Here is a 57,671-nt window from a genome sequence, read left to right as displayed (position 1 = left end):
GGCGGGCGATTTGGAGACGCTGCTGTTTAACCTGAAGAAAGACAATCCGTTCTTCGGCAGCTTGCTGATTCAGACCGGCAGCACGCAATACAGCTCGGACCGCTTGTATTCCGCCAACTTGCCGCTGCGGGCGTACAAGCCGGGAGAGCCGGCCGTCCTGTTCGTCAACGCCGGAGAAACGTACCGCTTCTTCGATCCCGCACCGGACGAAATCGCGGATCCCAGGCTGCACGAGGCGCTGGACCGTGCGAACGCAACGCCGTATCTGTGGAGCAGGCTTGCGGACGAAACGAGGCCGGAAGCCGGCAGCTTGCTGCTTAAGCTGGACGGCGCTTTTTTCCGCGAGCACATTCCGTACGGCGACAACATGGTGCTGCTCGATCGGACGAACGCGCCTATTTTCGTCGGCCGCCATATCGACGGCAGCAAGTTGGCGCATTATGCCGAATTGCCGGAAGGCGACTACCGGGAAGGACAGATCGGCGCGACAACAAGCTCGGTTACCGTGAGAAGGCTTGCTCCTTACGGCTTCACCCTCGTGTACGAGGAGAACGTCTCCGTTCAGCGCAAGCAGGCGTCGCTCATGGTGAAGCTCCTCCTGCTGACGCTCGCGGCAAGCGCGCTGCTCTCCGTTCTCGTCGCTCCGCTCGTGTCCGGCGCGCTGCTGCGTCCGATTCTCCGCTTCCTGCGGCAAATGCGCCATTACGACACGCTCGGCGACCGCCTGGTCAAGCCGGCGGAGAAGCCCGCACTGTCGCTGCACGCGCGGCTGTTCCTGTATTTCGCCGTCACTATTCTGCTGCCTGTCGTCTTCTTCATCGCCGGCTTCTACGTGCAATCCCGGCACATGGTCGGCGAAGAATTGCGCGCTTCTTACGCGACCCTCTTCGACAATACGGCGCACCGGATCGAGCAGTTTATCGATCAGAAGTCCGTCGGCCTGGCCCGCATCAGCTATGACCCGTTCATCCGCCGTCTGCTGACAGACGGAGCGGACGATCAAGACGCCGACATCTCGCGCTGGATTCGCCAGAACGAATATTTGGGCATCTCGCGCGACACGATCAGCATTTACGACAGCGGCAGCCGGCTCGTCTATTCCAACTTCTACCCCTTGCAGAACACCAGCGAGCGTACGCTCGCTTCCATGCAGCGTTCCTCCTCCGGGCTCGAATACGATCTTGTCGCCGATCGCAGCGGCGCGTCGTACATCCGGCTCGGCATGGACGTCTACAACTCCAGCCCGAGCCTGCCCCCGTCCGGCATGATCCGGCTCGACGTGAACAGCTTGTTTCTGTCCGCGCTGTACGCCGATTTCAAGGAAAACAACAGCAGCGCCTATATTGTCGACGAGGCCGGCACCATCGTCTCCCATTCGGACGCCGGCCGCATCGGCGACAAGGACGATGTCCGGACGGACGACGAGAAGTACCGCTTTCAGGCGAAGCTGCAGCACGTGCCGTGGTACTTCGTCTCCGAATTCGACGGCGCGGCCGTGCGCGAGCAGACGCTGGCGCTTATCTACGACGACATTTCGATCGTACTCGCCTTGCTGCTGCTGGCGCTGCTGTTCGCCTACCTGATGACGCGCTATCTTGTCCATCCGTTCCGCCGGCTGGGTCTGGCCGGACTGGAAGAGGCGCAACCGGAGCAGCGCAGCGTCCGCACCTACGGCATCGAGGAAGTGGACCAGCTCAGTCAAACGTACAACCGCATGCTCGATCGCATCGAGACGCTGGTCGACGAGTCGTTGATCGCGGGCCGCCGGCAGCTGCGGCTCGAATTCGAGAAGCGGGAATCGTTGCTGTTTGCCTTGCAGGCGCAGATCAACCCGCACTTCCTGTACAACACGTTGGAAAGCTTGCTCTATACGGTGGAGAAGCGGGACAACGACAAGGCGGCGGAAATGATTCATCTGCTGAGCGGGCTGTTCCGCTACATGATGGGCCACGACCGGCCGATCGTTCCGCTGCGCGAGGAGATGGCCTGCGTGCAGGCGTACGTGCGGCTGATGGAGCAGCGGCATGGCGACCATTTGGCGTGCCGGTGGACGATGGACGAGGAGCTGCGGGAATGCGGCATCGTCCGACTCGTGCTGCAGCCGGTGCTGGAAAATGTGTTTCAGCACGGCATGCCGCATACGTCTGTCGGAGTCACGATCGAGGTGGACGTGCGGCGCAGCGGCGATCGGATCGTCATCGAGGTGAGCGATAACGGGAGCGGCATGAGCGAGGACCGGCTGCATGAGGTGAGGAGCAAGCTGGGGGAGACGGGCGGCGACGGCATCGGTATTTACAATGTGAACAAGCGGCTTAAGCTATATTACGGCGACGATTACGGGCTGGCGATCGACAGCCGGCTCGGCTCGGGCACGCGCGTGACGATGACGATTCCGTACTCGCCCGGGGCAAACATGTGACGATCGTGAAACTTGTGCCAACGATCGTGACTTCGCGGCAACGGTTCGCAAGGTAAGATGGTCATGCAGGAGATAATAAAGCGCTTGCATAACGATTAGGGAGGGTTCCGCATGATCGGTACAAAGAACAGCCGGCACCGGGTGTTGACCGCCGGCCTCGCGCTGGCTCTCGTCGGCACTTCGGCCGCCTGTTCGTCCGGCGGCAAGGAGAGCGGCGCGTCGGCGACGCCGCCGGCGGCTGCCGGTTCGTCGGCGTCTGCCGTGCCGACCGCAACGGCGGCCAAGACGCTGGAGATCAGCTGGGTAGGGGCGAACGCCAGAGGCAAGGTCGAGGACAACAACTATGTGCAGCAGAAGCTGGAGGCGAAATTCAACGTCAAGCTGAAGAACAAGAAGGTCGACGTGAATAACCGCGATCAGGTCAATCTGATGCTGGCTTCGGGCGAGCTGCCCGAGGCGACGTTCTTCTCCGCGAACGATGCGAAGAAGCTGTACGCCGACGGCGTGTCGCGCGCCATTCCGAAGGACATGATCCTGAGGTACGCGCCGAATTATGCCAGGATGCTGGACGAGAACCCGCCCGGCTGGCAGATGAGTCTCGTGCCCGGCAAGACGGATCAGTACTTGTCGCTGATCGGCATCGCGCAGAGCGTCGAAGGCTTGAACTGGGGCACCGTGTACCGGCTCGACTGGCTGGAGAAGCTTGGCATCAAGCCGAAGGGCAACCTGCAGCCGGTCGGCACGACGGGCGTGCGCCCGCGCATTTTTTTCACCGACCAGGCGTTTACGCTGGAAGAGGAAGCGAAAATTTTCGACGCCATGGTCAATCAGGACCCGGACGGCAACGGCAAAAAAGACACGTACGCCTTCACGCCGTACAACGACACGTTCTCGTGGTGGGCGGCCAACTATATGGGCGCCTTCGGTCTCGGCGTCGACGGTGCCGGCACCGGCTTCGACATGAACCTCGAGGAGAACGGCAAGCTGATGACGTTCAACACGTCGACGAAGTACAAGGACTTCCTGACGCTCATGGCCGATTGGTACAAAAAAGGGTACATCGACCCCGAATTCGTGACGCTCAACCGGGCCAAGGCGTGGGAGAAGTTCAGCACCGGCAAAATCGGCAGCGCGCAAGCCGCCTACAACGCCGCGTCGCAGCCGATCGCGGGAAGACCGCCCGGCAACCTGCTCGACAAGGACCCGAATGCGAAAATTTTGCTCACGCCGCCGGAGATCGGCTATAACGGCCAGCAAGGCGCCGCCGCGTACCGTCCGGTATCGCTGCTCGGCGGGTATGATTTTATCATCCGCAAGGATGTGTCCGACGAGAAGCTGATCCGCATCTTGCAAATGTTCGATTACCTCAACTACGACAAGGAAGGCGTCGTCATGTCGCGCTTCGGCGAGCTCGGCACGCATTTCAACTGGGAAGGCGAGCCGTACAATTCCGCCGCGCTGCCGATCAACGGCTCCAATGCGGACGACAAGTTCGGGCTCGGCTACTACAACTTCGGCATCATTTCGCGGCAACTGCTCACGTACCAGACGCCGAAGGACGTCATGAAGCTGGTCAACGACTACTTCTTCAACAAGGACAAAGGCATGAAGCTGATGATTCAGCCGGCTCGGTTCGACTTGTTCAAGGAAACGATGACGGCCGATCTGATTGGCAAATACGGCGAGAAGCTGAAGACGATGACGGACGAATATTTGCTCAAGTCGATTACCGGCGAAGTGGGCGTCGCCTCCACATGGGACGATTACGTGACGCGCTGGAACAGCTCCGGCGGCAACGAAATTATGGCCGAGCTCGGGAAAGCGCCGAAGACGGCCGATCTGCTCAAGAAATAACGATTCCACCTACAAGGGCGCGCCGTTCTGCATGAAGGCGGAGCGCCCGACGATTGCGAGGCGACAAGCATGAATACGAACGGAGCTGCGGTTTCCAGCCGGCGCGAAACCTGGAAACGAGTCAAACGAATGAAGCTGCTGTACGCGCTGCTGCTGCTGCCGGTCGTCCATCTGTTTCTGTTCAGCTACGTGCCGATGTACGGGGTGCTGATCGCCTTTCAGGATTTTAAGCCGGCGCTCGGCATCGGAGGCAGCGACTGGAACCGCTTCGAGCACTTCCGCACCTTGTTCACGGACTTCGTCTTTTTGCGCGCGCTGCGCAATACGTTGATCATTTCGGGTCTCAAATTATGCTTTGGCTTCGGCGCGCCGATCGTGTTCGCGCTGCTGCTGAACGAAATCGTCCATCCGCGGTTCAAGAAATGGACGCAGAGCATTTCCTACTTGCCGCACTTCATGTCCTGGGTCATTGCCGCCAGCATTCTCGTCGAGATCGTCTCCCCGCAGCGGGGCGTCGTCAATTACGTCGTTACGCTGTTTGGCGGCGAACCGATTCATTTTCTGGCGAGCAAGACGTACTTCATTCCCGTGATGATCGCAAGCGACATCTGGAAGGAAGTCGGCTGGGCCGCGATTATTTATATCGCCGCGATTACGGCGATATCCCCCGATCTGTACGAAGCCGCCAATGTCGACGGCGCCAGCCGGCTGCGCAAAATGATTCACATCACGATTCCGTCGATCATGCCGGTAATCGTCGTGCTGTTCCTGCTGCGGCTCGGGCACATCCTGGAAGGCGGCTTCGACCAGATTCTCAACTTGTACAACCCGCTCGTTTACGAGGTGGGCGACATCATCGACACGTATGTGTACCGGACCGGTCTGGCGCAGTTCAAGCTGGACTACGCGGCCGCCGTCGGCCTGTTCAAAAACGTCGTCGGCGTCGTCCTGCTCGTCTCGGCGAACCTGGTTGTGCGCAAATACAGCGAACACGGGGTGTGGTGACATGAACGATCCGATTGCCGTCATCGGCGGGCAACGCAAGGGGCGCACCGCACGCCGCCGCACGCCGCTTGGCGCGCGCTTGTTCGCAATGTGCAACGGCCTGCTGCTGATTTTGTTTTCCTTGTCCATCCTGTACCCGTTCTGGCAGACGGCGGTGCTCAGCCTGTCCGGTCCGAACGCGGCGACGACGCTCGGGGTGCACCTGTGGAGCGGCGAGTGGAGCCTCGACGCGTACCGCTTCCTCGTATCGTACGAAGATATTGCCCGCGCCTACTGGAACAGCATCGTGCGCACGGTGCTCGGCTCCACGCTCAGCGTCACGTTTACGGTGATCGCCGCCTACCCGCTGGCCAAGCGCAACCTGCCGTTCCGCAGCGGGTTGACCGTGTACTTCCTGATCCCGATGTTTTTCAGCGGGGGATTGATTCCGAGCTACTTGCTGATCAAGAGTCTCGGGCTGCTGGACAACTTCCTCGTACTGATCATTCCGCCTGCCGTCAGCATATTCAGCGTGCTGATCATGCGCAACTTTTTTCAGACGCTGGACCCGGCGTACGAGGAATCCGCCCTGATCGACGGCGCTCATTACGGGACGATGCTCGCCCGCGTCATCCTGCCGATTTCGCTTCCGGTGCTGGCGACGGTCGTGCTGTGGTCCGCCGTTTCGCATTGGAACGCCTGGTTCGACGCGATGATTTACATTCGCGACCGCGACAGGACGGTCATCCAAATGATACTGCGCGACATGTTGACGGCAGTCAACCAGCAGGCGCAGGACATCGTGCTGGAAAGCGCGCATCGCCCCGAGCTGACGCTGAACAATGTGCGGGCCGCGGTCGTGCTCATTTCGATCGGCCCGATCGTGCTTGTGTACCCGTTCCTGCAAAAGTATTTCGTCAAAGGGATCACCGTCGGCTCGTTGAAAGGGTGACAAGTGCGGTCGCGCCGGAAACAACATTGAAGGAGAAGATGACCATGTCGGCAAAATCGAACCAACCGGCGGCTTTCCGTGTCGTTCGCACGGAACAGTCGTTTGTTCGCGAGGGGTTGTTCCCGCTCAGCGCAACGACTGTCGCTTGCCCGCATCCGACGCAGCCGGAGCGCGTCCGCTGGGTGCAGCTGATGAACCTGTTCGAAGGCTCGGATCGGGGGATCGGCGTATTATGCCGCATCTCCGACGATAAAGGAACCACGTGGCGGGAAACCGGATTGTTCGATCGGGCGTACCGCCCGAACACCGACACGGACGAGAAAATGATGAAAAGTCAAAACGGCTGCTTGTACGACGCGCGTTCCGGCGCGCTTGTGCGGTTCGTCACCGAATATTTGTGGCGGGAAGGCGATCTGCAAACGATTCTCGGCTCCATTCTGCGCAAGCGGCGCATGTATTATTGCCTGTCGTTCGACGGCGGCGAGACGTGGACCGACGGTACGTATATTCACCAGTCGGGCGCGGGCTGGGACCGCGACCGGATGTTCCCCGGCGTCAGCTACGGGACCAATATGATCATGTCGTCGCAGCCGATTATTGCTTGCGGAGAAGGCAGGCACAGCGGCGACATCGTTCTCGGCGTGCAGATCCAGATGGTGGACGGCGAGGGCGAGCTGATCAACCCGACGGTGATGGGCTTCTTCCAGTCCGGCTGCCTGTTCGGCCGCTGGAGGGAGGACGAGGGGCGCTACGACTGGACGATCGGCGGCGGCTTCGCCGGCGCTCCGGTGACGGAAACGACGCGCGGCTTGTACGAGCCCGGCATCGTCGAATGCGACGACGGTCGGCTGATTATGGTGCTGCGCGGCAGCAATATGCACGCGCGGGAGCGAATGCCCGGCACGAAGTGGATCTGCGTCTCGCCCGATCAAGGCGAGACGTGGAGCGACCCTAAGCGGCTGCGCTATGATGACGGCCGGCTTATGTATTCCTCCTCTTCGTCCTTATGTTTGGTGCGCGACGCCGCAGGCGCCGTGTATTACATCGGCATGGTGAACGAGGACAATCCGGACGGCAATCTGCCGCGTTACCCGCTATGCGTAGCAACGGTGGATGCGGATGCGCTTGCTGTCAACAGCGGAAGCGTTACGCCGATCATCGGCAAGCAGCCGGAGCAGGACGAGGCGTCGGCCGTGCATCCGGTCGACTATTCCAATCACGCCGTGCTGTGGGACGAAGCGGCGCGCAAGCTGATCGCGTTCGTTCCGTACCGGCCGGACTTGCGCAAGTTCGAAGGGGTGCTGGTGCAGATCGAAGTGGAGGTTGGGGAGTAGCGTTTATCCAACTGTAAAAGGAGACGATGTGAGGATGATTCAGCGATCTTCAATCCGCATTCTGCTCGTTTGGCTGTTGGCCGCTGCCGTGTGCGCTTGCGCCGGCTGGCTGTGGGCGGGACGCGCGGCCGCGTCGGCCATGCCCGATACGTTTGAAAGCGATACCGCCGGCGAAGCGCCGAACGGTTATGCGCCGCTTGGCGTCGACGGGCTCGTGTCGACCGCGCAAGCTTATTCCGGCACCAGGTCGATCCGGCTCCGGGACACGACATCGACCGCCCTCGCCAATCTGGCGCGGACGACAACGCCTTCCGCCGCCAAACGGCTGGAGTTCCGCATTTATCCCGTAGCGGCGGCGTTCTCGCAAATATTCGACCTGTCAAGCGGCGGCAGCACGAACGCGAACGTCGTGTTCCGTCTCGCCGTGCACGCCGACGGGCGAATCAAGTATTACAACGGAACGGTGTGGAATTACCTCGGCAGCGTCGGCACGGTGACGTTTAACGCCTGGAATGCGATTCGCGTCGAGGCGTCCAATACGACGAGCGCCGACGTGTATGTCAACGGGTCTTACGTCGGCACGGCCGCCAAGTGGAATACGTTCGCCACGATGGATCGCGTCGCCTTCGTCACCGGTTCGACGGCGGGCACGGGCGACGATTTCTTCATCGACGATGTCACGTTGACCGACCCCGCGACGGAGGATACGTTCGAGAACGCAGCGAGCGGCACGCTGGCGCCGGGATATACCTTGCTCGCTTCCGACGTAGCGGTCAGCTCCACGGTAGCCGCAAGCGGCAGCCTGTCGCTGCGCATCAACGACAACAATGCGACGCTTTCGTCAAACGCGTATAAGGTGACGACGCCTGCGGCAACGAAGGTGCTCGAGTTCAGCCTGTATCCGGCGACCGCTCCGGGGCGGAACATTTTCTATATCGGCAACGGGGGCAACACGACGGCCGACCAGGTGTTTTTCGTCGGCGTTCTTGCGAACGGCAGTGTGCAGTACTACAACGGCTCGAGCTGGGTAACGGCTGCCGGCGCCGGCACGGTGACGTTCAACGCGTGGAACCGGATTCGGCTGGTCGCGGATGACACCTCGTCGGCCAAGCTGTATGTCGGCGGGACGTATGTTGCCGACATCGGCAAGCGCAATACACATGCGACGATGGACCGGTTCGGCTTCTCCAGCGGATCGACGACGGGCACCGGCGATTTGTTCTACGTCGACAACGTGAGCTTCGTCGATTATACGACCGCTCCTCCGCAGCCGCACGGTATTGTGTATGAGGCGGAAGCGGCGACGCTCGGCAATTACACGGCGGAAAGCATGGTCGGCGCGCGCGGGGGCCAGGTGGTGAAGGTGGCCGCATCCGGTACGGGGACGGCGACGTTCACGTTCGGCGGCGCTTCCGGCTACTATGCGATCAATGTCGGCTACGCCGAAGTGTCGGGCGCTTCCGACAGCTCGTTCCGCGTCCGCCAGAACGGGACGCAGATCGACTACTGGAAAGGCCAGTACGACGACGGAGCGCCTCACGTTCGTGCGGTCAAGGAGTACGCATACGTCGCTAACGGCGACACGTTCGTCATTGAAGGGACGTCCGGCACCGATCCGTCCAAGCTCGACTATATCCAGTTTACGACGGCGCTTCCGCGCACGGCCCGTCGGGGCCATCTGATCGACGATCAGCTCGGCCGCGCCGGCACGCTGCCGTCAACCTGGATCGTTAACGCCGCCGGCGGCTCGGTAACCCGCGAGCTGGCGCCGGACGGCGCTTCTTCGGTTCGGCTGCTCGACTCGAGCGCGAGCGCTGCGGTATCGGCGACGCGCCCCTTCCTGCGAATGAGCGGCGGCTCGGCCACGCTGCAGTTCCGCTTCCGGGTCACGGCCAAGGTCGACGGATTGACGTGGGAGCTGCGCGACGGGACGACGTCGGCCGTCAGGCTGCTTACATCGGGCGGCAATCTCGTTTACGAGGATGCTTCCGGCAATCCGGTAACGCTCGTCGCGGGCTATGCCGTCAACACCTGGTACGGCATACGGATTGCCGCCAATATCGACTCGGACACGGCCGACATCGCCGTCAACGGGGCCGGGGCGTCCGTCAGCGGCGTGCCGTTCCGCAACGCGGTCGCCGGCCTGGACAACGTGTTCGTGCAGACGACCGGCAGCGGCACGACGACGATGTACGTCGGTCCGGTCGAGCTGGTAACCGGCTTTGCGCTCTACGACAATTTCGTCGCGAATGCGGCCGGCAGCACGCCATATGGGTGGACGGCCGACAATACCGGCGGGACAGGCAGCATTCAGCAGATGAAAAGCAATGCGCCGACGGACACGTGGTCGTATAAGCTGAGCGATACGAGCGGCAGCGGCGGCGTGTCGCTGAGCGGCGGCTTCGCCGCCCAAACCGGCCGGATGACAGCGGAATTTTCGTTCCTGCTGCCGGTCAAGACGGACGGCATGAGCGTGCAGCTGCTGAGCGGCGGCACGGTCGGGGTCAAGCTCGTGACGGCGGGCGGCGACATCGCCTACGAGAATGCGAGCGGCACCCCGGTGACGATCTGGGGCGGGTACAAGGCGAACGTCTGGTACGATATCCGGATCGTTGCCGACGCGTCGACCGATCTGGCCGACATCTACGTCAACAAGACCAAGGTCGCTTCGCAGGTGCCGTTTCGCAACAACACGTCGAACCTGGATACGATCAAGACAGTGACATCTTCCGCCAATACGGGCGACATGTGGGTCGACGATTTCAAAGTGTTCGCCGGCGTATACGAAAGCCAGGTGCCGGCCCCGACGAAAGTCACGCCCGACAATTCGGTCACCGTTGGCATGCAGGCGTGCGACTTGTGGCGCGAAGGGCATCATATCGGCTACGACTCGCTGCGCCCTTACGACAACCGGCTTCCGCTGCTCGGTTATTTCGAAGACGGCAATCCGGAAGTTGCGGACTGGATGATCAAGTCGCTCGTCGAGCATGGCATCGGCCTGTATATGCCGTGCTGGTTCCGCAACACCGGCGGGGAAGGGTTTCCGATCAAGGAGCCGGTCGAGTCGGCAATGCTGAACGATGGGATGCTGAACGCAAACGGCATCGATCTGATCGATTTTGCCATATCGTGGGTGTCCGGAACCGCGACGGAGGCCGATTTCAAGACGAATATCGTGCCGTTCTGGATCGAGCATTACTTCAAGCACCCGTCGTACTTCAAAATCGACAACAAGCCGGTCATCTTCATCTATAACACGTCGCTGCTGAACGTGCCGGTTGCCGCCAATTTCGCGGCTGCGCTCGACGACGTTCGCAACATGCTTATTGCCGAAGGCTTCGCTGGCGCGATCTTCGTCGGGGAGAACCGGCAGACGGCGCTGGCCAATACGCAGGCGCTGGATGACCGCGGCTTCGACTACCAGTATTCGTATACGTGGACGACCGCGGGGATGAGCGCGCAGCAGTCGCGGCTGTCGACGATTCGCGGGTACAACGTGCTCGATCCGATCCCGGTGCTGACGCAAGGGTGGGGCGACGAACCATGGGGCGGAAGCCGCAAGACGAACGTGTCGGTCGCCGATTTCAAGACCGGTCTGACCTGGCTGCGCGATACGTTCATGCCCGGTTATGCCTCGGGGTCGCTTGGCGGCAAGCTGATTCTGCTGGACAACTGGAACGAAATCAACGAAGGCCATGCGCTGATGCCGTCTAATTTGGCCGGCTTTGGTTACCTGGATGCGGTTCGCAGCGTCTTTTATTCCGGCACGGCATCGCATGCGGACATTTTGCCGGGCGACGCGGGGCTCGGGCCGTACGATCAGCTGACGCCGTTCCTTTATTGATCCAAACATTCCTGAGGGAGAGAGGCCACGCAGGTCGCATTGATTATTCCGTATTGACATGGACCAGTGAAAATTTTTTCTTGTAGTGCGAGGGGGCGACGCCCTTGTAGCGTTTGAACATGCGGCGAAAATAGGCGGCGTCCGCGTAACCCGATCGGCGCGCGATTTCGTCGATGTTGCCCGTGCCCTCAAGCAGCAGCTGGCAGGCATGCTTCAACCGGTACTCATGCAGGGCGTCCGTCAGCGTCCTGACATAGCGGCGATGGTAAACGCGGCCCAAATAGTCCGGGTTGCAGCCGAGCCGTTCGGCGAGCCACGCGGTTGATACGGGCTCGTGAAAATGCGTGCGCAGCAGGCTGTCGGCCCGTGCAGCCAGCGCGTTCGTGCGGCTCGACTCCAGCTCGCGCTCGTCGCTCGTGCCGGCGATTTCGCTCAGCATCTCGAGCATCAGCAAATCAAGCGGCAGCTTGTTGCGCCGCCCTTGCTCCTGCCGGTCGAGAAACCGCCGGAACAGCTCGATGACCGGCTCCGGCTCGGACAGCGTCGTCAGCTGCGCCAGCTCGAAGAGCGGGGGCGCGCCGGCAGGCATGTCGCCATGCAGACGGAAGTGTACCCAGTAAAACGACAGATCGGCGGGGTAAGTTTTGGTGCCGCCGTGCTTGCGGTGCGGGCGCAGCAGCAGCGCCTGGCCGGCTTCCACGTCGAAACGCCGGTCCTCCTCGAAAATGCCAAGCGTGCCCGACTGCACGACGATCATTTCGTACGAATCGATCGTACGCACGGGATGCCGGCCGATCCCGCGCGACAGGAACAGGCCCCCGTTCAGCGCCTGCACCGGCAGCGCCGCCGTCAGCGGCAATCGTTCCTCGTCCATGGCGCAACCTCCAGGTCGGAATTGTCTCTATTTTATACGTTCGGCTCCTCTTGCCGCAACGGGGGCAATACGGCAAGATGAAGGAGGAAGCAGACATGAAACGGGAGGGGAAGCGCAAGATGGCGGCAACAACCGTATATCGCCCGGTTCGTTTCGATCGCGTGACGATCGATGACCGGTTCTGGGCGCCGAAAATCGAATTGAACCGGGCAGTCACAATTCCGACCGCTTACGACAAATGCAAGGAGACCGGTCGCATCGACGCCTTCAGGCAGGATTGGAAACCCGGGCAGGAGCCGGTGCCCCATGTTTTTTGGGATTCGGACGTGGCCAAATGGATCGAAGCCGCAAGCTTCAGTTTGGCGACTACGCCGGATCCGGCTTTGGACGCGCAGCTCGACGAACTGATCGTGCTGATCGCTTCGGCCCAGCAGGAAGACGGTTACCTGAACACGCATTATACGGCGGTCGAGCCGGAGAACCGTTGGACGAACCTGCGCGACAACCATGAGCTTTACTGCGCGGGGCATCTGATCGAGGCGGCCGTCGCGCACTACGAGGCGACCGGCAAGCGCGGCCTGCTGCAAGTCGCCTGCCGCTACGCCGACTATATCGGCACCGTGTTCGGCACGGGTCCGGGACAGAAGCGCGGCTATTGCGGCCACGAGGAAATCGAGCTGGCGCTGGTCAAGCTGTACCGGACGACGGGCGAGCCGCGGTATTTGCAGCTTGGCAGCTATTTTGTCGAAGAGCGCGGCCGGGAGCCGCATTACTTCGATCTGGAAGCGGCACAGCGCGGGGAAGAGCCGGGCCGTCTGACGCATCACGTTCGCGAATATTCGCAGTCGCACAAGCCCGTGCGCGAGCAGGATCGGGTTGTTGGACATTCGGTGCGGGCGATGTATTTGTACGCGGCGATGGCCGACTTGGCCGCGGAGCAGGACGACGACAGCTTGTACGCGGCGTGCGAGCGGCTGTGGACCCATTTGTGCACGAAGCATATGTACCTTACCGGGGGAATCGGCGCATCGGCCGCCAACGAAGGGTTCACGAACGACTACGAGCTGCCGAACGAAACGGCGTACTGCGAAACGTGCGCTTCCATCGGACTGATCATGTGGAACCACCGCATGCTGCAGCGCCGGACGGACGGCAAATACGCAGATGTGATGGAGCGGGTGTTGTACAACGGCGCCATCAGCGGCATTTCCATGGATGGAAAGCAATATTTCTACGGCAATCCGCTGGCGTCCTATCGTACTTCCGTCCCGAAACGCGGCGACAAAACGATGCCGGATTATTACCGCCGCAGCGACTGGTTCGGGTGTTCCTGCTGCCCTCCCAACCTGTCGCGCCTGCTCGCATCGCTCGGCCAATACGCCTATTCGACGCGGGCCGACGAGCTGGTCGTGCACCTGTACATGCAAGGGGAAGCCGAGTTCGACCTGGACGGGCGGCGCGTGCGCGTTATCGTGGAAACGGACTATCCGTGGGACGGCGACATTCGGCTGCGCCTCGCGATGGATGAACCAACGCGTTTCGCGCTCAAGCTGCGCATTCCCGGCTGGTGCGAGGCGTATGAGTTGGCCGTTAACGGCAGTCCGGCGGCGGATGGAGCGGGACCGGAGCGCGGCTACGAATCGATTGACCGCGAGTGGAGCGCGGGCGACGAGATTCGGCTGCGGCTGCACATGCCGGTCGAACGCGTATACGCCCATCCCGACGTGCGGCACAATATCGGCCATGCCGCCTTGCAGCGCGGACCGCTCGTCTATTGCGTCGAACAGGCCGATCACGACGTGCCGGTGCGCAGCTTGCTGCTTCCGCGCGAGACCGAGCTTGCGCCGGTGTTCGAGCCGGAGCTGCTCGGAGGCGTCGTGACGCTTCGCGGCAGCGCGGTCTGCGCCGATCGCGGCGGCTGGGAGCATACGCTGTACCGGACGTCGCGTCCGCTCCTGACGGCTTGCGCCATAACCGCCGTGCCGTATTATTCCTGGGCGAACCGGGAGCCGGGCGAAATGAAGGTATGGCTGCCGGAAAGCTGACTGCGCCGCGCCGGCGGTTGAACCTTTCCGGCGACCTGTCGGGTAACGAAAATAGCCCATAAAACATGGCTTATTTGCCCAGCGAGATCCGGTTCAGGCCCTTATAGCCGAAATAGCCAGTGATTTCACTGGTTATTTCGGAGGGGCTGTTCGCTTTTGGCGAAAAAGCCAATAAAACAGGGCCTATTCTGCAAAACGCTTGAACGGAGCGGAGTGGAAGTGAAGCAAATGGAGGAGCTGAAGGAGGGAGAACGCCGCGTTTAGCCGAGCCGGTGGCGGATAACGGGAAAACCTGGCGCTATTTCGCATCAAACCGGTTGTTTCGTTAAAATAACAGGAAAACCTGGCGTTAATTTTCGCCTTTTTGCCGATTTCGCGGATTTGACGCTGAAATAGAGGGAGCTTTTCCAGCTATTTCTCTTTTTCCGGCAAAATGCGGCGAAATAACGGTAGGTTTTCCCGTTAAGCTTGTCAGGGAAGGGCCTGGGCCGCATGGCGTGGCTGCGATCGTTTCAAGTCGCGGAGCAATTCTTCTGCCCGGTTGAGGAGGGAGGCAATTTTGTGCTTGCCAAAGCGCGGCGGGACGATTTATGATTAAAGTGTGCCCGGGCACGAAAGTTGTCCGGAAGCGCGTGCAACGGGAGAGATTATTTTTTTGGCGATTTTCGTGCCCGGGCACGGTAAGCGCTATCATGAATTGGGAATTGCATTCGGCAAAGGAGGGCAACGGCATGGCGATTGTCGTGCAAAACGTTCCGAAAAGGGATTACAGTCTCACCGGACCGGAAAACAAACGGGCGGAGGAACGCGGTTTGGCCGCGGCGGATTGGTATTCGAGTCCGATTCCCCGCGCCAAAATGAAGGAGTTGATGAAACGACGCAACGGCCCGGCGATCCGCGATACGATTATCTGGTTCGCCGCACTGGCGGGATTCGGCTATTTGGCCTACTTGTCCTGGGGCACCTGGTGGGCGGTGCCGGCATTTCTCGTGTACGGCATCCTGTACGCTTCGCCGGGCGATTCCCGCTGGCACGAATGCGGCCACGGCACCGCGTTCAAAACGCCGTGGATGAACGAAGTCGTATACCAGATCGCCTCGTTCTTCGTGCTGCGGTCGGCGACGCCGTGGCGTTGGAGCCACACCCGCCATCATACGGATACGATCATCGTCGGGCGCGATCCGGAAATTTTGACCGAACGGCCGCCGATCTGGCGCATCATCTGGATGCAAATTTTTCATCTGTACGGCGGGCCGATCGAAGTGAAGCGGTTTTTCCTGCACACGTTCGGCAAGCTGGACACGGCGGAGAAGGAGTACATCCCGGCGTCCGAGCACCGCAAAGTGTTTCGCGAGGCGCGCGTGTACCTGCTGATTATTTTGGCCGTCATCGCGGCTTGCATTTATTTCGGCAGCATTCTGCCGGCGATGTTCATCTTCCTGCCGTCCTTCTACGGCAATATTCTGGTGCTTCTGTTCGGGATGGTACAGCATTTGGGCCTTTACGAGGATGTGCTCGACCATCGGCTGAACACCCGCACCGTCTACATGAATCCGATTTTCCGCTTCCTGTACTGGAACATGAACTACCACGTCGAACACCATATGTTCCCGATGGTGCCGTACCATGCGCTGCCGAAGCTGCATCAGGAGATGAAAGGCGATACGCCGGCGGCGCGCCCGAGCCTGTGGGCCGCGCTTCGCGAGGTTGTTTCCGCGCTGCGCAAGCAGAAGGCGAATCCCGCCTATGTCGTCGTCAAACCGTTGCCGTCCACGGCCCGGCCCTATATGGACGGGATCGAACACAATCTCAAACTGGATTTTGACAGCCATATAAAAGGAGCGATCTGACATCATGAGCGAGCAACAATGGGTACACGCCTGCGACGTCGACGATATTGAAGAAGAGGACGTGATCCGGTTCGATCACGAGGACCGGACGTTTGCCGTTTATCGCACGGAAAAAGGGGACTTCTTCGCTTCAGACGGGTACTGCACGCATGAGCGGTTTCATTTGTCGAACGGGCTTGTGATGGGCAACGTCATCGAATGCCCGAAGCACAACGGCCGTTTCGACATTCCGAGCGGCGCGGCGAAACGCGCGCCTGTTTGCGTCGATTTGAAGACGTACCCGGTCAAAGTCGAGAGCGGCAAAGTGTGGATTCACATTTAACCACAATAGAATGGATAAGTTACCGGGCGTAGCGGAAATGTCAAATTTATTTGGCGATAAAACCAACCTCTAAATGCGGTCGCTCATCTTCGAGTTGCATCGATAGAGGTTTTCTCACAGCGGGAGGCGGCAAGATGAAAGAAGCGGGTATGGTCGTGATCGGAGCCGGCGAAGCCGGGGCGCGCGCAGTCGCCGAATTGCGCGAGCGCGGCTGGACCGGCGCGATTACGCTGATCGGAAACGAAGGGCATTGCCCGTACGAGCGGCCGCCGCTGTCGAAGCGGCAATTGACCGGCGAGGATGCGCCGGCGCCGGTGACCGTCCTCGGACAAAGCGATCTGGAGCGGCTCGACGTACGGTTCGCGCGCGGCGACGCGGCGGTGCGGATCGACCGGGACAGCCGTGAAGTCGAACTCGCGAGCGGCCGGCGCGTGCCGTACGAGCGGCTGCTGCTGGCGACCGGCGCGGCGCCGCGGCAGCTGGCGGCGCAAGGAAGCGGCGCGGGCGAGATCCTGTATTTGCGTCGCTTCGAAGATATGATGCGGCTGCGGGAGCGCCTTCGTCCGGAAACCCGGGCGGCGATCATCGGCGGCGGCTTTATCGGATTGGAAGCGGCGGCCAGCGCGCTTGCGCTCGGGTGCGCGGTCACGCTGATCGAAGTGGCGCCGCGCATATTGACGCGTGGCGTGCCGGAAGCGATCGCCCGGCGCATCGAGGCGCGGCATCGCGAGGCGGGCGTCATGTTTCGCATCGGTACGATGCTGGAAAGCATCGACCGCGAGGGTGACGATCTCGTCATCCGGCTGGCGGACGGCAGTGAAACGCGCTGCGATGCCGTCATCGCCGGCATCGGCGCCGTGCCGGAAACGGCGCTTGCCGCCGGCTGCGGTTTGACCGTGGCGAACGGGATCGTCGTCAACGAGCGGCTGCAAACAAGCGATCCGGCGATTTATGCGGCAGGCGATTGCTGCTCGTTCCCGCATCCGTTGTACGGCGGCCGGCACATCCGGCTCGAAGCGTGGCGCAATGCGCAGGATCAAGGCATGCACGCGGCGGCGGCTATGCTGGGCGCGGACGAACCGTATGCGGCGGTGCCGTGGTTTTGGTCCGACCAGTACGAGCTGACGCTGCAGGTAGCCGGCCTGCTGGACGGCGCCGCGTCGACGGTGGTGCGCGAGCTTGACGAAAGCGGCACGCTGTATTTCCACCTGGCGGACGATGGGCGGCTGCTTGCCGCCAGCGGCATCGGCCCGGAAGGCGGCGTGGCGAAAGACATTCGCCTGACCGAAATGCTGATCGCCAGACAGGCGCGTCCGCTGCCTGAAGCGCTGGCCGATCCCGCCGTCAAGCTCAAGCAACTGCTGCGCGACTAGGAGTCCGCATGTCGCTTGTCACGCTCCAGCCGATCGCGCATAATGGATGGTAGTCAGTGTCATGGAATGGATCGGATTGGAGTCGCGATATGAATGTAACGATCAGGCAAATCGCCGCCCAAGCCGGCGTCTCGCGCGGTACGGTAGACCGCGTGCTGAACGGCCGGCCGGGCGTCAAACCGGAAATCCGCGAAAAAATTATGAGGATCGCGGAAGAAATGCAATATGTGCCGAACGTGGCCGGCAAGGCGCTTGCGTTCAGCAAGAAGCCGGCCATGTTCGGCGTAGTGATGCCGCCGAAGGAGATCGATTTTTTCGACGACATTCGCAAGGGGATCGAATCGGCTGCCGCCGAGCTGAAAGGCTACGGCATCCAGCTGGAATACCGCCACGTCAACAACCGGCTGCCGGAGGATGGCGTCGACGCCATTCGCCGGCTGATTGCGGAAGGGGCGAGCGGCATCCTGTTCGCGGCGATGGATGACGAATCGATTCGGCTCAGCATCGACGATGCCGTCGAAAGGGGCGTGCCGGTCATTACGTTCAACACCGACGTCGAGCAATCGAAACGCACGTGCTTCGTCGGCCAGGATTTGCCGAAGAGCGGGCGCATCGCCGCCGGGCTGATGAGCCGCATGCTGCAAGAGAAGGCGCGGGTGCTTGTCGTCACCGGCAGCATGAAGTTTCACGCGCATCGCAGCCGGGTGGACGGGTTCAAGGCGGCGCTCGCCGGCAGCGGCATCGCCATTGTCCGGGTGATGGAAGGCTTCGACCTGTATGAGGATACGTACCGGCGCCTGACGGAAGCGCTGGCCGCGTATCCGGACATCGCCGGCATCTATATGGCGACCGGCCATGTCGGCGCCTGCCTGGACGCGGTTCGGGAGGCGGGCATCGAAGGCAAGGTACGCATCATTTGCAACGACTTGATGCCGGACACGGAAGCGGCCATGCGGCAGGGGAGGATCGACTGCACCATCGTGCAAAATCCGGTCCAGCAAGGCTACCGTTCGTTTCGCCTCCTGCACGACCTGGTGTTTGCCGGGAAGAAGCCGGAGAGCGAAACGATCTTCACCGAAACGAGCATCGTCATACCAGAAAGCCTGTAATGGCATGGAAAGGATGGTCGCCCATGACCCGGTATACGGTACGGGAAAGTTCGGATTCGTTTCCGAACGCGTATGAGTTGTTCGATGCGCAGCATCATGCTCGCGCGGTTGTGCTGCCGGAGTTCGGCAGCAACGCGATCGCGTTCGAAAGCGGCGGAAGCACGATCATTGAGCTTCCGCAGGATCGGCAGGCGTTCGTTGAAGGCTACGCCGACAAAACGATGTACGGCACGCCGATCCTGTTCCCGCCCAATCGCATTCGCGGGGGCAAGTTCGTTTTTGACGGCCGGAGCTACGAGCTGCCGCCCAATGAACCGCCGGACAATCATTTGCACGGCGAGTTGGGACGACGTGCATGGAACGTCGTCGAATACGGCGCAACGGAGGAAAGCGGCGCTTATGTGCGTTGCCGGTTCGATTATGCCGACCACCCGGATTTGCTGGCCACGTTCCCACATCCGCTGCGGTTTACGGCGATGCATTCGCTCAAGGATGGGATCTTGCGCCTGTCGATCGAGGTGTACAATGCGGGCGAACGGCAGGCGCCGTTTGCATTCGGTTTGCATCCGTATTTTGCGGTGCCGGCGAATGGCGACGGTTGTTCGCTGCATGTGCCGGCAGTCGACGAATGGCCGGTGACGAACCAGGCGTTCGTCAGCGGATTGCCGCAGCCGACGGCGTTCAGTGCCGCCATTGCCCGCGACGGCATCGACATCGGCGCGTACCCGCCGGCCGGCTGCAACATGCTGACGCTGCAAGCGGACGATCGCGTTAGCGCGATCGAAGTGAAAGCTGCCGGCTACCGCATTTGTTACCGCGTGGACCGGCAGTTCCCGTATTTGCTGCTGTTCAAGCCGCCGTGGTCGTCGGCGTTTTCGCTCGAGCCGTATACGTATGTGACGGATGCGTTCAATTTGCCGTATCCGGCGGAGCAGACGGGCGCTCGCGGCATCGCGCCGGGGGAAACGCTGGAGCTGCAAACGGAAGTGTGGATGGAGAAGGTATAGCTGTTGCTTGCATGGAAAAACCGCATGGAGGACGGGTGCCTTCGTGCGGTTTTTTTGTATGCTTATGATGCCGCGGAGCCCGCGAAGTGCTTGGCTGAAGCGCATGAAATGCGCTAAAGGCAAGTTCGTGTTGAGAAGATGTGCAAGTTCATACATGTAAGCTTCGATCAGCCCGTGCCGAGGCAGTAAGTTTCTGCTTCAAAGCAGTCCCGCACTCCACGATCGTCTCCGCCGTTCGCCCCGCTTACGAGTAGTGAATGATCGTGTAGATGCGAACGAGCGTGTCGCCGGTATTCCGGTACACATGGGGCTGGTCCGCGGCAAACCGGATGGCGTTGCCTTCGCCGACGTCGTAAGAATCGGGCCCGATGTCGACGGTCAGCGAGCCGGCGGACACCAGCACGAACTCCTCGACGCCGGCGTTGTGAGCTTCGGAAGCATGGGCGCAGCCGGGCTCCAGTTCCACGTCGTACACTTCGAATCGTTTGGCCGGGTCGAACGGAAACAGCGGGAACGAACGGAACTTGCCGTCCGCCTCCAGCAGCGGCTCCAATTCGTCCTTCGCAATGATCGCCACCTCCGCAGGCGGCTCCTCGATCAGCGAAGTGAAGCTCAGCCGCAGCCCGTTCGCGATTTTCCAAATCGTCGATATGGTCGGACTCGTTTCGCCGCGTTCGATCTGGCCAAGCATGCCTTTGCTGACGCCGGTCAGTTCGGCGACCTTGTCCAGACTGTATCCTCTCGTTTGACGGATCGATTTTAAATTCCGCCCCAGTTTGATATGAATGTGTTCCATCGTCTGCCGCCTCCCGGTCGAATCGCTACTGTCCATTGTAGCCGATAGGGCGCTCATTGTCGAAATAGGTGTTGTGCGATATAGAGTACAAATGTATAATATAAAGTACAAACTCAATCATTCGAGGTGGTCAACATGGCGGAAACGATGATAGCGCTTGTCAAAGAGAAACGGGAAGCGGGCGCGACGCTGAAGCGCATTCCGGTTCCAACCTGCGGAGCGGACGAGGTGCTGGTCAAGGTGAAGGCCAGCTCGATCTGCGGCACGGACCGGCATATTTACGAGTGGGATTCCTGGGCCGAGCAGACGGTTGCGACGCCGAACGTGTTCGGCCACGAGTTCGCCGGTGTCGTCGTCGAGGTCGGAGAACGCGTCACCGGCGTCAAACCGGGCGACCACGTATCCGGCGAAGGGCATATCGCCTGCGGGACGTGCAAAGCGTGCCGAACCGGTCTGGCGCACGTTTGTCCGAATACGCGCAGCTTCGGCATTACGGCGCCAGGCTGTTTCGCCGAATATGCGATCCTGCGCCGGGAGAACGTGATCGCCAACGCCGCCGACATGCCGTTCGAAGTAGCTTGCTTGCAGGACCCGTTCGGCAACGCGGTACAGACGGTGCTCGCCGGCGATATCGCCGGCAAGTCGATGGCGGTCGTCGGCGCCGGCGCAATCGGCCTGATGGCGATCGCCGCGGCCAAGGCGTGCGGCGCCGGGACGATCCTAGCGGTCGACGTCAATCCCTACAAGCTCAAGCTCGCCGCGGCGATGGGGGCCGATCACGTGCTGGACAGCTCGCAGCCGGGCGACGTTGCGGCGCGCATTCGCGAGCTTACCGACGGAATCGGAGCGGAAGTGGTGCTGGAGATGTCCGGCCATCCCGGCGGCATCCGCGACGCGTTCGAAGCGGCCGCGCAAGGAGCGCGCGTGTCGCTGCTCGGCATCCCGACGAAGCCGGTGCCGCTCGATTTGGCGCGGCACGTCATTTTCAAAGGGCTGCGGATCGACGGAATCACGGGGCGGCGCATGTTCGACACGTGGTACCAGATGAAAGGGCTGCTGGACAACGGACGCGTCGACTTGCGGCCGCTCGTGACGCACCGGTTCCCGCTCGACCGTTACGAGGAAGCGTTCGCGCTCGTTCGTTCCGGCGAATGCGCCAAAGTGGTATTTATCCATTGATTGAGATCGTTCGATAATCGGAAAGGAGCCGGAACGATGGCCAATTGGAATATTATAGAGGGAGAATTAGAGCAATTGCGCGCGGAGGGGCGATACCGGCCGCTGCGCGTCTGGGAGACGCCGCAAGGGACGTCGATGTTGTCCGGCGGCAAAACGTATTTGCAGCTGTCGTCCAACAACTACTTGGGACTGACGGGACACGAAGAAGTGAAGGCGGCGGCCATTCGAGCGGTCGAGACGTATGGCGCGGGCAGCGGTTCGGTCCGATCGATCGTCGGCACGCTCGACATTCATGCGGCGCTCGAAGCCGAACTGGCCCGGTTCAAAGGCACGGAAGCCGCTCTCGTGTTCCAGTCGGGCTACACGGCCAATCTGGCCGCGTTGTCCTCGATTCTGGGTGCGGACGACGTCGTCATCAGCGATGAGTTGAACCATGCCAGCATCATCGACGGCATCCGGCTGACGAAGGCTGCGCGCAAAGTATATGCGCACAAAAACATGGAGCAGTTGGAACGCCTGCTGCAGGAAAGCGCGACGTTCCGCCAGCGGGTGATAGTCACCGACGGCGTGTTCAGCATGGATGGCGACATCGCGCCGCTGCCCGATATCGTGGAGTTGGCCGAGCGCTACGACGCGCTCGTTTACGTCGACGACGCGCATGCGAGCGGCGTGCTCGGCGCCAGCGGCAAAGGCTCCGTCGAGCACTTCGGCTTGTACGGCCGCGTGCACGTGCAGATCGGCACGTTGTCCAAGGCGCTCGGCGTGACGGGCGGCTATGTTGCCGGCTCGCGCACGCTGATCGATTATTTGCTGCACAAGGCGCGGCCGTTTCTGTTCAGCACGGCGCAGACGCCGGCCACGGCGGCTTCCTGCCTGGCGGCGGTGAAGGTGCTGGCGGCCAATCCGCAGCTCGTGCGGCGGCTGTGGGACAACGCCGACTACATGCGTCGCAGCTTGCAGGCGCTCGGCTTCGACACCGGCGCCAGCGAAACGCCGATCATCCCGATCGTCGTTGGCGATCCGGCGACAACGGCGCGATTCTCCGACCGGTTGGCGGAGGAAGGCTTGTTCGCGCAGAGCATCGTGTTCCCGATGGTGGCGTGGGATAAAGGCCGGGTGCGGCTGATCGTTACCGCGGCGCACAGCCGGGAGCAGCTCGACTCGGCGCTGGCAAGCCTTACGCGGATCGGCACAGCGGAAGGCCTGCTGCGGCAATAGCCTCCAGGCGGCTCGGCGTTAAGTCGCTGGAACGATTGGAGCCGTGCGCTCATATATATGTAGAGCGGGGCGAACCATTTATTTGCTGTTTACGCTGGCGCGATTTTCTGCTATTATAATGGCAACATTTCATACATGCTATGACGAGACGAGTAAATTCGGGAACCTCTTTCCCAGAGAGCTCCGGTACGCTGCAAAGGAGCAAAGAGCCCCCAATTGAACAAAGACTCCGAGCAGCGCGTTGGAACCGGTCGTCAGATCGGGGATGGCGCGACAGGCGCTCCTGTTACAGAGCTAGCGTATAATCATGGCAAGTTTGTCGATTGCGATGCCGTACGCGAAGAGGCGAATATGGCGACATATTGGCGAATATGGGTGGTAACGCGAGATAACCAATCTCGCCCCTGGCGGTTTTCCGTCTTGGGGCGGGATTTTTTGTTGCCGCCGATAGGGTTTATTTATCGGGAAGGGGAAGGATGACAAGGATGACAACACAAAAATTGAAAGCCGGCATCGTCGGCGGTACAGGTATGGTCGGACAGCGTTTCGTTCAGCTGCTGGATAATCATCCGTGGTTTGAAGTGACGGCAATTGCGGCAAGCGCCGGTTCGGCGGGCAAAACATACGAAGAAGCGGTACGGGGCCGCTGGAAGCTGGTCGATCCGATTCCGGACGCGGTCAAATCGATCGTTGTACAGGACGCCTCGAACGTGGAGGAAGTAGCGGCCGGCGTTGATTTCGTCTTTTGCGCGGTGGATATGAAGAAACAGGAAATTCAGGCGCTCGAGGAGGCGTATGCCCGCACGGGAACGCCGGTCATCTCCAACAACTCGGCGCACCGCTGGACGCCGGATGTGCCGATGGTGATCCCGGAAGTGAACCCGGGCCATCTCGACGTGATCGCGGCGCAGCGCAAGCGGCTCGGCACCGAAACCGGCTTCATCGCCGTCAAGCCGAACTGCTCGATCCAGAGCTATGTGCCGATGCTGCACGCGCTGCAGGAATTTGGGCCGACGCAGGTGGTCGCTACGACATACCAAGCGATTTCCGGCGCGGGTAAAGGGTTTGCCGACTGGCCGGAGATGGTCGACAACGTCATCCCGTATATCGGCGGCGAAGAAGAGAAGAGCGAGCAGGAGCCGCTGCGCATTTGGGGCGACATCGTCAATAACGAGATCGTCAAAGCGAGCGCGCCGCACATCACGACGCAATGCATTCGCGTGCCGGTGACGGACGGCCATTTGGCCGCGGTATTCGTGTCGTTCGCGAACAAGCCGACGAAGGAGCAAATTATTGCGCGTTGGCAGCAATACAGCGGCCGTCCGCAGGAGCTCGGCTTGCCCAGCGCGCCGCAGCAGTTCATCACTTACTTCGAAGAAGACAACCGGCCGCAGACGAAAGTCGACCGCGACATCGAGCGCGGCATGGGCATCACGGCAGGCCGGCTGCGCGAAGATTCGCTGTACGACTATAAATTCGTCGGATTGTCGCACAACACCGTCCGCGGCGCTGCCGGGGGCGCGGTGCTGATCGCCGAGCTGCTGAAGGCGGAAGGATACATCCAGGCGAAAGCGAAGTAAGCGAGGTCATGCGGTAAAAAAGCGCCCGTCAGTCCCCAGTGGAGGAATGACGGCGCTTTTTTATCGTTTCGTCGCGGGATGGATTTCCCGACGACCCGTTAGTTCAACAAATTTTTCGGCACCATACTTTCCGAGAAAGCATCTCCGGATTCAATCGTGATGAATTTGATTTCACCTTCCAATAATTGATAAATATAGTAGTAGGGTTCAGTTATTCCCGTTAAATCATAATCGGTAACAATCAGTACACTTGATATACTCCGTCAGTTTTTCGGGCGAGTCGGCGCGGAGCACGCCGATCTCCCGGTGACTGACAAACCTCAGAAGCTGCTCTTCGTCGTACTCGTTCTCATTGCCGATCGCGATGACGAGTCTGACCGCCTCTCATTTTTTCGATTTCGAGCTCCGAGGCGAGCAATTGGATCGCTTTGGCGGTTGCCGTTTCGCTGCTTGTCGAAACATCGGACCAAATGAAGTTTTCGACTGGCACCGCATCGGGACCTATCAACCAACTGGCTGTGCTTGAGAACTGAATGGCTCTCATTTTGATCTGAACTTCGGGGTGGGAAGAGACGACTTTGCGGATTTCGGGGATCGCTTCGCGAATAGCCTGATTCAAGCTGGCGATCTTCTTTCCTTCCATGGAGCTCGAGCAGTCGACTATCCAAAAAAAGTGGAGCGTCCGCTTCGCGATCGTAACTTCCAATACAGGAATATCCATCGTGCGATCTCCTTGTTTTTGCTATATTTTATGGGGCTATTATACATCAATTGGGAGTATGATCCTGCAAAATATTACATTATCGGCTAAAATCCGCGTTCGATGAAACGGAGCACCAAAAGCATCGCTCCCTGTTTGAGGGAATGGGCAATTTAACGTAAAATAGAAATAAGTATTATTTTTTGATTTTCTGTAATCGATCCTTGGTTGTTACAAAGGAGAACAATGGACCCGCAAATTAAAAAACTTTTCAAAGACGAAATGGCCAACGAAGGCGCCGCACGATTCAGGGTGCCTCCCAAATCTCTCTCCTTCATCGGCGGATTTCAAAATTTTATTTATTCCTATACTCGTGAAGGAAGCAAATACATTCTCCGCTTCACGCCTAGTACCTTGCGTACTCCGGAAGGATTAGAAGCCGAATTGGACTGGATTCGTTATTTGGCGGAAAATGGAGTGTCAGTCTCCGAACCGATCTTGTCTGCTCAGGGCATAGGCATTGAATGTGTTCAAGGCGAGAATATCGCTTTTTACGTGACCTCCTTCAAGCATGCGCCTGGCCGCAAAATCGGTTACCCTGAATGTCTCGGTAATCCCCGACTCTACGAGCGTTGTGGCCGATTGACCGGCCGTCTGCATGAACTTTCCAAACGGTACAAACCTTCGTTTAAGAGACACTCGTGGGAACGCAATGGATACCTCCTTCAGGCCCGAAACTACATACCGCATGAGGATCAACCTGTGTTGTACGCTCTTGATGTGCTGAAAGCGCATTTGGCGAATCTGCCTGTCACTTCAAACAATTTTGGCTTAATCCATGGGGATATCAATGTCGGCAATTTTACGATTGATGACGCGGACGAAATCACACTCTTTGACTTCGATGAATGTCAATACAGTTGGTATGCCGAAGATATTGCCATTCAGCTCTATTATCTTCTTTATGTTTTTGGGGAGGGTTCGAAATCGGAGCGGAAAGTGCAGTATGATCTGTTCATGGAGCATTTTGTACGAGGATATGAAGAGGATGGCCGTCGACTACCGGACGGCTGGAAGCAACAACTGCCGCTTCTTCTTCGACTTCGTGAAATTATCGTATATGTAGGCATGAACCGAAGTTGGGACCTGCGGCAACCGGACATTTGGACCCGCGATTTTCTGCGAGATAGCCGGATGCGAATGACAAACGGCCTCTCGTTGATAGACGATTTTCTTTAATCCTCAACAAATGGGCAGGACAGCCCCAATAAGTGGTTCATACGAAAAACGAAAACAAGGAGTAACGATGAAGCACATTGTTTTGATTTTTTTGTTTATTTCCATGCTTTGTGTAACTGGAGGGTGCAAGAATGCTGACCCTTCGTTGAGTGTGGTTGGAGACGCTTTGGGTCATGCAGAAAAAACAATGAGAGATAAAGGCTTCATTACAGCCAGTAGTTTCCAACCAGAGGAGTACGCCAAATTTAGAATCATGGCAGGTAATCATACATCTAAGGAAGAAGCGAAAGAATTAGTAGAAAACTTTCTCCGCGCCTTTGAAAGCCGCTTGGAGGACATTGAAAAATTTTATCAGACCCATGAAATCATATTCGATATTAAATCAGATCAAGATGGTGAAATTCTCTTTAGCGGTAAGAAAGATCATGATCAAAAAATATGGTGGCAATTTTGATTTTATTGATTTTCCTCCAGGGGGCTTAATCATATTTACTGCTTGGGTGATAACGACAATAAGGAATTTCTGCAATCTTTTCATCGGTTAATGGTACCTGAACGGGAATTTATTCTGAAGGTATTCCACGGCGGGCAATTGACATAGAAGCGGTTGCTGCATTAACGCCGGATAACGAAAATAGCCCATGAAAAATGGCTTATTTGCCCGATTTGGCACACCCCGTCGGAAATAGCCAGTGAAAACATGGCTTATTTGCCCCGCCAGGCCCCGAATCAGGCCTTTTTGCCGAAATAGCCAATGATTTCACTGGCTATTCTAGCGAGTCTGGCCAATTAAGGTGAAATAGGCAATAAAACATGGCCTATTTTTCCAAACGCTTCATCGAAGCGGCACAATAAGCGAATTTGTTTAGTTGGCGGTGGGGGGAACGCCGTGCTTACAACGCCATTGTTTCATTTTACAGGCAGCGCTCCATCTGCTGCTTCCATAGCTCCTGATAGGTGCCGGTGCGTTGTAATAATTCCTCGTGAGTTCCCCTGTCTGCAAGGCGGCCTTCGTCCAGCAGGAAAATTTCGTCCGAACGCAGGGCAATATCGAGGCGGTGCGTAATGAAGAGCATCGTGGTCCCTTTTCGCGCTGCGATCAAACGGGTTAACAAGCGTCTTTCGGTTCCTTGATCCAGCGCGGAGGTTGCCTCGTCCAGGATAAGGACAGCAGGCTTGCGAAGCAGCGCGCGCGCAATGCTGATCCGCTGTCGTTCCCCTCCCGAAATTTGAAGCGCCTGCTCCCCCACTCGAGTATGCAAGCCGTCGGGAAGACGGGAGATCCACTGCTCCAGTTCGGCGATTTGCACGGCTTCGCGGATGGCCTCGAGACTGGCATTTTCGGTGCCGTACAGGATATTGTCCAGAATCGTTCCGCTTCGGAGCATAACATCTTGCGTAACGCAGAGTACCGATCGCCTCAGCCAAACAGAGTCGACAGCCGCAAGTGGAATATCGTTCAATAAAATGCTGCCCGCTGCCGGCTCTTGCAGACCGAGAAGAACGTCAGCCAAGGTAGATTTGCCCGACCCCCGATATCCGACGATGGACACAATAGCGCCCGGCGGGATACGAAAATGGATATCGTCCAGTATGGTCCGGCTTTCATGCCGGAATGTGATGCCTTTCGCTTCCAACGCAAGGGGCCCGTCCGGAACGATCCCCTTGTGCGGCTGTGCTGCCGGGAAGGCGATATCTGCGATGCGGTCGACCGCCGGTCCTATTTTGACAGCGGTTATGGCCATATCGATCATGGAAATACCGAAAGGCCGAAGCCAGTTATAGACAGCAACGAAGGCAACCAAGGAGCCAACGGTCATGCTTCCATTCAGCACGAACCATCCGCCGGCCGTATACATCAAGACAAGCGACCCCGCATTCAAGGCGGCATGGATCAAACGAGCCTGATGATCGGCAAGGAGGCTGCGGCGAGTATGTTCCCACTCCCGATGAAGGCATTCTTTGACGTTGCTGAGCGCCTTGGCATCTTGCCCCGACGATTTAAGGAAAGCCGCTCCGGAAATCAGTTCCCTCACGGTTTCGGAGATGATGGAATTGTGGCGCGCCGTTTCCGCCGCTTTTTGCTTGACTTGCCGGCCAAGGCTCGACATCAGCATGGCCTGTCCCGCCCACACGGCCAGGACGACGGAAGCAAGCAAGGGCTGCAGCACGAGCAGAATCGTTGAACCAACGAGGATCGTCACCACATGAAACATCATAAACCCGATATGCCCGTTCATCATGTCGGTAATGAAACGGGTATCATCAAGGATGCGAGTAAGAAGATCGCCCATCCGGTTCTGGCGCAGCCATCTCAGCGGCCTGTGCTGAATGCCGTTGAACAAATCGGCCTGGCCGCGGCCGGACAGCTGCAGCATAAAACGTCCCCATACGTTCTCCCAAACGATCATGATACTTCCCATAATCGGCGCCGCTACCATACAGATGGAGACGAGGATCAAAAGGTTCCAGTCCTGCCGGGGAAGCACGGTTTCCAGCACGTATTTGGACAAAAACGGAGGAACCATATAGAGAAGGGCGCCGGTAATATTTTTCATGAGGATAAGAAGCAAGTTCAACCGATAAGGAAAAATGTGCTGCCGTACGTAGCCGGCAACGGCATGCCGCTTAGCGGATAACGGGAGCGTGCTCCGGCGCACGGCGATCACCTCCCCGAGCAGCGGAATCCGCTTCCGTTTGGCCGTCTTCCTGACGGAACAGCATCGCATATAAACCGTCTTTGCGCAGGAGTTCTTCGTGAGTGCCAACCTCTACCAGTTCGCCATGGTCCATGACAAGGATTCGGTCGGCCAGGGACGCGGCGCGCAGACGATGGGTGACGCTGATTCGCGTAATTCCGCTTGCGTGCTCGGACAGCGCCTTCAGCACGGCTGTTTCGCTCTTCTGATCCAGCGAGGAGGTCGCTTCGTCAAGCAGCAGAAGGTCGGGCTTCCCCAGCATGGTGCGTACCAACCGGACTAGCTGGCGCTGACCGCCCGAAAGCGTTTCGCCGTTCGGACCGATTTCGGAATCATAGCCGGAAGGAAGCTTCGACACGATGTCTTCCGCCCCAAAAGCTTTCATCCACATGTCCAGCGTCTCCCGATCGGCCTCTCCAAGATAGGTCAAGTTGCGGAAAAGGCTGTCGCGGAACAAAATCCCCTCCTGCATGACATAACCGATTCTGCGCCTAAGATGCGTTGCGTCCAGTTCGCCCGTCGGCATGCCGCCGATGCGGATTTCGCCTGCCGTCGGCTCTTGCAGCCGGAGCAGTAGCTTGAGCAGGGTGCTTTTGCCCGAACCGCTCGGCCCGACGATCGCCACGTTCTCGCCAGGCGCAATGGTGAAATGAAGATTGCGCAGCACTTCGCCGCGTTCTCCGGTAGCATGCACGCCTGCAAACGAAATCGGCAGCCCGCGAAAATCCGCCGGTTTGCGCAACCCGTCCCGCTTGCCAATCTCCGCCGGCAGCTGCAAATATTCGATCATTCCATTGATTCGAACCTTGATGTCGGCCAAGCTTACATACAGCCCGAAGAATGAACGCACCGGCGCATTAATCGCCGGAATGAAAGCGATAATCGTCACCAATTGGCCGACGGTGGCTTCTCCGGTGACCATTTGCCATCCCGCAAAAACGAAAACGAGAGCCGGAGCCAAAGAATCGGGAATGCGCGGAAACGTTCGATACCAGCTGTCGACAATCCCATCCTTATACAGGAGGTCGGCCCGGCTGTTTTGCTCGGCGGCGAAAGCTGCGAATTCCTTGCGTTCGGTTCCATACAGCTTGATCTGCTTCAACGAATCCAGTTTTTCCAGCAGGCTTTGCCGGATCCGGGCATCGTGAGCGACCAAATCTTTTCGAAACGAACCGCGTTTTCTGCCATAAAGCTGAACCGGGATAAACAACAGGACGAAGGAAGCAAGGAGAATGACCGCAAGCAACCCGTTCCAGCGAATCAGCACGGCCATCGCCACACAGGCGAGCAACAGCTCCTGGACGAAGGAAGGAAGCGTGGACAGACCGAATTTCTGGATGACCTTCGTATCCTTCGTGCATCGTTGAAGCAGCTCTCCGCGTGCAGTTTTCGTGAAAAAGTCATAAGAGGTGCGAAGCACGCTTGCCAGCATCTCTTCGGTCAGCGAGCAGGCCAAGCCGACCATCGTTCTGGAAGACACATAGGTTCGAACGGCGCCGCACAGCTCCGACAGCAGCAGGGCAACCAGCAGCAGCACGGCGATTGCGGTCATGCCTTGTCCGCCATTGTTCACGATGGCATCCATCATCCTGCCGATCAACAGGGGAGCGGCTCCTCCACATAGCGCACCTATCACGGTCAACAAGGCAATCAGCAGGAACGCGCCTTTTGCACGGCCCAGCAATTTGGCAAAAAATACGAACCAATTCGGTAAAGGCAACAAGAGAAGGTTCCCTCCGAACAAGTGAAAGTGCCATTATCTTAGCAATCGCTTCCCGGAAGTGTCAAAGGTTAAAAACGCATGTTCGCCTTTTTGAGTCGGTCGACGCCGCTTTGGATGAGGGCGTTTTCTGAAAATGAATGCTCCCGTTTGCTCGTTCATTCTCGCTGATACACGGAACGCGATAAGAAAGTCCTATTTTTCAAGAATCCTCTCCATAAACCCGGTGGCCGCACTGGAAAGCGGCACGCCCCGCATCGTCATGACGCCCACGTGGGAGGGCGGCAGCTGGATGTTCAATTGAATCTCGAAAAGGGACCCCTCCTCCAGCTCTCGGGAGACAAATTCCCTCGTAATGTACGAAATCCCGATTCCTCTCCGCGCGAACTCGATGAGCAGATCGACGCTTCCGACCTCGATTTCCGGCTTGAGCGTGTGGCCGTAGCTGTGGAACAACTCCGTAATCGCCATGCGGGCCCGGCTGTTCCGGGAGAACAGGATGACGGGGTACTGCAGAAGCATCTCCACCGTCAGCACCTTGTCCTTAAGCTCCCCATAGAGCGCGCCTGCCACAAAACAATCCTGCAGCTGGTAGCTCTCGCGCACTTCCAGATGGGAATCCACGATCGGCATCCGCACAACCCCCATGTCGATCGCTCCTTCTTTGAGAAAAGCGATGATTTCCGGCGTCGTTCCGTGCTTGAGATGCAGCTTGACGCCGGGATGCCGCTGCCGGAATTTCTCCAGGTGCGGAAGCAAGTAGTGCTTGAACAGCGAGTCGCTTCCTCCGATCCGCAGCTCGCCGCTTTCCAGATTCTTCAGCGCGGCCATCTTTTCTTCGGCCATTGCGATCAAGAGGTGGGACTGCTCGATATAGGAATACAACACGGCGCCTTCTTGCGTCAACGCCACGCCTTTGGCATTGCGGTGAAACAGCGTGATGCCGAAGCGGTCCTCCAACTGCTTGATGGCATGGCTGACACTCGGCTGCGTGAGATAGAGCGCTTTGGCCGCCTGGGTCAGGCTTCCCGTCTTCGCGGCCCAATAAAACACCTTGTACAATTCGTAATTATTGGTCATAGACATGGTCTATATCCCCCATGAAAACTATCGATTACATGCATGTGTGTTAATCGTATTATAGTGAAACTGCGAGTGAGAAGCCATAGCTCAAATCCAAACCGTTCACTTCCAATTTCCCTATCGAAAAGGAGAGTAACATGTCTACGAATATGCAATCGATCGAACAACTGTCGATAGACACGATTCGAACGCTGTCCATCGACGCCGTCAACAGCGCCAATTCCGGGCACCCGGGGCTGCCGATGGGCGCCGCGCCAATGGCTTACGCCCTTTGGTCCAGCCACCTTCGGCACAATCCGGGCAACGCCAAATGGTTCAACCGCGACCGCTTCGTTTTGTCGGCGGGTCACGGCTCGGCTCTGTTGTACAGCCTCCTGCATTTGTCCGGCTACGCGGTGACGCTCGACGACTTGAAGCAGTTCCGCAAGCTGAACAGCAAGACGCCGGGACATCCCGAATTCGGGCACACGGATGGCGTGGATGCCACGACCGGCCCGCTCGGGCAAGGGATTGCCAATGCCGTGGGGATGGCGATGGCGGAAGCCCATTTGGCCGCAAAATACAATAAGCAAGGCTTCCCGGTGATTGATCATCACACCTACGCGCTTGTCGGCGACGGCTGTCTGATGGAGGGAATCTCCTACGAGGCGATGTCGATGGCCGGGCATATGAAGCTTGGCAAATTGATTGTGCTCTACGATTCGAACGACATCTCTTTGGATGGCGAGCTTAACCTTTCATTCAGCGAAAATATGCAAAAGAGAGCCGAGTCGGCGAATTGGCAATACTTGCGCGTCGAAGACGGCAACGACATCGCGCAGATCGCCGAAGCGATCGCCGCCGCGAAGCGGAACGATTCGCAACCGACGCTAATCGAAGTCCGAACGATAATTGGATACGGAAGCAAAGTAGCGGGAACGAATAAAGTGCACGGCAATCCGCTCGGCAAAGACGAGGCGAAAGCGACCAAAGCCGTATACGGCTGGCCTTACGAGGAAGAGTTCGTCGTGCCGGAGCCGGTCAGGGCGCATTTTGGCAAATGGAAAGCCAAAGGCGCGGCCAGAGAAGAAGAGTGGAACCGTCTGGTAGCCTCCTATGCGCAGCAATACCCTGCGCAGGGCGAAGAGCTGGCGAAGGCGATCGGCGGCGCCGTAACGGTCGATGCCGCAAACATTCTTGCATTTGACGTGTCCAGATCGATCTCGACCCGCGTCGCCAGCGGCGAAGCGATCAACCACTACCTGAAAACCGTCCCTTCGATCTTCGGCGGCAGCGCGGACTTGTCCCATTCGACGATGACGGATATCAAAGGCGAGCAGAAGTTTGCGGTGCAATCGTATGCCGGCCGCAACGTTTACTTCGGCGTTCGCGAGCACGCGATGGGAGCCGCCGGCAACGGAATGGCGCTGCATGGCGGCGTCAAGGCGTTCGTCAGCACGTTTTTCGTTTTCTGCGACTATTTGCGTCCTTCGATCCGTCTGGCCGCGCTGCAGAAGCTTCCGGTCATTTATGTGTTCACCCACGATTCCGTCGCCGTCGGGGAAGACGGACCTACGCACGAGCCGGTGGAGCATTTGGCCGCGCTGCGCACGATACCGGGTTTGACGGTCATCCGGCCGACCGATGCGAATGAGACTGCCAGTGCATGGGCGTACGCACTCGAGAAGAAGGAAGGGCCGGTCGCCCTCGTGCTGAGCAGGCAGAACTTGCCGATTTACGAAGCGACCAAAGCCAACAAGGCGGAAGTAAGCAAAGGAGCGTACGTTCTGGCGGAAACGAACGACAAGCCGGACGTCGTCCTGATCGGAACCGGCTCGGAAGTGTCACTGGCCATGAACGCCAAAGCGGAACTGGAGAAAGAGCAAATCTCCGTTCGCGTAGTCGCCATGCCGTGCCGCGAGCTGTTCGACCGCCAGCCGGAAAGCTACAAGGCAAGCATTCTTCCCGATTCCGTAACGAAGCGGATCACCATCGAAGCCGGCATTTCATTAGGATGGGAGCGCTATGCGGGCAAAGACGGCAAGGTGTTGTCGATCGATACGTTCGGCGTTTCCGGACCGGGCGGCGAAGCGATGGAATATTTCGGTTTTTCCGTGAAAAATGTCGTGCAATTGGCGAAGCAGTTGCTGAGTCTGTAATAAAGAAAGCGGAGGAGCTGCGGATGCGGCTCCTTTTTGGTTTGTGACGATGCAAACGCTATTGACATCCCGGCTACTGCGTGTTACTTTATAGTGGTAGTAAGTAATACTGCATACCAGTTATACAAAGTACCAAGGAGTGATTGTGCTGGAAAACCTGACGGAAATGCTCAAAGGCGTGCTTGAGGGCTGCGTCCTTGACATCATAAGCCGCCAAGAAACTTACGGCTACGAAATTACGCGGCGACTGAACGCCCTCGGCTTCGCAGATGTTGTGGAGGGAACGGTATACACCATCCTGATCCGACTTGAAAAAAACAAGCTGGTGGAGATCACCAAAAAGCCCTCCGACTTGGGGCCGCCGCGAAAGTTTTTCGCGATCAATGACGCCGGGCGCGAAGAACTGCTGAGGTTCTGGGAAAAATGGGAGTTCGTCTCATCCAAAATGAACGAGTTAAAGGAGAAAAAAGAATGAATATTTGGGAAAAAATTACCGGCAGCGACATGACGAAAAAAATGAAAGCTTTTGATTCGCGAGTCAAAAAGCTGCCGGTCGATTATCAAGAGGCATGGGAAACCATTAACGCCAATCTTTGGGCGCACTCCGATTTCACCGGGCGCAATCTCATGCCGATTCTGGACGGCGTGGTTGGCCTGCTCGAAGAAACGGCAGCGGACGGTCAGCGTGTCGATGAAGTGTTGGGTGAGGATATCAAAGGCTTCTGTTCCGCGCTGGCCGGGGAAGAAGGGGCAAAGTCGGTTCGCGACAAGTGGCGCGAGCAGCTCAACAAAACGATCGCCAAAAAATTAGGCAAATAGGAGGATAACATGAGCATACAGGATATCATCGAAGGCAAAAAAGAGTGGCGAGCGCATGTGGCGCGCGTCAAAACGCTCCCGCAGGATTATCAGATCGTGTATAAAGAAATGCAAAAATATTTGTTCAAAGTCGGCCCGGTTGAGCTGACCGAGGGAACGGGGCTGCTCTCGGGGATTGTCGATCTTTTTGAAGAGGGGGCGGCCTTGGGGAAAGGCGTGCTCGAAGTGACGGGCAGCGACGTAGCCGCTTTCTGCGACGATCTGATCAAGGATTCCAAAACTTACGCTGACCTCTATCAAGAATCGGTTAACCGGAAAGTTAACAAGGCCATCAAAAAGGTTACGGATAAAAAAAAGTAAAAGGGGTGGCGGGATGGAACTGGCGGTTGAGGTGAAAGGGTTGCGGAAGTCCTTCAAAGACACGGAAGTGCTGAAGGGCGTCGATTTTGAAGTGAAGCGGGGCGAAATATTCGCCCTGCTGGGCGCAAACGGCGCGGGCAAGACGACAGTTGTCAGAATTCTCGCCACGTTGCTCGAACAGGACGGAGGCACCGCCACCGTCAACGGATTTGACATCGCGTCAAAACCCGGGAATGTGCGGAATGCGATCAGTTTGACCGGGCAATTCGCCGCCGTGGACGAGATCTTGACCGGTCGCGAAAATTTGCTTATGATCGCCAGGCTGCGACACCTGGCCAATCCGCGCCAAGTGGCCGACGAGCTGCTGAAGCGTTTCGGCTTGACTGAGGCTGAAGGCCGCAGGGTGTCCACCTATTCGGGCGGTATGCGCCGAAGACTCGACATTGCGATGAGCCTGATCGGGAAACCGCAGCTCATTTTTCTCGACGAGCCGACCACAGGCCTTGACCCCGAGGCGCGCATGGAAACCTGGAAAATTGTCAAGGAGCTTGCCGGCGGCGGCACAACGGTATTCCTGACCACTCAGTACCTGGATGAGGCGGAGCAGCTTGCCGATCGAATCGCGATTTTGCATAAGGGGAGGATCATTGCCAACGGCACGCTTGCGGAGCTGAAGAAGCTGTTCCCGCCCGCAAAGACGGAGTATGTGGAAAAACAACCTTCGTTGGAGGAGATCTTTCTCGCCATCATTGGCACAAAGGAGGGAAATCATAATGAATGAACACTTTTTCAGCGACATGAGCGTGATGCTTGGACGTTCCATGCGCCATATTATGCGAAGCATGGACACCATCTTCACGGTTTGCCTCACTCCGATTGCGATGATGCTGCTGTTCGTTTATGTGTTTGGCGGCGCGATCCGGAGCGGTACGGACAACTATGTGAACTACCTGTTGCCCGGCATTCTGCTGATTGCGATTGCGAGCGGCATATCGTATACGGCTTACCGTCTGTTCCTGGATAAGCAGCGGGGCATCATGGAGCGGTTCCACTCCATGCCGATTGCGCGTTCTTCCGTGCTGTGGGGGCATGTGCTGACCTCGGTGGCATCCAACGCCATTTCGGTCGTCGTCATTATTCTTGTGGCGCTTGTGATGGGCTTTCGTTCTTCGGCGGGGGTGCTGTCCTGGTTTGCCGTAACCGGCATCCTCGTGCTGTTTACGCTGGCTTTGACTTGGGTAGCGGCTATTGCCGGACTGTCCGCAAAATCGGTGGAAGGCGCGAGCGCGTTTTCCTATCCGCTTATCTTCCTGCCGTTCATCAGCTCGGCTTTTGTGCCGACCGAAACGATGCCGCCCGTCGTACGCGCTTTTGCCGAAAATCAGCCGGTGACTTCCATTGTAGAAACCATACGCGCGCTATTGTCGGGCCAAGCGGCAGGCAATGATATCTGGCTCGCTCTTGCGTGGTGCTTCGGGATCCTGATCGTCGCGTATCTGTTTGCGGTGCGTGCATACAAACGGAGAGCCTGAACGTTCGGCTGGGCGAAATAAGCCATGAAAAATGGCTTATTGGCGCCATTTCGGAGGACTCATCAAAAATAGCCAGTGAAAACACTGGCTATTTGGGTTAAACAGCGTCAATCCGGGCAGATCCGCACGAATAGCCAATGAAAACACTGGCTATTTTGAGGCGACTGCCCATTTTTAACGTAATAGGCTATATAAGATGGCTTATTTCGCTGAGATGAAACACGCACCCGAACAAAGCTGCCGGCCAAGACAACGGGGAGCGACAAAGAGCGCGACCGCAACACCGTTATCGTGACGATATGGGTAGACAAGTTGGCGAAAATAATTGATAATAATTATCATTATCATAAAAATAAATCCTTTCAAGCCAATAGCAGCAACCTTCCATCAAACGCAACGAAAGGAGAAAACCAGCATGTCAAAAGAAACCGCCGTCACCGCGAGCGGAGCAACCGCGGCGACAGCCATCGGAGCCGTCGTTGCCACCTCCGCCCCCGCCATCGCCGGAGCCGGTGCCAACCCCGCCGCCTCCGCCGCCGCAGAGCTGCCGCTCGACCGCTTCTTGTTCCGGCTGTGCGGCGCGGAGCGCGTCCGGCTGGAGAAGGGCGCGCGGCTCGAGCAGCAGTTGTCGCTGTCGCACGCGCTCATTATGGGCCAGGGTCAGGCGCGGCTGTCCGTCGGCGAACAGTCGTGGCGGCTGCGCGGCGACACCGTCTACATATGCCCGCCGGAGCAAACGTTCGGCGCGGCAGGCGACAAACCTGCCGACGCGGCCGAACTGCTGATTGTCCGCTTCGACGTGTTCGAGCAGGCCGCGCGAAGCCGCAACCGGCTGCGCCGCGTGAAGGCGGGCGGCCCGCTGCCTGCCGGCGGCGAGCTGCGGCTGCAGGCGGCAGACATGCCGGCGCTGGCCGCCCAGTTCGAAACGATCCGCGGCCTAAGCGGCAGCCCGGCCGCGCTCGAGCGGTTCCGCGCGCAGCTTGCGCTGCAGGAGCTGCTGTACCGGATCGGCAAGCTCGGCTTCGGCCGACGCGGGCAGGCGGACGCGACGACCGGCCTGGAGCGGGCGAAACGCCACATCGACCGCCATTTCGCCGAACCGCTGCCGCTCGACCAGCTCGCCCGGCTCGCCGAGATCAGCCCCAAATATTTTGGCGAGCTGTTCAAGAAGACGTTCGGCGACAGTGTCGGCGACTACATCGCCGCGCTGCGAATCAACGAAGCGAAGCGGCTGATGGCCAGAGCGGAAGGCAAGCTGCGCGAGATCGCCCACCAGGTCGGGTACGGGGACGAATTTTATTTCAGCCGCAAGTTCAAGAAAGAAACCGGCATCGCCCCCTCCGAATACATGCAGAGCCGGCGCCGCCGCATCGCCGTCGACCGCCCGGCGCTGATCGGCCAGCTGCTGCCGCTGCATATCGTGCCGTTCGCCGCGCCGCTTCATCCGAAGTGGAGCGCGCATTATTACGAGCATTACCGCCACGACATCCCGATCCATCTCGACGCGTTCATGGCCGACCGCAACCGCAGCGGCAACTTCGCCGCCCTGCAGGGCAACGCGCCCGACATCATCATCAGCTCGCTGGGCGAAAGCGATGCCGACCGGGAGAAGCTGGCGCGCATCGCCCCCGTCTTCTGCATGCCGGAAGAGGAAGGGGATTGCCGCACCCAGCTGAGGCGGCTGGCCGCCTTGCTCGGCGAGTCGGACGAAGCCGAACGCTGGCTGGCGCAGTACAACCGCAAAGCCGAAGCGGCCCGGCGGCTGATCGAACGCGCGGCCGGCGGCGAGCGCTGGCTGACGCTGCGGGTGCTGAAGCGCACCGTATACGCCAGCTGCAACCGCAATATGGCCGAGGTGCTCTTCGGCGATCTGCAGGTGGCGAACGCCTGGGCCGACGAGCGCCCGATGTACGAAGCGGCATTGACGCCGGAATGGCTGGCCGCGCTTGCGCCCGACCGGCTGCTTGTGCTTGTCTGCCAGGAAACGGAGACGCTCGCCTTCTGGCAATCGTTCCAGCAGTCCGCGGCATGGCGGCAGCTTCGGGCGGTGCGCGATGGCAAGGCGCATGCGATTCCGTCCGATCCGTGGCGGGAGTATTCGGCGCTGGCGCAAGAGCGGATCGTCGATCACGTCGGCCGGATCGTTTCCGGCGAATGTCCATGAATAATTCCGGTTTTCGTCCATGGTGCGCCGATGGCTCATCGCCTATAATCAATAACGAGAATCATTCTCAAATAAAACGATACAGGCGATGAGAGGAGATTGGCAAAAATCATGAAAAAAACAATCGGTGCGGGTCTTGCTATGTGCCTCGTCTTGGCGCTGGCGGCTTGCGGTTCGGATAAAAAGGAGACGAACACCGCGGCAAGCGCAAGTCCGTCGGCAAGCGTCAGTCCGGCGAAGAGCGCGAGCCCGTCGGCCGGCCCGGCGACAAGTCCGTCGGCTTCCGCTTCGGCATCCCCGAAGTCGGACGCCAAACGAACGCTTTCCTACCTGGGCAAAGATTACACCGTCCCGGCAAAAGCGGAAAAGCTCGTCATCACCGGCAGCCTCGAAGCGATGGAAGACGCGCTCGTGCTTGGCATCAAGCCGATCGGCGGCATCTCCGTCGGCGGCAAATTTCCGGCGATGTTCAAGGACATCACGGGCGCAACCGAATCCATCGGGGAAAAAACGCAGCCGAATCTGGAAACGATTCTGAAGCTGAAGCCGGAAGTGATCCTCGGCACGACCAAATTCCCGCAGGAAACGACCGATAATCTGGGCAAAATCGCCACCACGATTCCGGTTTCGCACATTGCCTCCAACTGGGAAGCGAACCTGCTGATGCTGGGCGACTTGACCGGAACGAAGGACAAGGCGCAAGCGGCGATCAACGGCTATAAAGCCGATCTTGCCGCCGCCAAGACAAAGCTCGGCGACGCCGTCAAATCGAAGAAGGTCGCTGTCATCCGCATCCGCAGCGGCAGCATCAACATTTATCCGGCGGACGTGTTCTACAATCCGTCGCTGTACGCCGACCTTGGCTTTGCGGTGCCGTCGCAGCTGACGGAAGCGAAAGCGCAGCAAGTCATTTCGCTCGAGAAGTTCAGCGAGATGAACCCGGACTACCTGTTCGTGCAATTTTCCGAGGAAGAGAACGCGGAAGCGCCGAAGGCGCTGGAAACGCTGCAAAGCAATCCGATCTGGAAAAGCATTAATGCGGTCAAAACCGGCAAAGTGTTCGTCAACGTCGTCGATCCGTTGGCCCAGGGCGGCACGGCGTGGAGCAAAATCAACTTCCTGAAGGCGGCTGTCGACAAGCTCGTCAACTAATCCGACAAGGCGATCAACCCGATGAAAATCCGTTTCACGATGCCCGTCATTCTGTTCGCGACGTCGCCGCTGGTCATAGCGGCGGCGTTCGTCTGCTCGGTCTGGCTCGGGGCCAAAAGCATCGACGCGCGCACGGTTTGGGACGCGCTGTTTCATTTCGACGCGGGCAACATCGACCACCAGATCGTCGTGCACTCGCGCGTGCCGCGCGCGGTCGGCGGTTTGCTCATCGGCGCCTTTCTCGCCGTATCCGGCGCGCTGATGCAGGGGATGACGCGCAACTATTTGGCGTCTCCTTCGATCATGGGCGTTTCCGACGGGGCGGCCTTTGCGATTACGCTGTGCACGGTCATCATGCCGGGCGGCTCCACGCCGTTCGAGCTGATCTTGTATTCCCTTGTCGGCTCGGCGCTTGGCGTCGGGCTCGTGTTTGGCCTTGCCACGCTGCTACCGGATGGTTTGTCGCCGGTACGGCTGGCCATTCTCGGCACGATCGTCGGCACCTTCCTGAGCAGCGTGTCGGCGGCGATGGCGTCTTATTTTCAAGTATCGCAAACGATAAGCTTCTGGTTCAACGCCCGGCTGCACCAGATGGATCCGTCGCTGCTCCGGCTGGCGATCCCGTTCGCGATCGTCGGCCTGGCGCTGGCGGCGCTGCTGTCCAAGCAGATCACGCTGCTGTCGCTTGGCGACGACGTGGCGGCCGGCCTCGGCCAACGCAGCGCGCTGGTTAAAGCGGGGGCAACGCTCGCGGTCGTCATCCTGACCGGCATTTCCGTCGCGCTGGCAGGCAAAATCGCTTTCGTCGGCCTGATCATCCCGCATATCGCGCGATATTTCACGGGCGTCGATTATCGCAAAATCGTTCCGCTGTCGGCCGTGCTTGGCGCCGTATTTCTTGCCGTTTGCGATATCGGCAGCCGGTTCATGAACGCGCCGTTCGAAACGCCGATCGGCGTCGTCACCGCCGTCATCGGTGTCCCCTTTTTCCTCTGCCTCATTCGCACCAAGGGGGGACGGCATGCGTAGAAACGACAACCGGCGATTCGCCGCAACGCTGGCGGCTTTGCTGCTGCTGCTTGCCGCCGCCGTCTACGTCAGCGTGACGAACGGCACGTTCGACATCGCGCCGCTCGACGTGGCCAAAACATTGCTGCGCATCCATCCGAACGCCGACTACGACTTGGTGGTGTTCGATTTTCGGCTGCCGCGCATCGTGATCGCCATGCTCGTCGGCTTTGGTCTCGGCATTGCCGGCGCGGTAATTCAAGGCATCACCCGCAACGGCCTGGCCGATCCCGGCATTCTCGGCATCAACGCGGGCGCGGGGGCGGCGATCGTGACGTTCCTGTTCCTGTTTGCCGGCAAAGTGAAAATTACCGGCTGGCTCGCCGTTATGACGATGCCGGTGTTTGGTCTGGTCGGCGGGCTGCTGGCGGCGGCGTGCATCTATGCGCTGGCGTGGCGCGGCGGCACGCTCGATCCGCGCAACCTGGTTCTGAGCGGCATTGCGATCGGCTCGGGGTTCGGCGCGATTTCGCTCTATTTGTCCCTGAAGATGAACGCCAAAGATTTTGAAACCGCGGCCGTCTGGCTGACCGGCAGCATCTATAACGCCAACTGGACGTATATCGTCGCCACGCTGCCCTGGCTCGTGCTGCTGACGCCCGTCATGATGCGCAAGGCGTATGCGCTCGACCTGTTCCAGCTCGGCGAAACGACGGCAACGGGGCTGGGGCTGGCGACCGAACGGGAGAAGCGGCTGCTGCTGCTGGCCGCCATCGGCATCGTCAGCGCCTGCGTGGCGGTGTCGGGCGGCATCGGCTTCGTTGGCCTGCTGGCGCCGCATATCGCCAAGCGGCTCGTCGGCCAGCGCCATCGCTACGTGCTGCCGGTGTGCGGCGCGATCGGCATGCTGCTCGTCACGGCATCGGACTTGATCGCCAAAACGGCGTTTCAACCCGCGGAGCTGCCGGTCGGCATTGTAATTGCGATCGTCGGCGTGCCGTATTTTGTGTATTTGTTGTTTCGGGCCAAAGCTTCGGCATAAGAGTTTAGGAGATCAAGGGCTAAAGAGCTTAAGGAGGTGAGCGCATGGATCTGCAAGGCACGATCGTTCACGATTCGTTTGAGCGCAGGGAGCTGTTTTTGTATTTGCCTCCGTCCTATTTTGCGGGCGCCCGGCGGTTTCCGGTTGTTTACGTGCATGACCGGGGAGAAGTGTTCGATCCGGCCGCCGGCCGCGCGCTGGAGGAGCTGGAGCGGATGTTTGCGGCAGGCGTGCCGGAGGAGCTGCTGCTGGTGGGCATCGGCACGGACGACCGGGTCGACGACTATTCGCCTTGGTACCATCCGTCGCTGACCGGGCGGTATCACGATTTTGGCGGCAAGGGCGGCGCTTATATCGATTTTATCGCCGACCGGCTGAAGCCGTACATCGACGGCAAATACCGCACGCTGCCGGAAGCGAAGCATACCGGCCTGATCGGCGAATCGCTCGGCGGCCTGGTGTCGCTGTACGCGGCGTACCTGCGCCCGGAGACTTTCGGCAAAATCGGCGCCACCTCCTCTTCGCTCTGGTACCCCGGCTTCATCGACTATATTCGCGCCCATCCGCTTCCGCAGCCGCGTCCGGACATCTACATCGACGTCGGCAGCCTTGAGGGCTCGCGGAAAACGAACATTCAGAAAGAAATGGTGCCGCGCACCAAAGAGGCGTACGCGATCTTGTCGCAGAACAGCGCGCCGGGCAACCGCCTGACTTTCGTGCTGGACGAAGGCGCCGATCATTCGCTGGAATGCTTCGTGCGCCGGTTTCCGGGCGCGCTCGGCTGGCTGTTCGCGCCGGAGACGGAACCGGAGCCGCAAGCGCAATCGCAGCCGCAACACGTGTAACGAACGGAGGGATTACGATGGAATTGGCGCAACTGATAAGGGCGAGACGTTCGATTCACGCGTTCGAGCCGCGCGACGTTTCGCCGGAGCTTGTGGGCGAGCTGCTCGATACGGCGGTGTGGGTGCCGAACTACCATATGACGCAGCCGTGGCGGTTCATCCTGACGTATGGCGAAGGCCGCCGGCGCATTGCCGAGGCGGTGAGGATCATGAAGGAGCAGCGCGAGCCGGACGCAGGCAGGAAGAAGGAAGTCGGGCAGAAATTTTACGATAAAATCATGACCATTCCGATGATTATGACCGTGCTCATGCGGGAGGACCCGAACCTGATTACGCGCGAGGAGGATTACGCCTCGACGAGCTGCATCGTTCACAATTTCAGCCTGCTCGCCTGGGAGCGCGGCATCGGGCTGACGTGGGAGACGTACCCGTGGCTGCACGTCGCCGAGTTCCGCGATGCGGTCGGCATCCGGCCCGGGGAGAAGGCGCTCGGCAACCTGCACATCGGTTATCCGGCGAAAATTCCGACGGCGCAGCCGCGTATTCCGGCCGCCGACCGGCTGACCGTGATCGACCGCGCGTAAAGCGACGGGCTAGGCTTAGGAGGGGAGGGAGCGGCAGATGGAAAAAGAGGTGCGGGAAGAGCAGCCGGTATCGATTCCGCGCAGCGTGCAGTTTGCGATGACGGCGCACGGCGGCGCCGAGCGGGAGTACCGGATCAGCGTCGCTTATCCGGCGGAAGCGCCGCCGGACGAAGGCTATCCGGCCGTGTATGTGCTGGACGCGGGCGCCGTATTCGCCACGGCGGTCGAAACGGTGCGGCTGCAGGCGCGCCGCGGCGATTTGTCGGGTGTGGCGCCGTCTGTTGTGGTCGGTGTCGGGTATCCGACCGACCAGCCGTTCCCGCCGGCGCGTTATGAAGATTTTACGATGCCGGCGCCGCCGGAGGAGCTGCCTTCGCTGCGCGACGGGCGGCTGATGCCGCCGATGGGCGGAGCGGACATGTTCGCGTCGTTCCTCGTGGGCGAGTTGATGCCGGCGATGGAGCGGCGGTTCCCGCTCGACCGCTCCCGGCGCAAGCTCATCGGCCACTCGCTCGGCGGCTTGTTCGTGCTGCATATGCTGTTCACGCGGCCGGAAGCGTTCCGCACGTATGTGGCGGGCAGCCCGTCCATTCATTGGAACCGCGGGGTCTTGCGGGAGCGGGAGCGGGCATTTGCGGCGCGGGTGCGGACAGAGCGGCTCGAGGCCGACGTCCTGCTCGCCGCCGGCGAGCTGGAGGACGGCCATCCGAGCGGGATGAACGCCAACGCGCGCGAGCAGGCGGAGCGGCTGGCGGCGCTGGCGTCGTTCGGCGTGCGCGCCGAATATCGCGAGTTCGCCGGCGAAGGGCACTTGTCGGTGCTGCCCGTGCTGCTCAGCCATGCGGCGCGGTTCGGCTCCTGAGCAATAGGCCGTCAATTTGGCTTATTCGTCCGTTTTCGCCGCCCGTAATTGAAAAACTGAACAATTCGCGGCAGCTTGTCAGATCTTGTTCAGAAATTGTTCAGATTTTGTTCAGAACGGTTTGGTAGACTAGACGGAACCACGAAGGAAGAAGGGTTGCGTTTGGCTACGGTAATGGTGGTTGACGACGCTTCATTCATGCGGATCATGCTGCGGCAGTTGATTGAAGGCGCCGGCCATACGGTCGTTTGCGAAGCGGTGGACGGTCTGGATGCGATCGACAAGTACAAAAAATACCGTCCCGACCTCGTCACCATGGACATTACGATGCCGGAGATGGAAGGCGTGGACGCGTTGCGGGCCATTCGCCAATTCGACCCCCGCGCGCGAGTCATCATGTGTTCGGCGGTCGGGCACCAGCACCGGATCGTAGAAGCGATCCAGCTTGGAGCGTCCGACTTTCTGGTCAAGCCGTTCATGAAGGAACGTGTGGTCGAAGCGCTCCACAAGGTGTCGCAAGCGATCGAAGCGGGAAAAAAATAATCGCAAGCGAATCGAACCGTCAGGAAAGCTCCTGACGGTTTTCTCTCGTCTCACGATATTAAGGCGCCTTCAGTCGACGATCTTCGTGGCGCGGGCGATCTCCGGATCGGTGAACACGTCGAACTCGTCGAAGCTGGTCGTGGAAAATTCGGTGACAATCGCGCCTTCCGGGCCGGCCTGAAACCAATGCTTCGTATTCGGCAAGATCGTGTACTGGTCGCCGGCCTTCAGCTCGATCTGGTGCCAGACGGTGTAGTACGATTGCCTGTCCGCGGGCGGCACGGCTTGCGGCCGTTCGGTGCGCGGGCCGGGCACGAACAAATAGACGGTGCCTTTGCGGCAGCGGAACGTTTCCTCCTTGCCCGGATTGCTGTCGTCAATCGGCGGATGTCGATGCTCCGGGCACGTCTGCATCGGCAGCATAATCAGCTCCTTGGCGCAGACGCGCGCCGTATTGACATAAACGAGCAGACCGAGCCCCATCGTTTCGAATTGGTTCAGCCCAAAATCGGCCGCTTCGATTTGCGCTTGTTCGTGCGGGGCGAGCGCTATGCCGCTTTCGCGCAGACGACGGGCGGCTTCCTGTTGAAAATCGGCAACCTGTTTGGCGGTAAGCATGGCGCATCTTCCTTTCGTTCGCGGGTGGCGATGTTGCATTTATTCTAAATCGGCCGGACGGCAAAAGCAATGACTTGTCAAATCGATTTTGTTGCTATAAAATGTTACAAACGAACATTTTGTAGTGGACAATTAGCAGGTATGACGTTATATTGTGGTTATATTCGGACAAAATGGAGTGTGGACTCATGACGGCAACACCTCGCCTGCGACGCATGTTCAGCGAACAAGGCAAATGCTTCGACGTGGCGATTGACCACGGATTTTTTAATGAGGCCGGCTTTCTCGCCGGTATCGAAAACATGCGAGCGGCGATCGACACGATCGTCGCCGCCGGTCCCGATTGCATCCAGCTCACCGTAGGGCAAGCCCGCCAGCTGCAGGACATTCCCGGCAAAAGCAAGCCCGGTCTCGTTCTGCGTACCGACGCCGCCAACATTTACGGCCAGACGCTGCCGGCTGTCTTGTTCAGCGAGCTGATCGACGATGCGATCCTGCACGCGGTTCGGCTCGACGCCGTCGCCGTGTGCGTGAACCTGCTGCTGCTGCCGAACCAGCCGGAGCTGCACCGACAATGCGTGCGCAACGTAACCGCGCTCAAGACGGCGTGCGAGCGGTACGGCATGCCGCTGATGGTCGAGCCGCTCGTAATGCTGCCGAACGAAACGAAAGGCGGTTACATGGTCGACGGCAACATCGGCCTCATTATGCCGCTCGTCCGTCAGGCAGTCGAGCTTGGTGCCGACGTGATCAAAGCCGATCCGTGCGACGACGTGAGCGAATACCATCGCGTGATCGAAGTCGCCTCCGGCGTTCCGGTGCTTGTGCGCGGCGGCGGCAGGGCCGGCGACGCAGAGATCGTCGCGCGCACGATCGAGCTGATGAAGCAAGGGGCGTCCGGCATCGTATACGGGCGCAACGTCATCCAGCATCCGAACCCGGGCGGCATGACAAGCGCGTTGATGGCGATTGTCCATCAAGGCGCAACCTTTGAGGAAGCGATTGAGCTTCTGGGTGGGGGGGTCGCGCGATGAGCAGACGGGTCATTCGTTTCGGCGTTATCGGCTGCGGCCTGATGGGCAAGGAGTTCGCCAGCGCCGCCGCCCGGTGGTGCCATTTGACCGACGTCACGTTCGAGCCGCGCATTGTGGCGGTATGCGACGCCGTTCCGGCGGCGGCGCAGTGGTTCAGCGACCGGGTTCCGAGCGTGCAGTACGCATACAGCGACTACAAGGAGCTGCTGGCCAATCCCGAAATCGACGCGGTGTATTGCGCCGTGCCGCACAACCTGCATGACCGGCTTTATACCGATATCATTGCTTCCGGCAAACATCTGCTCGGCGAAAAGCCGTTCGGCATCGACGCGGAAGCCAACCGCCGCATTCGCGAGGCGCTTGACGCCCGTCCGGACGTAATTGTGCGCTGCGCGTCCGAATTTCCGTTTTTTCCGGCGGTGCAGCAAATGGTCCAGTGGGTGAACGAAGGCAAGTTCGGGCGGATTATCGAAGTTGAAGCGGGTTTCTGGCATTCGAGCGATCTCGATCCGACGAAGCCGATCAATTGGAAACGCCGCATCGCTACCAACGGCGAATACGGCTGCATGGGCGATCTTGGCATGCACGTGCTGCATTTGCCGCTGCGCTTCGGCTGGAAGCCGCGCACCGTACGGGCGCTGCTGTCCAACATCGTGCTTGAGCGGCCCGATGCGAGTGGCGCGCCGGTGCCTTGCGAAACGTGGGACAACGCAATTCTCGCCTGCGATGCCACCGCTGAAGACCAGTCGTTCCCGCTCGTCATGTCTATGAAGCGAATCGCGCCGGGGCATGCGAATACGTGGTTTCTGCGGATCGCGGGAACGGAGCTGTCCGCCGAGTACTCGACGAAGAATCCGAAGCAGCTCGCTTCGATGCCGTACCGGCCCGGCGGCAAACAGGCGTGGCAGGTGGCGGACGTGCCCTATGTTGGCGCCTACAAGGCGATTACGGGAAGCATCTTCGAGTTCGGGTTTTCGGATTCCATTCTGCAGATGTGGGCGGCGTTCTGCGACGAAGTGGCGGCGTCGATTGACGGCAGGGCGATGATGCAGCCGTTTTATTGCGCGACGCCGGCGGAGGCGGAAGGCAGCCACCGCGTGTTTACGGCGGCGCTTGCTTCGCAACGAGACACCAGCGCGGTGGCCATCGATTGGGAGGAAGCGCTGTGACTCGCGGCGGCGCGGATGTAATTGTCGCCGGCCATATTTGCCTGGATCTGATTCCGGCCATGCGCCATTCGCCGGCAGGCCTGGATGCGCTGCTCGTGCCCGGCAAGCTGATTGACGTCGGACCGGCAGCGATCGCCACGGGCGGCGCGGTGCCCAATACGGGCATCGCGCTGCACCGGCTCGGCGCCCGGGTCAAGCTGATGGGCAAAATCGGCGACGACCGGTTCGGCGGGGCGATCGCCGACATTTTGCGCGAGAGCGGTGCCGGGCTGGCGGACGGGATGATTGTGGCGGCGGGCGAAACGACGTCCTATACCGTCGTCCTTAATCCGCCGCAGGTGGATCGCGTCTTCCTGCACTGCACGGGCGCCAACGATACGTTCACGGCTGCGGATGTGCGGGAGGAAGAACTGCAAGGAGCGCGGCTGTTTCATTTCGGTTACCCGCCGCTCATGCGGCGGATGTATGAGAGCGGCGGCGCCGAACTGGAGCGCCTGCTTGGTTTCGTTCGCTCGCGCGGACTCGCCGTATCGCTCGACTTGGCGCGGCCCGATCCCGATTCGCCGGCCGGACGCGCAGACTGGAGCGCCATCCTGACGCGGGCGTTGCCGCACGTCGACCTGTTCCTGCCGAGCTTCGACGAAACGATGGCCATGCTGATGCCGGACGAATACGGCCGCTTGTGCCGCGAGCATGGCGCCGCCGATCCGCTTGCCCATGCGGACGGCGGCTTGCTGGCGGCGCTGGCGGAGCGGCTGCTGGCGATGGGCGCCGGCGTCGTGGTGCTGAAGCTCGGCGACCGCGGCTTGTACATGCGCACGTCGGCGGATGCCGGGCGAATTGCCGCCATGGGTGCGGGCGCGACGTGGACCGGGCGCGAGCTGGCGGCGGCCTGCTACCGTGTGGAGGCGGCGGGCACGACCGGCGCCGGCGACTGTACGATCGCCGGCTTCCTTGCCGGCTGGCTGCAAGGGCTGCCGCCGGAGGAGGCGCTCGATCTTGCGGTAGCGGTCGGCGCCTGCAACGTCGAGCGGCCCGATGCCACAAGCGGCGTGCCGTCTCTTGCCGCCGTGCGCGGGCGCATCGCCGCCGGCTGGGCGAAGCGCGAGCTGGCGCTGCCGGCGGCGGGCGGCGGCTGGAAGCCGGCGGGCCCGGTGTGGCGCGGCCCGAACGACAGTGCCGTGACGGAACGCTAGCCGGGGCAGCGGCTCGCCGCGGCAAGGCCTCGTTGCTTCGACAGCCGATTGCTGCGATAATCGAAGCATATCAGGCGGATTCGTGAGGTGCTGAATGACAGACATGCGGTTGAATCGCCGCCAGCAGCAAATCGTGGATTTGCTGACCGGCGACGGGGAAGTGAAACTGGCGGCGCTCAAGGAGCGTTTCGACGTCGTCGAAATGACGCTGCGGCGCGATCTGGAGAAACTGGAGCGGCTCGGTTTGGCGCGCCGCACGTTCGGCGGCGCGATTGCGCACGGCCGCGATATCGAGCTGCATGAGCGTTACGCCGTGATGCTCGCGGAGAAAACGCGCATCGGCCGCATCGCCGCCGCGCTCGTATTGCCGGGCGAATCGATCTTCGTCGACGGCGGCTCGACGACGCTGCAGTTGGTGCGGCATTTGCCGGCGGACGCCGGCATCACGGTCGTCACCAACGCGCTTAACATCGCCGGCGAACTGCAGCAGCGCGGCATATCGACCATCGTGACCGGCGGCGTGCTGGTCGAGCGGACATCGACGCTGGTTGGTCCGGCGGCGGTTGCCATGCTGTCGGGCATGGCGCTCGACCGGGCATTCCTCGGCACAACCGGCTGCAATCTTCGCCACGGCTTCTGCAACTCCAACATGCATGAAGCCGAGTTGAAGCGAACCGCGATCCGGCAAGCCGCGGAAACGAATGTGCTGCTAGACCATACGAAGTTCGGCGCGCGCGATTTGTTTACGTTCGCCGCGCTGGACGGTGTCGCCCGGATCGTTTGCGACCGGGCCCCGGACGGCGAACTGGCGGAGGCGATCCGCGAGACGCCGCTGCAGATCGCGGCGGACTGACACGCAAGAGCGCATGCAACAAAGGCCCCGCATCGAACGATGCGGGGCCTTTGTGACGTGCAGCCATCTTTTGCGGTACGCCGTGCTGTGCCGCCATCTTGCGGCTTACTTATGGGAAGCCAACCATGTCGCCAAATTGGCGGTATCTTCGTCCTTGATTTGTCCTTTGAACTTCGGCATGCCGCCGCCGCCGTTCTGGATCTTTTTGTAAATTTGCTGATCCGAAAGCTTCGAACCGATCGTTTTCAGTGCCGGTCCGGCTCCGCCTTCCAGATTCGCGCCGTGGCAAGCGACGCAACTTTGTTTGAAAACCGTTTCCGCAGCGGCTGCGTCGAGCGTTACCGTCGGCATACCGCCGGCCGCCGCTCCGCCGCCTTCATGCTCGCTGGCGACTTCCTTGGAATGATCGTTCGTTTGCACGATCAGCGTAACGACGCCGACAATGCAAGCTGCGGACAGCAGCACTGCCATAACCCACTTATACATGCGCTTGTTCCTCCTGATTGTGAATCGTTGTGTATTCCCGGCGGATTTTCAGAACCAATTATAACACAGGAAGTTTGAGCAAGCTATGTTTGCCGGGGCGACTCCCGGCACAAATCGGGGCCATCCGCCCGGCGGGTTCACAAAATAGTCAAACCTTTCGTGAGACGCGGCGGGGGAAACGCGAGATTAGCCCGACCGGGCGATGTTCTTTTCCTTCATTATATGGTTAGATAAAGGGGAGGCTTGTATGCATCGATTCCGGGAGGATTTGCCGTGCAGTACCGCGATATCAAAGGGCTGATTCTGATTATCCCGACACTGACGATCGGGTTATGGGAATATGTGCGCCACCAGCTGCTGCTGCCTTATATGTCGATGGAGATGGGCAACGTGCTGGCGCCGTTCATCGTGTTCGGCGTTTCGGTTACATTGCTGCGGATGCTGTTTAAACGCATGGAAGGAACGCAGGAGGAATTGCAGCGGGAGCGGGCGTCGAAAGCGGCGCTTGTCGAACGCGAGCGGCTGGCTCGGGAGCTTCACGACGGGATTGCGCAATCGCTGTTCCTGCTGTCGGTCAAGGTGGATCGGCTGGAGCGACGTTTTGCCGGCGACCCGGACGGACAGGAGCCGCTCAAGGACGTGCGCGAGCTGCACAAAACGGTGCGGCAGACGGATGAATACGTGCGCCAGGCGATCGCTGGCTTGCGTTCTTCGCCTGCAGCGGATACCCGGCCGTGGATCGAGTCGATCCGGTCGCTGGCGTTAAGCTTTGAGCGGGATACCGGCGTGAAGGCCCATGTGGCGTGGCAATTGCCGGAGGAAGGGCTGTCGTCACGGGAAAAGGTCGAGCTGTACGCCACGGTGCGGGAAGCGCTGCAAAACGTGCGCAAACATGCCGACGCGGGCAACGTATGGATCGAAGCGGATGCGGAGGGGCAGGGGCAGGGGTGGTTTTGCCGCATAAAGGACGACGGTTCGGAGGCGGCGGTTGCCGATTGGCCGCAGATCGGACGCGAAGCCGCGGCGGCTAACCGTTACGGGTTGCGCATTATTGGCGAACGGGCGGCGGAGTTGGGATGGTTGTGGCGTTTTGCGCGCGAAGAAGGCCGCACGGTGCTGGAATTGCGGCGCAAGGAGGGTTTGAGATGATGAAGCCGATCCGTGTGTTGGCGGTAGACGATCACGCCGATGCGCGCGAAGCGATTCGCTATATATTGGAGAGCGATCCGGCGTTTGAACTGATTGCGGAAGGGCGAAACGGGCTGGAAGCGATTGAACTGACCGCCGTCCATATGCCGGATCTGGTTCTGATGGATATCAATATGCCGGGAATGGACGGTCTCGAGGCGACCAAACGGATCAAGGAGCGGTTCCCCCACGTCAAAATCGTGGTCCTCACCGTCTCCGACGACATCGTAAGTTTGTTCGAAGCGTTGAAACAAGGCGCACAAGGTTATTTGCTCAAGCATGTCCAAATGTCCTCCTGGCACGACTACCTGAAAGCGGTAGCCGTCGACGAGGCGCCGATGTCGCGCGAGCTCGCGAATCGGATTTTGCAGGAGTTCGCTGCCAGAGAACAGGACGGGGGCGACGCGGACCGGCAACGCGATGCGGCTGCGGCAGACAAGGCGCCCGCGTCGGACGGAGCGCCTTTGACCTCGCGCGAGCGCGAGTTGCTGACCTGGGTGGCGCGCGGCCACTCCAACCGCGAAATTGCCGAAGCGTTGTTTATTTCCGAACATACAGTCAAAAATCATCTGAAAAACATTTTGCACAAGCTGCAGTTGGCCAATCGCGTGCAGTTGACAAGGTATGCTTACGAGCGCGGTTGGATCAAAGAATAGCGAGCTCTTATCTTTGCTTACCCGTGCCAGGCGAACCGTTTCTGAATACGCCGGTAGTCGGCGAGCGTGCGCTTGATGTTCCGGAACATCGTTTTGTCGGCAAGCCGTTTGAACAACACGTGGGATGGATAATCGAAATTGACTTCAATCAGCCAAATGCGCCCCTGCTTATCAACGCCATAGTCGATGCCGATCTGGGCCGAATATTTGTAGGAGTTGAAACGCCGTGTTATGCGGTAGCTGAGATGGACGAGCTGCCGCTTGATCGCGGCGATCCGCGCAGGTTGCGCCCCCAGCGAGCGGGACAGCGCCGGCTCGATCGCCAGCGCGTAACCCCGGCCGCGCGAGACGTTCGTCACAACGCTGCCCGGTCCGGCCACCTTGGCCAGCATGCCGACGTACTGCCAGGCGCCGCTGCCGCCGCGGACCATCATCACCCGCACATCATAACGACGGCCGCCGATTTGCGCCAGATCGATCGTTCGTTGCACGATGTGCCGTCTTCCGGCCGCCCCGTTCCTTACCCTTGCGTATAAATCGTCCAGGGTGCGCAGCTGCGTACGCCTTCCCCGCACTCTCACGAAAATATATTTGCCTTCCGCGTTTCTCCATGCTTTCATGATGCCGGCACCGCGATGCTCGTAATTCGGTTTGACGTATACGGACCCATACTGCGTCAGCAGCCGGAGAAACGAGCGTTTGTTCAGCGGCGCCGCAGCCGGCATGTGGCGGGCGATCGCGGCGTCTTGCGCATAGAAGCGGTGAAGCTCCCATTTTCCCAATGCCCCGTCTCCTTTTCTCCGGGCTGTTGCCCGCCATAATCAAGTCATAATCATGTCTCCGATTGCCGGGCTAGCTCCTGTTCTTCAATGATGACGCCATGTTCCTCCACGCGAACCGCGCGGTTGCGCTCGTCGACGAAAACAACGCGAGGTTTGAGTTGCTCTGCTTCTTCCTCGTTCATCAATCCCAGGCTTAAAATGATCACGACATCGCCTGGTTGGAACAAGTGCGCAGGCGGGCCGTTAAGGCCGATTTTGCCGCAGCCGGAAGGCGCCGGGATCGCGTAGGTTTTCCAGCGCGTGGCGTTGCGCAGGCTTGTAATTTGCACCATTTCATAGGGCATGATGCGTGCTTCCTTCATCAAGGCGGCATCGATCGTAATGCTGCCGACATAGTCGAGATCGGCTTCCGTTACGGTGGCGCGGTGAATTTTCCCTTTGCACATCAATCGAAGCATGCAGCGGCATCCTCCTAGACGGTTTATCACAATGTATGTCGCCCCGGTTGCGGTTGCGATAGGCGTTCGTAACGATTACGTCCGCCCGTAGGCCAACGCCGCCACCCGTCAACCGCCTGATGTGTACTTTGGAAGGGAGGGACATTCGCTGAGGGGGCTTGCACGATGAAATGCCGGTTGCTCTGTGTGCGCTGCGCAAAAACTTATCCCTTTCAATTGATGGGCAAATGCGAATGCGGCGGGGTGCTGCTGGTCGACTACGATTTGGAGCGCGCTGTCCGCACAATGTCGAAATCGGAGCTGAAAGAGCGTCCGTTTACGATGTGGCGATATCGGGAGCTTCTCCCGGTGCATAAGGAGGAGCGCATCGTATCGCTCGGCGAAGGGGGGACGCCGCTCATTCGCATGCACCGGCTGGAGGAGCAACTGTCGCTGAAGCAAGTATGGGTGAAGCGGGAGGAGCAGAATCCGACCGGCAGCTTCAAAGCGCGCGGCATGTCCGTCGCCGTTTCGTTGCTTCACGAGCGCGGCGCCGGGCATGCGGCGGTGCCGTCAAACGGCAATGCCGCTTCCGCGCTCGCCGCTTACGCGGCAAGAGCGGGCATGAAGGCAACCGTTGCGCTGCCGCGGGATTGCCCTGCGCCGATCATCGACGAATGCCGCTACTATGGAGCGGCCATCGAACTGATCGACGGGTTGATCCATCAAGCCGGAGAACGAATTGAGCTTGGCGTACGCGAGAACGGCTGGTACCACGTCGGCACGATGAAGGAACCGGGGCGCGTCGAAGGGAAGAAAACGATGGGCTACGAAGTGGCGGAGCAGCTTGGATGGAAACTGCCCGATGTCATTGTATATCCGACAGGAGGCGGTTCCGGCGTCATCGGCATGTGGAAAGCGTTTCGGGAGCTGCAGGCGCTCGGCTGGGTGAACGACCCGATGCCGCGCTTTGTTTGCGTACAGGAGGAGGGCTGCGTGCCGGTTGTGGAAGGGTTCGCCGCGTCGCGCGACACAGCCGCCATTGGGGTTGCAGCGGATAAGCGGCGCTTGACGCCGCGGGCCGTCTTCCGGCCGACGCCAAACGAACGCGTCACCTCGCAGCCGACCGGCATGCGAGTACCGGCACCGCCGGATGGGGGCCTGATCGTTTCGATCGTGCTGGAATCGCAGGGCAGCGCCATGGCTGTCAGCGCAACGGAAATTGCCGAGGCGCAGCGGCGTTTGGCCGGCATGGGCGTGTCCGCTTCGCCGGAAGGAGCGGCGACGTTGGCGGGCCTGTTGAAGCTTGCGGCGCAAGGCTGCGTCACCGATCGCGACCGCGTCGTGCTGTTCAATACGGCGCATGCGCAGAAGTATGGCGTCACAGCTATGTAAAATATAGCTATTAATTGTTTTTTCCTGAGGTGACAGGGTTCACAATCCGGGCGAGGTGTATTATTATTTTACAGGTACAACATACTATTGCCGCACTAATGATTGAGCGCCAAGCCCAGAGGAGGTATCTTGTGAACCCTGCAAGCGCAGAAGGACATGCACCGGTCAATACAAGCGGCATCAAACGGGGACCGATTGTTGCCGCGCTGATTATCGGCGCATTTGTTGCGATTTTGAACGAAACGTTGCTTAACATTGCATTTCCCGATTTGATGCAACAATTCAACATTGAGCCATCCACCATCCAGTGGCTGTCAACGGCCTACATGCTCGTCATCGGCATTCTCGTTCCCGTGACGGCATTGTTGCAGCAATGGTTTACGACCCGGCAAATGTTTTTGTCGGCCATGCTGTTGTTTTTTGCCGGTACGATCATTTGCAGCGCGGCGCCGTCATTCGAAGTGCTGCTGGTCGGCCGCATCGTACAAGCGTTAGGCACAGGATTGCTGCTGCCGGTCATGATGAATACGATTCTGGCGATCTATCCGCCCGAAGAGCGCGGCGGCGCCATGGGCATGATGGGGCTTGTCATCATGTTCGGACCGGCGATCGGACCGACGTTGGCGGGACTGATCATCGATACGATGTCGTGGCGCTGGCTGTTTTTGCTGGTCGTGCCGCTCGCGGCATTTTCGATCATCTTTGCCTGGATTTATTTGCGCAACGTTTCGCAAATTACGAAGCCGCGGGTGGATATCCTGTCCATTTTGCTTTCTTCGATCGCCTTCGGCGGTCTCGTATACGGCTTCAGCAAAGCGGGCGAAGGTTCGTGGACGAGTCCGGAAGTGGTCTGGACGATCGTGGCCGGAGGCATCGGGCTGCTGTTGTTCATTTGGCGCCAGCTCGTCGTGAAAGAGCCGATTCTCGATTTGCGTGCGTTCCGTTACTCGATGTTTTCGCTCGTCACCGTGCTGATGCTGGTGTTGATGATGACCTTGTTCTCCACCATGATTTTGCTGCCGTTGTTCTTGCAAAACGTGCTGCTGATGACCGCGTTCAAATCCGGTTTGATCCTTATGCCGGGCGGCATCATCAACGGGATTATGGCGCCGGTTTCCGGTAAATTGTTCGATAAATTCGGCCCGCGTGTGCTTGTCGTGCCGGGGCTGATCCTGATGGTGTTCTCCATTTGGCTGTTTACCCGTCTGGATGCCGACTCGACAGCCGGTTATGTCGTAACGCTCCACATCATCCTGTTGATTGGCATTTCCTTGATAATGATGCCTGCGCAGACGTCGGGACTCAACCAGTTGCCGCGCAGCCTGTACCCGCATGGAACGGCGATCATGAACACGCTGCAGCAAGTGTCCGGCGCGATCGGCACCGCGCTGTTCATCAGCATCATGTCCGCCGGCACCAAAAACTACATGAAAACTGTTGAAGATCCAACCGCGCCGGCCGCCAAAGTGAGCGGCATGGTAGCCGGGATGCATCAGGCGTTCTGGTTTGCTTTCGGTATGGGAATCTTGGCGCTTGTCATCGGCTTCTTCGTGAAACGGGTAAAAGCTCCGGCAGAAGAAAAACGCCAAGCGGCTTAACATCGGCATCAAAAATCAAAACAAAAGCCGCCAGGGATAAACCTTGGCGGTTTTGTCCTTCCAGGGCGGCATACGTGTTGGGTGGACAGTGTGAAGAAGGAGAAGCGGGAGAAGCAGGTTGCGGGCAGCAGCAGCTGGGGGGAGTGGTAGCTTAGGAGCCACTTCCTTCCGCTCATTATCCCAATGGCTCAATTTCGACTCCTTTTTGCAGATTAGCGAACAGCAGGAAAGCATATCGGAGAGCCGTCGAGAAGCATTAACGGAACGGCTGGCGTGGTCGTGAATGCACGTCTCTTCCTCCGGTACTTACTACTCCTCCACCTGATTATTCCTTCACTATTCCTTCCGTGGATGTTTCTTCCTCGCATGTTCCTTTCATGCATGCTCTGTTCGTTATCCCATTCGCTCAATTGAGGCTCAACACAGTATCGTATTCAATTATAATCTGCGTTCGCTGCAATCTCATTTTCCGGTTTAGAAAAACTCACTTTTATTTGTTACACACGAATAGGCTGATCAAGGTTACACTTTGACCTGCGCTATCAGAAATAAACGTACGGATCGCAAGCCCAATACAATATAGACGCCAATACCCTTATCAGTGCCCGATGAAAAATTCAAACCACAATCCAAACCAGTGCTCGAACCAATTCACGAATCAACTTACAAACCAACAAACGAACCAACAAACAAACCAACAAACGAACCAACACACGAACCAACAAACGAACCAACACACGAACCAACAAACGAACCAACACACGAACCAACACACGAACCAACATACGAACCAACACACGAACCAACATACGAACCAACACACGAACCAACATACGAACCAACAAACGAACCAACAAACGAACCAACACACGAACCAACATACGAACCAACAAACGAACCAACACACGAACCAACACACGAACCAACACACGAACCAACATACGAACCAACACACGAACCAACAAACGAACCAACAAACGAACCAACAAACGAACCAACAAACGAACCAACAAACGAACCAACACACGA

50 protein-coding genes (1 of these 50 running past the window's edge) are annotated in these 57,671 nt (G+C 59.2%); 39 read left to right on the top strand and 11 right to left on the bottom strand.

All coding sequences use genetic code 11. From position 1 onward, the window contains the following. The 6 genes from EXY20_RS32620 to EXY20_RS32595 form a co-directional block, all read left to right on the top strand. Positions 1 to 2,419, top strand: the 3' portion of a protein-coding gene (locus tag EXY20_RS32620; RefSeq protein WP_135556608.1) for a sensor histidine kinase. Its footprint begins 296 nt before the window's first position; only the last 2,419 of its 2,715 coding nucleotides appear in the window; its start codon lies off the left edge, out of view; the stop codon is at positions 2,417 to 2,419. Between the two features lie 111 nt (positions 2,420 to 2,530). Further along, positions 2,531 to 4,273 carry a type 2 periplasmic-binding domain-containing protein gene (locus EXY20_RS32615; protein ID WP_135556607.1) on the top strand — a complete coding sequence of 581 codons (1,743 nt, stop codon included), beginning with the start codon at positions 2,531 to 2,533 and terminating at the stop codon, positions 4,271 to 4,273. A gap of 69 nt (positions 4,274 to 4,342) precedes the next feature. Beyond that, complete coding sequence (locus EXY20_RS32610) at positions 4,343 to 5,278, top strand: ABC transporter permease (protein ID WP_135556606.1); 936 nt, start codon at positions 4,343 to 4,345, stop codon at positions 5,276 to 5,278. A gap of 1 nt (position 5,279) precedes the next feature. Next, positions 5,280 to 6,209 (top strand): carbohydrate ABC transporter permease, encoded by a 930-nt coding sequence (locus EXY20_RS32605; protein ID WP_235886306.1) that lies wholly within the window; start codon positions 5,280 to 5,282, stop codon positions 6,207 to 6,209. 44 nt (positions 6,210 to 6,253) lie between these two features. Then, positions 6,254 to 7,543 (top strand): sialidase family protein, encoded by a 1,290-nt coding sequence (locus tag EXY20_RS32600; protein ID WP_167859682.1) that lies wholly within the window; start codon positions 6,254 to 6,256, stop codon positions 7,541 to 7,543. 34 nt (positions 7,544 to 7,577) lie between these two features. Continuing rightward, positions 7,578 to 11,387, top strand: a complete 3,810-nt coding sequence (locus EXY20_RS32595) for a glycoside hydrolase family 99-like domain-containing protein (RefSeq protein WP_135556604.1) — start codon at positions 7,578 to 7,580, stop codon at positions 11,385 to 11,387. A 43-nt stretch (positions 11,388 to 11,430) separates the two neighbouring features. Here EXY20_RS32595 and EXY20_RS32590 read toward each other — a convergent pair whose 3' ends face one another. Continuing rightward, the gene (locus tag EXY20_RS32590) at positions 11,431 to 12,261 is read right to left on the bottom strand and encodes a helix-turn-helix domain-containing protein (protein WP_135556603.1); all 831 of its coding nucleotides are present in this window, start codon (positions 12,259 to 12,261) and stop codon (positions 11,431 to 11,433) included. A 95-nt stretch (positions 12,262 to 12,356) separates the two neighbouring features. Between EXY20_RS32590 and EXY20_RS32585 the strand changes: the two genes are divergently transcribed. The 6 genes from EXY20_RS32585 (at position 12,357) to EXY20_RS32560 (ending at position 19,967) form a co-directional block, all read left to right on the top strand. Next, entirely contained in the window at positions 12,357 to 14,306 is a 1,950-nt protein-coding gene (locus EXY20_RS32585; protein ID WP_235886305.1) for a glycoside hydrolase family 127 protein, read from the top strand. A 731-nt stretch (positions 14,307 to 15,037) separates the two neighbouring features. Beyond that, positions 15,038 to 16,156, top strand: coding sequence for a fatty acid desaturase family protein (locus EXY20_RS32580; RefSeq protein WP_135556602.1), 1,119 nt, complete (start codon positions 15,038 to 15,040; stop codon positions 16,154 to 16,156). Positions 16,157 to 16,160: 4 nt separating this feature from the next. After that, on the top strand, positions 16,161 to 16,478 hold the full coding sequence (locus tag EXY20_RS32575; RefSeq protein WP_135556601.1) for a MocE family 2Fe-2S type ferredoxin: 318 nt from the start codon (positions 16,161 to 16,163) through the stop codon (positions 16,476 to 16,478). 134 nt (positions 16,479 to 16,612) lie between these two features. Continuing rightward, positions 16,613 to 17,851 carry an NAD(P)/FAD-dependent oxidoreductase gene (locus EXY20_RS32570; protein WP_135556600.1) on the top strand — a complete coding sequence of 413 codons (1,239 nt, stop codon included), beginning with the start codon at positions 16,613 to 16,615 and terminating at the stop codon, positions 17,849 to 17,851. 89 nt (positions 17,852 to 17,940) lie between these two features. Further along, complete coding sequence (locus EXY20_RS32565) at positions 17,941 to 18,960, top strand: LacI family DNA-binding transcriptional regulator (protein ID WP_135556599.1); 1,020 nt, start codon at positions 17,941 to 17,943, stop codon at positions 18,958 to 18,960. A gap of 23 nt (positions 18,961 to 18,983) precedes the next feature. Then, positions 18,984 to 19,967, top strand: coding sequence for an aldose 1-epimerase (locus tag EXY20_RS32560; RefSeq protein WP_135556598.1), 984 nt, complete (start codon positions 18,984 to 18,986; stop codon positions 19,965 to 19,967). Positions 19,968 to 20,211: 244 nt separating this feature from the next. Here the strand turns inward: EXY20_RS32560 and EXY20_RS32555 are convergent, their stop codons facing one another. Beyond that, positions 20,212 to 20,763: a helix-turn-helix domain-containing protein gene (locus EXY20_RS32555; RefSeq protein ID WP_135556597.1), complete on the bottom strand. Its 552-nt coding sequence runs from the start codon at positions 20,761 to 20,763 to the stop codon at positions 20,212 to 20,214. A 135-nt stretch (positions 20,764 to 20,898) separates the two neighbouring features. Here EXY20_RS32555 and tdh point away from each other — a divergent pair, with 135 nt between their 5' ends. The 3 genes from tdh (at position 20,899) to asd (ending at position 24,740) form a co-directional block, all read left to right on the top strand. Then, positions 20,899 to 21,942, top strand: a complete 1,044-nt coding sequence (gene tdh, locus EXY20_RS32550) for an L-threonine 3-dehydrogenase (protein WP_135556596.1) — start codon at positions 20,899 to 20,901, stop codon at positions 21,940 to 21,942. 36 nt (positions 21,943 to 21,978) lie between these two features. After that, a complete protein-coding gene (locus tag EXY20_RS32545; protein WP_135556595.1) occupies positions 21,979 to 23,160 on the top strand; it encodes a glycine C-acetyltransferase in 1,182 nt (393 codons plus the stop codon). 485 nt (positions 23,161 to 23,645) lie between these two features. Next, a complete protein-coding gene (gene asd, locus EXY20_RS32540) occupies positions 23,646 to 24,740 on the top strand; it encodes an aspartate-semialdehyde dehydrogenase (RefSeq protein WP_135556594.1) in 1,095 nt (364 codons plus the stop codon). 349 nt (positions 24,741 to 25,089) lie between these two features. Here asd and EXY20_RS32535 read toward each other — a convergent pair whose 3' ends face one another. Continuing rightward, entirely contained in the window at positions 25,090 to 25,461 is a 372-nt protein-coding gene (locus EXY20_RS32535) for a vWA domain-containing protein (RefSeq protein WP_135556593.1), read from the bottom strand. A 225-nt stretch (positions 25,462 to 25,686) separates the two neighbouring features. Here EXY20_RS32535 and EXY20_RS32530 point away from each other — a divergent pair, with 225 nt between their 5' ends. Next, positions 25,687 to 26,679, top strand: coding sequence for a phosphotransferase enzyme family protein (locus tag EXY20_RS32530; RefSeq protein ID WP_135556592.1), 993 nt, complete (start codon positions 25,687 to 25,689; stop codon positions 26,677 to 26,679). Positions 26,680 to 26,746: 67 nt separating this feature from the next. Then, positions 26,747 to 27,133 (top strand): hypothetical protein, encoded by a 387-nt coding sequence (locus tag EXY20_RS32525; protein ID WP_135556591.1) that lies wholly within the window; start codon positions 26,747 to 26,749, stop codon positions 27,131 to 27,133. 460 nt (positions 27,134 to 27,593) lie between these two features. Here EXY20_RS32525 and EXY20_RS32520 read toward each other — a convergent pair whose 3' ends face one another. The 3 genes from EXY20_RS32520 to EXY20_RS32510 form a co-directional block, all read right to left on the bottom strand. Continuing rightward, the gene (locus EXY20_RS32520) at positions 27,594 to 29,237 is read right to left on the bottom strand and encodes an ABC transporter ATP-binding protein (RefSeq protein ID WP_268966448.1); all 1,644 of its coding nucleotides are present in this window, start codon (positions 29,235 to 29,237) and stop codon (positions 27,594 to 27,596) included. Positions 29,238 to 29,307: 70 nt separating this feature from the next. Beyond that, a complete protein-coding gene (locus EXY20_RS32515; RefSeq protein ID WP_268966447.1) occupies positions 29,308 to 31,023 on the bottom strand; it encodes an ABC transporter ATP-binding protein in 1,716 nt (571 codons plus the stop codon). A gap of 270 nt (positions 31,024 to 31,293) precedes the next feature. Continuing rightward, a complete protein-coding gene (locus EXY20_RS32510) occupies positions 31,294 to 32,178 on the bottom strand; it encodes a LysR family transcriptional regulator (protein WP_135556637.1) in 885 nt (294 codons plus the stop codon). A 140-nt stretch (positions 32,179 to 32,318) separates the two neighbouring features. Here EXY20_RS32510 and tkt point away from each other — a divergent pair, with 140 nt between their 5' ends. The 14 genes from tkt to EXY20_RS32440 all read left to right on the top strand — a co-directional run bounded on the left by tkt (position 32,319) and on the right by EXY20_RS32440 (position 45,230). After that, positions 32,319 to 34,319, top strand: coding sequence for a transketolase (gene tkt / locus EXY20_RS32505; RefSeq protein ID WP_235886303.1), 2,001 nt, complete (start codon positions 32,319 to 32,321; stop codon positions 34,317 to 34,319). Between the two features lie 166 nt (positions 34,320 to 34,485). Continuing rightward, a complete protein-coding gene (locus EXY20_RS32500; RefSeq protein WP_328592611.1) occupies positions 34,486 to 34,794 on the top strand; it encodes a PadR family transcriptional regulator in 309 nt (102 codons plus the stop codon). Next, positions 34,791 to 35,138: a DUF1048 domain-containing protein gene (locus EXY20_RS32495; protein WP_135556587.1), complete on the top strand. Its 348-nt coding sequence runs from the start codon at positions 34,791 to 34,793 to the stop codon at positions 35,136 to 35,138. The genes EXY20_RS32500 and EXY20_RS32495 overlap by 4 nt, the downstream gene beginning before the upstream one ends. A 9-nt stretch (positions 35,139 to 35,147) precedes the next feature. After that, positions 35,148 to 35,498: a DUF1048 domain-containing protein gene (locus EXY20_RS32490; RefSeq protein WP_135556586.1), complete on the top strand. Its 351-nt coding sequence runs from the start codon at positions 35,148 to 35,150 to the stop codon at positions 35,496 to 35,498. A 13-nt stretch (positions 35,499 to 35,511) separates the two neighbouring features. Continuing rightward, positions 35,512 to 36,279 (top strand): ABC transporter ATP-binding protein, encoded by a 768-nt coding sequence (locus tag EXY20_RS32485; protein ID WP_135556585.1) that lies wholly within the window; start codon positions 35,512 to 35,514, stop codon positions 36,277 to 36,279. Beyond that, a complete protein-coding gene (locus EXY20_RS32480; protein ID WP_135556584.1) occupies positions 36,272 to 37,030 on the top strand; it encodes an ABC transporter permease in 759 nt (252 codons plus the stop codon). Before EXY20_RS32485 ends, EXY20_RS32480 begins: the two co-directional genes overlap by 8 nt. Before the next feature lie 415 nt (positions 37,031 to 37,445). Continuing rightward, entirely contained in the window at positions 37,446 to 39,194 is a 1,749-nt protein-coding gene (locus EXY20_RS32475; protein ID WP_135556583.1) for an AraC family transcriptional regulator, read from the top strand. Between the two features lie 111 nt (positions 39,195 to 39,305). Next, complete coding sequence (locus EXY20_RS32470; protein ID WP_135556582.1) at positions 39,306 to 40,346, top strand: ABC transporter substrate-binding protein; 1,041 nt, start codon at positions 39,306 to 39,308, stop codon at positions 40,344 to 40,346. Between the two features lie 21 nt (positions 40,347 to 40,367). Then, on the top strand, positions 40,368 to 41,375 hold the full coding sequence (locus EXY20_RS32465) for a FecCD family ABC transporter permease (RefSeq protein ID WP_135556581.1): 1,008 nt from the start codon (positions 40,368 to 40,370) through the stop codon (positions 41,373 to 41,375). Further along, complete coding sequence (locus EXY20_RS32460; protein ID WP_135556580.1) at positions 41,368 to 42,396, top strand: FecCD family ABC transporter permease; 1,029 nt, start codon at positions 41,368 to 41,370, stop codon at positions 42,394 to 42,396. The genes EXY20_RS32465 and EXY20_RS32460 overlap by 8 nt, the downstream gene beginning before the upstream one ends. A 44-nt stretch (positions 42,397 to 42,440) precedes the next feature. Further along, the gene (locus tag EXY20_RS32455) at positions 42,441 to 43,241 is read left to right on the top strand and encodes an alpha/beta hydrolase (protein ID WP_235886302.1); all 801 of its coding nucleotides are present in this window, start codon (positions 42,441 to 42,443) and stop codon (positions 43,239 to 43,241) included. A gap of 17 nt (positions 43,242 to 43,258) precedes the next feature. After that, the gene (locus tag EXY20_RS32450; RefSeq protein ID WP_135556579.1) at positions 43,259 to 43,825 is read left to right on the top strand and encodes a nitroreductase family protein; all 567 of its coding nucleotides are present in this window, start codon (positions 43,259 to 43,261) and stop codon (positions 43,823 to 43,825) included. A gap of 37 nt (positions 43,826 to 43,862) precedes the next feature. Beyond that, a complete protein-coding gene (locus tag EXY20_RS32445; protein ID WP_135556578.1) occupies positions 43,863 to 44,687 on the top strand; it encodes an alpha/beta hydrolase in 825 nt (274 codons plus the stop codon). 162 nt (positions 44,688 to 44,849) lie between these two features. Continuing rightward, positions 44,850 to 45,230 carry a response regulator gene (locus tag EXY20_RS32440; protein ID WP_135556577.1) on the top strand — a complete coding sequence of 127 codons (381 nt, stop codon included), beginning with the start codon at positions 44,850 to 44,852 and terminating at the stop codon, positions 45,228 to 45,230. A gap of 69 nt (positions 45,231 to 45,299) precedes the next feature. Here the strand turns inward: EXY20_RS32440 and EXY20_RS32435 are convergent, their stop codons facing one another. Next, complete coding sequence (locus EXY20_RS32435; protein ID WP_135556576.1) at positions 45,300 to 45,848, bottom strand: cupin domain-containing protein; 549 nt, start codon at positions 45,846 to 45,848, stop codon at positions 45,300 to 45,302. Positions 45,849 to 46,036: 188 nt separating this feature from the next. Between EXY20_RS32435 and EXY20_RS32430 the strand changes: the two genes are divergently transcribed. The 4 genes from EXY20_RS32430 to EXY20_RS32415 all read left to right on the top strand — a co-directional run bounded on the left by EXY20_RS32430 (position 46,037) and on the right by EXY20_RS32415 (position 50,100). Further along, complete coding sequence (locus EXY20_RS32430; RefSeq protein ID WP_135556575.1) at positions 46,037 to 46,882, top strand: class I fructose-bisphosphate aldolase; 846 nt, start codon at positions 46,037 to 46,039, stop codon at positions 46,880 to 46,882. After that, on the top strand, positions 46,879 to 48,051 hold the full coding sequence (locus EXY20_RS32425; protein ID WP_135556574.1) for a Gfo/Idh/MocA family protein: 1,173 nt from the start codon (positions 46,879 to 46,881) through the stop codon (positions 48,049 to 48,051). The genes EXY20_RS32430 and EXY20_RS32425 overlap by 4 nt, the downstream gene beginning before the upstream one ends. Then, positions 48,048 to 49,247 (top strand): carbohydrate kinase family protein, encoded by a 1,200-nt coding sequence (locus EXY20_RS32420; RefSeq protein ID WP_235886301.1) that lies wholly within the window; start codon positions 48,048 to 48,050, stop codon positions 49,245 to 49,247. Before EXY20_RS32425 ends, EXY20_RS32420 begins: the two co-directional genes overlap by 4 nt. Before the next feature lie 94 nt (positions 49,248 to 49,341). Continuing rightward, positions 49,342 to 50,100: a DeoR/GlpR family DNA-binding transcription regulator gene (locus EXY20_RS32415; protein ID WP_135556573.1), complete on the top strand. Its 759-nt coding sequence runs from the start codon at positions 49,342 to 49,344 to the stop codon at positions 50,098 to 50,100. Positions 50,101 to 50,205: 105 nt separating this feature from the next. Here EXY20_RS32415 and EXY20_RS32410 read toward each other — a convergent pair whose 3' ends face one another. Next, positions 50,206 to 50,586 (bottom strand): c-type cytochrome, encoded by a 381-nt coding sequence (locus EXY20_RS32410; RefSeq protein ID WP_135556572.1) that lies wholly within the window; start codon positions 50,584 to 50,586, stop codon positions 50,206 to 50,208. A 273-nt stretch (positions 50,587 to 50,859) separates the two neighbouring features. On the opposite strand from EXY20_RS32410, the gene EXY20_RS32405 reads away from it, so the two are divergent. Together EXY20_RS32405 and EXY20_RS32400 are read left to right on the top strand one after the other, a co-directional pair. After that, positions 50,860 to 51,735, top strand: coding sequence for a sensor histidine kinase (locus tag EXY20_RS32405; protein ID WP_135556571.1), 876 nt, complete (start codon positions 50,860 to 50,862; stop codon positions 51,733 to 51,735). Next, positions 51,732 to 52,430 carry a response regulator gene (locus EXY20_RS32400; RefSeq protein WP_135556570.1) on the top strand — a complete coding sequence of 233 codons (699 nt, stop codon included), beginning with the start codon at positions 51,732 to 51,734 and terminating at the stop codon, positions 52,428 to 52,430. Before EXY20_RS32405 ends, EXY20_RS32400 begins: the two co-directional genes overlap by 4 nt. Positions 52,431 to 52,447: 17 nt before the next feature. Here EXY20_RS32400 and EXY20_RS32395 read toward each other — a convergent pair whose 3' ends face one another. After that, complete coding sequence (locus tag EXY20_RS32395) at positions 52,448 to 53,212, bottom strand: YheC/YheD family protein (RefSeq protein WP_135556569.1); 765 nt, start codon at positions 53,210 to 53,212, stop codon at positions 52,448 to 52,450. Between the two features lie 50 nt (positions 53,213 to 53,262). Then, positions 53,263 to 53,670 (bottom strand): aspartate 1-decarboxylase, encoded by a 408-nt coding sequence (gene panD / locus EXY20_RS32390; RefSeq protein ID WP_135556568.1) that lies wholly within the window; start codon positions 53,668 to 53,670, stop codon positions 53,263 to 53,265. Between the two features lie 165 nt (positions 53,671 to 53,835). On the opposite strand from panD, the gene EXY20_RS32385 reads away from it, so the two are divergent. Together EXY20_RS32385 and EXY20_RS32380 are read left to right on the top strand one after the other, a co-directional pair. Beyond that, positions 53,836 to 55,044: a threonine synthase gene (locus EXY20_RS32385; protein ID WP_135556567.1), complete on the top strand. Its 1,209-nt coding sequence runs from the start codon at positions 53,836 to 53,838 to the stop codon at positions 55,042 to 55,044. Between the two features lie 98 nt (positions 55,045 to 55,142). Beyond that, a complete protein-coding gene (locus tag EXY20_RS32380; RefSeq protein WP_135556566.1) occupies positions 55,143 to 56,642 on the top strand; it encodes an MDR family MFS transporter in 1,500 nt (499 codons plus the stop codon). A gap of 617 nt (positions 56,643 to 57,259) precedes the next feature. On the opposite strand, the gene EXY20_RS39300 is transcribed toward EXY20_RS32380, so the two are convergent. Next, positions 57,260 to 57,671: hypothetical protein (locus EXY20_RS39300; protein ID WP_167859679.1), on the bottom strand; the 412-nt coding region annotated here is incomplete at its 5' end.

It is taken from the genome of Paenibacillus cymbidii, assembly GCF_004764705.1.
GTDB classification, from domain to species: domain Bacteria; phylum Bacillota; class Bacilli; order Paenibacillales; family NBRC-103111; genus Paenibacillus_AN; species Paenibacillus_AN cymbidii.
Note: the sequence above shows the minus strand (reverse complement) of the source record. Positions and strands in the feature narration are given on the sequence as shown.

Coding starts and splice junctions, on each gene's coding strand:
- EXY20_RS32600 (WP_167859682.1), top strand. CDS start 6,254: ATGTCGGCAAAATCGAACCAACCGGCGGCTTTCCGTGTCGTTCGCACG.
- EXY20_RS32490 (WP_135556586.1), top strand. CDS start 35,148: ATGAGCATACAGGATATCATCGAAGGCAAAAAAGAGTGGCGAGCGCAT.
- EXY20_RS32445 (WP_135556578.1), top strand. CDS start 43,863: ATGGAAAAAGAGGTGCGGGAAGAGCAGCCGGTATCGATTCCGCGCAGC.
- EXY20_RS32570 (WP_135556600.1), top strand. CDS start 16,613: ATGAAAGAAGCGGGTATGGTCGTGATCGGAGCCGGCGAAGCCGGGGCG.
- asd (WP_135556594.1), top strand. CDS start 23,646: ATGACAACACAAAAATTGAAAGCCGGCATCGTCGGCGGTACAGGTATG.
- EXY20_RS32575 (WP_135556601.1), top strand. CDS start 16,161: ATGAGCGAGCAACAATGGGTACACGCCTGCGACGTCGACGATATTGAA.
- EXY20_RS32585 (WP_235886305.1), top strand. CDS start 12,357: ATGAAACGGGAGGGGAAGCGCAAGATGGCGGCAACAACCGTATATCGC.
- panD (WP_135556568.1), bottom strand. CDS start 53,670: ATGCTTCGATTGATGTGCAAAGGGAAAATTCACCGCGCCACCGTAACG.
- EXY20_RS32465 (WP_135556581.1), top strand. CDS start 40,368: ATGAAAATCCGTTTCACGATGCCCGTCATTCTGTTCGCGACGTCGCCG.
- EXY20_RS32590 (WP_135556603.1), bottom strand. CDS start 12,261: ATGGACGAGGAACGATTGCCGCTGACGGCGGCGCTGCCGGTGCAGGCG.
- EXY20_RS32470 (WP_135556582.1), top strand. CDS start 39,306: ATGAAAAAAACAATCGGTGCGGGTCTTGCTATGTGCCTCGTCTTGGCG.
- EXY20_RS32530 (WP_135556592.1), top strand. CDS start 25,687: ATGGACCCGCAAATTAAAAAACTTTTCAAAGACGAAATGGCCAACGAA.
- EXY20_RS32435 (WP_135556576.1), bottom strand. CDS start 45,848: ATGCTTACCGCCAAACAGGTTGCCGATTTTCAACAGGAAGCCGCCCGT.
- EXY20_RS32410 (WP_135556572.1), bottom strand. CDS start 50,586: ATGTATAAGTGGGTTATGGCAGTGCTGCTGTCCGCAGCTTGCATTGTC.
- tdh (WP_135556596.1), top strand. CDS start 20,899: ATGGCGGAAACGATGATAGCGCTTGTCAAAGAGAAACGGGAAGCGGGC.
- EXY20_RS32475 (WP_135556583.1), top strand. CDS start 37,446: ATGTCAAAAGAAACCGCCGTCACCGCGAGCGGAGCAACCGCGGCGACA.
- EXY20_RS32480 (WP_135556584.1), top strand. CDS start 36,272: ATGAATGAACACTTTTTCAGCGACATGAGCGTGATGCTTGGACGTTCC.
- EXY20_RS32545 (WP_135556595.1), top strand. CDS start 21,979: ATGGCCAATTGGAATATTATAGAGGGAGAATTAGAGCAATTGCGCGCG.
- EXY20_RS32455 (WP_235886302.1), top strand. CDS start 42,441: ATGGATCTGCAAGGCACGATCGTTCACGATTCGTTTGAGCGCAGGGAG.
- EXY20_RS32430 (WP_135556575.1), top strand. CDS start 46,037: ATGACGGCAACACCTCGCCTGCGACGCATGTTCAGCGAACAAGGCAAA.
- EXY20_RS32400 (WP_135556570.1), top strand. CDS start 51,732: ATGATGAAGCCGATCCGTGTGTTGGCGGTAGACGATCACGCCGATGCG.
- EXY20_RS32415 (WP_135556573.1), top strand. CDS start 49,342: ATGACAGACATGCGGTTGAATCGCCGCCAGCAGCAAATCGTGGATTTG.
- EXY20_RS32615 (WP_135556607.1), top strand. CDS start 2,531: ATGATCGGTACAAAGAACAGCCGGCACCGGGTGTTGACCGCCGGCCTC.
- EXY20_RS32610 (WP_135556606.1), top strand. CDS start 4,343: ATGAATACGAACGGAGCTGCGGTTTCCAGCCGGCGCGAAACCTGGAAA.
- EXY20_RS32525 (WP_135556591.1), top strand. CDS start 26,747: ATGAAGCACATTGTTTTGATTTTTTTGTTTATTTCCATGCTTTGTGTA.
- EXY20_RS32580 (WP_135556602.1), top strand. CDS start 15,038: ATGGCGATTGTCGTGCAAAACGTTCCGAAAAGGGATTACAGTCTCACC.
- EXY20_RS32510 (WP_135556637.1), bottom strand. CDS start 32,178: ATGACCAATAATTACGAATTGTACAAGGTGTTTTATTGGGCCGCGAAG.
- EXY20_RS32500 (WP_328592611.1), top strand. CDS start 34,486: ATGCTCAAAGGCGTGCTTGAGGGCTGCGTCCTTGACATCATAAGCCGC.
- EXY20_RS32450 (WP_135556579.1), top strand. CDS start 43,259: ATGGAATTGGCGCAACTGATAAGGGCGAGACGTTCGATTCACGCGTTC.
- EXY20_RS32535 (WP_135556593.1), bottom strand. CDS start 25,461: ATGGATATTCCTGTATTGGAAGTTACGATCGCGAAGCGGACGCTCCAC.
- EXY20_RS32595 (WP_135556604.1), top strand. CDS start 7,578: ATGATTCAGCGATCTTCAATCCGCATTCTGCTCGTTTGGCTGTTGGCC.
- EXY20_RS32520 (WP_268966448.1), bottom strand. CDS start 29,237: ATGAAAAATATTACCGGCGCCCTTCTCTATATGGTTCCTCCGTTTTTG.
- EXY20_RS32555 (WP_135556597.1), bottom strand. CDS start 20,763: ATGGAACACATTCATATCAAACTGGGGCGGAATTTAAAATCGATCCGT.
- EXY20_RS32485 (WP_135556585.1), top strand. CDS start 35,512: ATGGAACTGGCGGTTGAGGTGAAAGGGTTGCGGAAGTCCTTCAAAGAC.
- EXY20_RS32605 (WP_235886306.1), top strand. CDS start 5,280: ATGAACGATCCGATTGCCGTCATCGGCGGGCAACGCAAGGGGCGCACC.
- EXY20_RS32565 (WP_135556599.1), top strand. CDS start 17,941: ATGAATGTAACGATCAGGCAAATCGCCGCCCAAGCCGGCGTCTCGCGC.
- EXY20_RS32460 (WP_135556580.1), top strand. CDS start 41,368: ATGCGTAGAAACGACAACCGGCGATTCGCCGCAACGCTGGCGGCTTTG.
- EXY20_RS32495 (WP_135556587.1), top strand. CDS start 34,791: ATGAATATTTGGGAAAAAATTACCGGCAGCGACATGACGAAAAAAATG.
- EXY20_RS32560 (WP_135556598.1), top strand. CDS start 18,984: ATGACCCGGTATACGGTACGGGAAAGTTCGGATTCGTTTCCGAACGCG.
- EXY20_RS32385 (WP_135556567.1), top strand. CDS start 53,836: ATGAAATGCCGGTTGCTCTGTGTGCGCTGCGCAAAAACTTATCCCTTT.
- EXY20_RS32380 (WP_135556566.1), top strand. CDS start 55,143: ATGATTGAGCGCCAAGCCCAGAGGAGGTATCTTGTGAACCCTGCAAGC.
- tkt (WP_235886303.1), top strand. CDS start 32,319: ATGTCTACGAATATGCAATCGATCGAACAACTGTCGATAGACACGATT.
- EXY20_RS32425 (WP_135556574.1), top strand. CDS start 46,879: ATGAGCAGACGGGTCATTCGTTTCGGCGTTATCGGCTGCGGCCTGATG.